The organism is Mucilaginibacter sp. PAMB04274 (genome assembly GCF_039634385.2).
Classification (GTDB): Bacteria; Bacteroidota; Bacteroidia; order Sphingobacteriales; family Sphingobacteriaceae; genus Mucilaginibacter.
This window is the reverse complement of record NZ_CP155081.2, coordinates 5,305,498-5,363,168: the sequence shown is the minus strand read 5'-3', so window position 1 is coordinate 5,363,168 and position 57,671 is coordinate 5,305,498. Positions and strand designations below refer to the sequence as shown.

Here is a 57,671-nt window from a genome sequence, read left to right as displayed (position 1 = left end):
AGAATGAAGCGCTGCTGCGCGAACTTGGTGCTGATGAATTTATAGACTACACCCAAACGCCTCTCGAAGATGTGGCCCAGGACCTGGATTTGGTATTGGACGCTTTGGGTGGCCCCACTACCGGCCGCTTTTTGCGCACGCTTAAGCGTGGTGGTGCTCTGTTCCCCGTGTTCCCTTTGGGTTTTGAAGGTACCGATGAAGCTAAAAAGCTCGGCATTACGGTTTCAGCCACACAGGTTCGCTCAAACGGGGCGCAGCTTGCGGAGCTGGCTCACTTGCTTGACAGTGGAACGATCCGCGTGGTAGTGGATAGCACGTATGCGCTTGCCAATGCGCGCCAGGCGCATGAACGGGCCGAGAAAGGTCACATTCAAGGCAAAATAGTGCTTACTGTTGCCTGAATGATTCAGTATAAACAAGTTTAACATACAGGCTTTCCCGATCATGGGATGGCCTGTATGTTATTAAATGGTGGATAAGAAAGATTAGAAGATAGAATTGCACCTAGGATAAAAGCGGATTCAATACTGTAAAAACTAACAACATAGGTTTCAAAACTTAATAATCACTTAATGCAAAATTGAAATAATTGCTACAGCACCCGCATACTTTTGTAGCGATATGTCACACTCAATTGAAGTATACACCGCCCAATGGTTAAACGGAGATGAGCGCGCCTATAAAGGTGTGTTTGACCATTATTACCCTAAATTGTATGCCGCGGGTTACCGCATGCGTAAAAACAGCGAGGAGTGCGAGGAATTGGCTATGAATGTACTGTTAAAAATATGGCAGCATAAAACAGGTATTCAAAATATCATAAATCTGGAAGGTTACCTCTACGGCATGCTAAGGCAGGAAATTAGCCGTATGGTGAGAAAGAAGATTTTTAAAACGCAAGAGTTGAGTGTGGTAGAAGAACACCAATGTTTAACCACAGTTGACAGTCAGTTTAATCTTAAAGAATTACAACTTAGGTATGAAGTTGCACTATCAAAAATACCAGCTAAAAGGCTGGAGATTTTTTTGCTTAGTCGTGATCAGGGCTATACCTATCAGGAAATTAGTCAGCTGCAAAACATCTCCAGCAATACCGTGCGCAATCACATTGCTTCGGCCCTTAAACTCTTAAAAACCGAGCTGCACGAATACTCAGATATTTTCCCGCTATTTATTCTAATTGCTGTTTTAAAGCGCTAAGGCCTGTTTTTCTTTGCCGGCGTTAAGCGGGTGTTAAGTCCATATCAAGTTTTTTATTGTCATAGTACATCCCTGATACTTTGGGCTTCTTACCTGTAGAATGCCCAACAGAATAAAGAAACCCTCAAAGCAAGCACTCATAAATTATTTTAATGGGAATAGCTTGGCCGATGAACATAAGGCTATAGAAGTCTACCTGGCGATGGAAGCAGATACAGCTTATGTAGAGCAGTGTTTGAAAGAAGCCATGGCTGATACAGATGCTGATATTTTGCCGTTAAGCCGCGAGCAACAAGAGCAGACATGGCAAAAGTTTGATACCCTGCTATCTCATCAGACGGCCAAATTACAACCTAAGCATAGCCGTAACTGGATGGCTTATGCAGCGGCTATAACGGTGTTCATGTTATCGGCTACGTTTGCTGTTTACTTTAAGCAGCCGCCAAGCCTGCTGCAATCAGCAGTGGTTTACCAACGTATTGAGGCAGGGTATGGCAAAATAGATCGTATCACGCTTCCGGACAGTAGCCGTTTGTCATTGTTTCCAGGAACGGTAATAGATATACCAAGTGATTTTAATGCAACAAACCGGAAAGTATTTTTAACTGGCCGCGCCTACTTTGAGGTTGCCCATAATAAACAAAAACCTTTTTATGTACTCACCTCAAAAGTAACCACCCGAGTACTGGGTACCTCGTTTGAAGTTAACGCAGCCAAAAGAGCAAGCACGGCATCTGTATTATTACGCACCGGCCGGGTATGCGTACGTAGTAAAAAATTTAAACAATTAGCTATTCTGCACCCGGGCCAAAAGGTCACTTTTCAGGAGGTTACAGGTAATTATACGATGGAGCGGGTACAACCCGATCAGCTACTGAACTGGGTAGATGGTGAGTTGGCGTTTGACCAAACCAGTTTTGCCCAAATCTGTAAAGAACTCGAAAAATGGTATAACATTACCATTAGCGTTCAAAGCAAGCCATTACTAAGCAAGAAAATTACTGCTGATTTTAAAGGTCAATCATTACCACAAGTGCTTGATATTCTTTCGGCAACTGCCGGCTTTAAGTACAAAACAGGAAAAAACAGCATTCATATCTATTAACGAAGGAGGGCATGAACCAATAGTTTACTCATTAAAAACCGCCCTGCGTTAACAGGGCGGCAATCCAATCAGCTGATGAGCATCAGCTAAAAAGTCGATTTTAATTACAGGGCGGCAACCCTATAACCTATCAAAAGTAACAATGAAACCATCATTATGGCTTATTATATGTAATAAATTTCAGCGGTGTTTTACAATGGTGCTACTATTAACAGCACACACCCTAACGGCTGCAGCAGCGCAGGTACTTGAGCAAAACTTACAAATGCAAGCAGCGCAATACAGCGGCCAGCAAATTGTTGAGATTATAAAAAAACAGGCAAATGCGCAGGTTTCCTTTGATGAAACTGTAAACCGACAACTTAGCCGTACTATAGCGGTAAGAAAAAAGTACGCTACCGTTAAAGAGGTATTGGCATGGTTAAAAACCGATGCCGGTATTACTTACAATAACCAGGGCAGCTATATAGTACTAACTACTTTACAAAGGGTTAGTGCTCAGGATAGCAAAATTACAGGTAAGATTACCGACGAAACAGGTCAGCCTTTACCTGGCGTTACCATACGCATTGTAGAATTAAACAGAGTTGCGATAAGTAATGCTGATGGAAATTTTTCTATCAATGCCGCACCGGGTAACTACACGGTTGATGTTAGCTATGTTTCTTTTGAAACACAGCATTTGTCTAGCATTAAGGTTAAAGCAGGCGAGAGCACCATACTGAACATTGGTATGAAACCTTCCACAAAATCCCTGAACGAGGTTTTGGTAACAGCATTAGGTATAAGGCGTGAAGAAAAATCATTAGGCTACTCAGCTCAAAATGTAACCTCTAAAAGTCTGGAAGACGCTAAAACCAATAACTGGGTATCATCCCTGGCTGGCAAGGTGGCAGGGCTTAATATCGTAAGCACGGGCTCAGGGCCTGTTAGCTCGTCGCGTATTACGCTCAGAGGTGAGTCATCATTAAATTTGGACAATAACCAGGCATTAATTGTAATTGACGGTATACCTGTAAGTAACCGAATTACCGGCACAGGCTACAAAGCGCATTTAGCCGCCGACAGCCCTGTTGATTTCGGATCGGATGTATCGGACATTAACCCAGATGATATTGAAAAGGTAACTGTATTGAAAGGACCGGCTGCTACCGCACTTTATGGTAGCCGTGCAGCTGGCGGAGCGTTGATTATTACTACAAAATCGGGTCAGCGAAATGATAAGGGCTTAGGCATCACTTATAACGGCAACCTGAGTTTTGATGGTGTAATGAAATGGCCCGATTATCAGTTTGAATATGGTGAAGGCCGTACCGATAAGTATTACTCTTACGGCGACAGCCCCGATGGTGTTAATACGGCAGCAGCCGCAGCACAGGGCAGGGCTTGGGGCCCTAAGTTTGATGGGCAGATGTATTTTCAGTATAACCCCAATTCGCCTGATGGTAAGCCGACAGAGCGTACTCCTTGGGTTGCGCGTAAAGACTACATCTCCAAATTTTTCAACACCGGTGTTACTCGTACTAATAATGTTTCTATTGAGGGTGGTAATGAAAATGGTTCGGGCAGGTTATCGGTTACTCATTTAAAAAATGACTGGCTGGTTCCTAATACAGGTTTCGAAAGATTATCAGTTGCCCTATCGGCCAATCAAAAAATATCTGATAAGCTGAAAATATCTGGTAAAGCTAATTACACTAATAAACGCAGCGATAATCTTCCATTATCGGGTTACAATAACCAAACCATCATGTACTTTATGATATTGGGTACCACTCCCAATGTGGATATTGACTGGTTTAAACCGTACTGGCAACCTGGCCAGGTAAACATTCAGCAAAGGCTGCCCTTCAATCCCGGTCCCGACAACGTATACCTGCAGGTATACGAAATGCTGAATAAAATTAACAAGAACGGTGTAATTGGTAATGTTATGGCCAACTATACTTTTAACCCTAAACTGGAATTAATGCTCCGCTCGGGTGTCGACCTTTCAAATGAGTTCCGTTCGCAGCAACGTCCGTACAGCATGACTAAGTACCCTAAAGGAAGTTACCGAGAGCAAACCGTTTTCAATTTCGAGAGTAATACCGACCTATTGTTGTCCTACAAAGATAAGATCACAAATGATATAAAGTTTTCGGTATCGGGTGGTGGTAACTTAATGAAGCAGACGTATAATTTTGCAGGTATTTATGCAGACCAGTTAGCGCAACCCGGCATTTATCAAATATCCAACAGCTTGGATCAGGCCGTTGCCGATCCTAACAAAAGCGAGAAAGCGATCCATAGTTTATATGCTTTTGGCCAGCTATCTTATCATGATTACGCTTATTTGGATGTTACTGGCCGTAACGATTGGTCCAGCACGTTACCATACGGAAACAATTCTTTCTTTTACCCATCAGTAAGCACCAGCTTTATATTAAGCGATATGTTTACACTGCCTAAAGCAGTGTCTTTTGCTAAGTTCCGCTTTTCGTGGGCACAGGTTGGTAATGATACCCGGCCGTACCAAACAGCCAAGTATTACGATAGAATATATAGCAACAGCTTTACCAATCCAACCACACTGTTCAATGCTAATTTGAAGCCCGAGATTACCTCCAGTTTTGAAACCGGTTTGGATATGCGCTTTTTCCAAAGTCGTTTAGGGATAGATTTGGCCTTATACACCAATAACAGCCGTAACCAAATTTTGGCTATTCCGCTCGATCCTATCTCAGGTTATTCAAGCGCTCTGTTAAACGCGGGCTTAATTAACAGCCGGGGTATTGAGTTGCAACTAACCGGAAAACCTTTTAATAATCCGCAGTTTAAATGGAATACCACTGTTAATTTTTCCAGCAACCGCAGTTATGTAAGAGAGTTGGCCCAGGGCATTACCAACCAGGTAATTTATAATCACGATACCAACGTATCTATTGAGGCACGCGTAGGCGGCCGTATGGGCGATATGTACGGACGTGGCTTTCAACGCTCACCTGATGGAAAGATTATTTATGCAAGCACCGGCGTACCGGCCGAGTTAGACCCAACGCTTAAAGTTTTTGGCAATGCTTTCCCCGACTGGAAAGCCGGATTACAAAACGAGTTCACTATCAAAAATTTCAGAGTAAGCTTTTTAATCGATGGGCAAAAAGGAGGCAGCGTATTTTCACAAACCAGCCATAAATTAAATACGCTGGGTAAAACCAAAGTTACCCTGCCGGGGCGCGATGGCGGTATAGTGGGCGATGGCGTGGTGTTACAACCTGACGGCAGTTACAAGCCTAATACTGTAAACGTGCCGGCCAGTAAATATTATGACGAATATTACAAGATCACCAACGCAGAGGTGAACATTTATGATGCCTCTTTCATCAAACTGCGCGAAGCCAGGATAGATTTTAGCTTACCTGCCAAAATGATAACCAAGCTGCATCTAAAACAGGTTATGCTAGGTGTTTATGGACGTAACCTTTTAATTATAACTAATTTTCCGGCCTTCGATCCTGAAGCGGCCAATTTAAATAACGGTACCATAACGCCTGGTGTGGAACTAACACAGTTTCCAACCGAAAGAACCTTCGGCTTAAACCTTACACTCAAACTTTAACATAACAGTTATGAAGTTTAATATTATATCTAAAGTTGCTGCCCTGCTACTGGCAACCTCTTTACTGGTTTCTTGTACAAAAAACTTTGAAGAATTAAACACCGATCCTAACCGGCCTAAAGAAGTTACGCCCGGTGTAATGCTCGGGCAAATGGAGTATAAATTTGTGACCAGGAGCATTGATGGTTCGCGCCGCTTTACGCATGAACTGATGCAGGTTACCGCGCCCCGGAGCAGCGTAAACGGTGGCATACACCGTTATGTAATTACACCCAGCAGCAACGATTTCCTTTGGACCGGCTTTTATAGCTCGTTAACTGACGTACAAGACATGTATTCTATAGCCTCAAAGCTCAAAGAGAACAATTACATGGCTATATCCCTCATTTATAAATCATGGGCTTATTCTATACTCACTGATGCTTTTGGCGATATACCTTATTCAGAATCTACCAGAGCTACGGAGGGTATATTGAAGCCGGCATTTGATCAGCAAAAGGATATATATCCGCAAATATTGAAAGACCTCGCTACAGCTAATACGTTGCTCGACAATACCAAGGCACTAACCTACGGCGGCGATTTTTTGTACAATGCCAATGCCTTAACCGGTAGCACTAACGACGGTGTTAACCGATGGAAGAAATTTTGCAACTCGTTGCGTTTGCGCTTGCTGCTCAGGATTTCAAAACGAAGCGGGGAAGTTAACGTCAATAGTGAGATTAACGCCATACTGGCCGATCCGGTTAAAAATCCGGTATTTACAACCACCAGCGATGATGCCATTTTTAGGTTTCCGGGTACATTTCCTTACTTTAACCCTTACTACAACGCCCGCTTAAGCGATTGGCGCCAGGGCGATTATTACACCAGGTTCTTCATCAACAAAATGAATACTGATGAAGACCCGCGCAGAGCAGTTTGGGCAACGCAGGTAGCTGTAAACGGCGCTAACGTATATCAAGGGATTGATAGCGGCTATCCGTCGAGTACCGAGTACGTGGTTGATAAAAACTCGAGCTACAGCGATGGGTTAAAAACCCTACCCCAATTAGGTATAATGATGACCTATGCCGAAGTGGAATTTATTAAAGCCGAATTAGCTCTTAAAGGGTTTGCTACAGGCAACTCACCACAAAAGCATTATGAAAACGGCATTACTGCATCTATGGCACAATGGGGTGTGCCTTTGCCTGCCGGTTATTTGCAAAAAGCTGGTGTAGCTTACAACCCGGGCGCCAGTACTGATGCACAATTGCAACAAATAATGCTGCAAAAGTATTACGCTTACTTCTTTGTCGACTATCAATCATGGTTCGAAAAAAGGCGTACAGGGTACCCTGTATTACCAAGAGGTACCGGCATACCCGATGGCAACGTGTTTCCTTCAAGATGCCCTTACCCGGTTTACCTCCAGTCATTAAACCCCGATAATTTGGCTAAGGCTGTAACCGCCATGGGTGGCGATAACAGCAACATTAAAGTTTGGTGGGACAAATAAATCATTTAACATGAAGAATAGTATAAAACGCAAATTAGCTGCCGGTGTCGCATTTTTGGCAATAGCGTCAACCGTATTTGCACAAAAATCTCAAATAGTAATGCCTCAGCGGGGTCTTTGTGCACACCGGGGTGGGTTTGAAAGCACGCCCGAAAACACAGTTCCGGGCTTTAAGGAGGCTATTAAATACGGCGCGCAAATGATCGAGTTTGATATACAGTTCACTAAAGATAGTGCGCTGGTTATAATGCACGACGGCACCGTTGACCGCACCACCAACGGCAGTGGGGCGGTGGCCAACATGACCTTGAGCGAGATACGTAAGCTGGATGCGGGCAGCAAAAAAAGCAGCAAGTTTGCAGGTGCCAAAGTGCCTACGCTTGATGAAACCCTTGCCATGATGCCAAAAAATGTATGGCTTAACTGCCACTTAAAAGGAGGTAAAAAATTAGGCGCTGCCGTTGCGTTAGTGATTCAAAAAACCAATAGAATGCACCAGGCCTTTTTAACCTGCGAGGAAGATGCCGCGCAAGGTGCCAGAGCGGCTTGCCCTGCTATATTAATTTGCAATGCCGATAACCGCTACCGCGCTAACGTACCGCAGTATGTGGCTGCAACCATAAAAAACAAGGCAGAATTTATTCAATTGCTGGTTTTAAAACCTGGCGAAGACCGTAAGGAGCAAATTGATCTGCTGAAAAAGAACCATATCCGCATCAATTATTTTTATGCCGAAAAGCCCGAAATGATGGCTGGCTTATTTAATAGCGGTGTTGATTTTATATTGACCAATAACCTGCCCCTTTTTACTGGCGAAGCAAAAAAGCTGGGCATAGTGCCTGTTAAGCCGGTTTATTAAATAATTAATACAACAAACAGTATGAAATTTAAGATAACTATAATGCTTGTAGCTATGGCTTTGCCCGTATGTTATGCGCAAAAAGCACAACCTAAAAAAGATGATGATGCAGGCAAAACGCATAAAACCCTTATCGTTTTTTTTGATGGCTTGCGCCCCGACTATATTAATGCTCAAAATATGCCTAACCTGTTTGCTTTTAAGCAGCAGGGAGCATACGGCAATCAACACCACAGTGTGTTCCCTACCGTTACCCGGGTTAACTCCTCGGCTTATTCAACCGGTAGTTACCCGGCCAAAACCGGCTTAATGGGTAACACGGTTTATTTTCCACAGGTAGATTCATTAAAGGGTATGGACACTGGAGATGCCATTAATCTGCAGAAAATTAACAAAGCTACAGATGGTCATCTCCTTACTACTGTTTCTTTGGGAGAGGTATTACAGGCGGCTGGTAAAAAGATGATGGTGTTCAGTTCTGGCTCTACCGGGCAGGCCCTGCTGCAAAACCACACCGTTAGCGGCGGCGGTATTGTTAATCCGGACATGATATTGCCCGAAAATATTAAAGAGCGCATCATTGCCGAAGTGGGTCCGATACCGGCAAGCAACAAGCTCGATAATGCCGCTAAGCATCAGTGGGTAACCGATGCGCTTATTCGCTATGGCCTGGCTGCCGATGGCCCCGATGTAAGCGCTATTTGGTTATCCGACCCCGATGGTGCGGCGCATAGCACGGGCATTGGCTCGGCAGTTACCATGGCATCCATTAAAACGGTTGATGCACAGTTTGGGCGTATGATTAAAGCCATTCAGGAGAAAGGCCTTATTGATCAAATCAACATTCTTATCTCCACCGATCATGGGTTTATTACACACACCGGTAATCAGGACGTAGCCTCGTTACTCATTAGTAGCGGTTTAAAAGCGGCCAGCCCAGCTACCGATGTAGTTGTATCTGAAAATGCCATCTACGTAAAAAACCACGATCTTAATAAGATTAAACAAATTGTAACCTTATTGCAGGCCCAGCCATGGGTGGGCGCCATATTTACCAAAGGCGAAAAAGCCGGGGATTTAAAAGGTGCTGTTGCCGGTACCCTGTCTTTTGAAGCCATACACTGGGATCATCCACAAAGGGCGGCTGATATTGTGGTATCGCCTAATTGGAATGATGATAAGAATACCTTTGGTTATGCTGGCATGGACAATAGTAAAGGTGTGGCCGGTCATGGCGGTACGAGTCCGTATGAGATACACATCCCTTTCATTGTATCCGGACCTGATTTTAAGAAAAAGTACGTAAGTGAAATTCCTACATCAAATACCGATATTACGCCAACCGTACTATACCTGCAACATTTAAGTGTACCCCAGCAGATGGATGGTAGGGTGGCAACCGAAATGCTGGTTAAAAGCTCGTTAAAGCTACCTGCGGTTAAAATTCAGCATATTGAAGCATCAGCAGGCACAGGTAAAACTTCATATAAACTTTATATGCAACGATCAATTGTAGGAAAGCAACAATATTTTGATTTTACCAAAGTTACCCGGCAATAAGACTTAAAACACAAGAGTATGATTGAATCTATTGAAGTTTTAGTCCAATAAATACGGTAGATATGGTAAGAGGCTTAGCCGTCTAAATAATTTACGTTTATCCGCCAAATCACTACTTACAGGCTTATGGATTCATTTCGTTTTTTGTAACAGCCGCAGTCTGATAACAATGTCTTTTATTCCTATAAAGTTTCGGCTTTAGTCCGTTTTCTTCTACTTAAAACCCTTTAACCACAATGTTTTACAATGAGTTAAAGGGTTTTTGTTTCTTGCTGGTTACTTGTGGTGTAAAACAAGAAAAGTGTTAGGTCTACCCATTTTTCACTTGGGATATCAAATACGATTTAGTTACAACTAACTATTTGGAGAGAAAAAGTTTCGTAATATTTTAGAAATGTGTTTCAGTTCAAAAACGGCTGTTAAAAATTTTATTATATATGAAAAAACATTTCCTTTCCTTTATAGCAGGGCTATTTGTCCTTGTCATAGCATCATGTGGTAAAAGCGATACGGCAGAGCCATCAACCGCTGGTACTGGTACTGTTGAACCAACGCCTACTAATCCTACTAATAGCGGCATAACCGACCCTGTATTTTCTAAAGAAGTTACTGGAAGTGCGTTTGCTGCTTGTGTTGACGATAACAAAAACATATTTGTTCTGGGGTATTTTGGTCCACAGTACCAAACAAAGTTTAAGATATACAAGCTAACACCTAATGGTGCAATTGATAAATCATTTGATATTGATAAAGACAAAACCTGGTCAGACAATTTGCCCTCAAGGATAAGTATGATCGCTCTTCCTCAGGGAAAAATTTTGATATCAGGTTCTTTTAAGGTTGATGGGGTTAGCAAATTTCTTATCCGTCTTAATGCAGATGGATCAATAGATAAATCTTACACTCCAACCACCCGTATAACATCAGTTAATACCCTTGTTAAGCTGACTGGTGGAAGGATCGCTGTTCTCGGTAGAAACACATTTGCCAATGGTTTTGGAGAAGCACATTTTTTCAGTCTTAACGAATTAGGGGAATATGACAGAAACAATGGGTTTCGTATCCAGGATGATAACACAGTGCTACTCGATTTAATTGAATCAAAATCAGGAAAGATTTACCTTTCAGGCTTTTTCAGATTATCTGCGGGGAAATCAACAACTTACTCTATCGCAAGGTTTAACCCAGCTGATTTAACGATTGATGAAAGCTTTGCACAAGTACAGGATTACAGAAGCCTTGGGCAAAATGCTATTGAATTAAATGGGTCCATTATAAAAATGGTTGAACAGTCTGATGGAAAAATTATAATAGGTGGATCTTTTGACAAGTTCTATATACCAAACACAAGGGATAATATAACTAATTATCACCAGGTGGCTAGATTGAATACAGACGGATCAATTGACGCCACTTTCAAGAATAACAACAATTACACTTCTGACTTAAGTGCTTTGGTAGGCACTTCAAGCGATCAATTACTTTTAGGCCGTCATCTGAGTTTAACAGCTTCGCAAGGGGAAAGATATCTGGAGCTCCTCGATAAAAATGGTAATATTTCACCTACGTTCAAACTTGGTATGGAAGGAACGAGTATTGCAGGAATTGTTCGGCAGGACAACAATAATTTTATTGTGTTTGGAGCCTTTGGATATGACAATAATCCTGCTTTGTATCGTGTAAAATTATAAATAAATCATATTTGGCAGTACCACATGCTTTAAGGAAGACCACTAAGGTATTTCTATTACAAATTATTTAGCGCGAAGGTACCAGGCTCATCTATTTGAGCACCGGTTGTTGAAAATGGTTCCGATTGCAGCACGTCAAAGCGATGGGTTTGATTTCTGGAATCTGCCGCTTAATGCTACCTTTAAACATGGGTTATTTGTAGCCGTGAGCGATGATATAACTTTTCATTATAACCCCTGGTAAGATATAGCCAGTAAACAGTCTAAATTCTAAGTCTGATGAAATCTCTCGCGTGGAAAGCATTCCAAACCCATTTATTAATACGCCCCTAAAATTCTTGCAGACTCAGTAACGATTTGCAAACTGACTAACTTTATAATAGCAGACTATCCTTTCAATCGATAGCAATATTCAATATATTGCCTTTATGAAATTACTATTGCACACGCTGTTAATTGCAAACTTGTTTTTTGGCTCGAACCGGCCGTTTTGTAGTGCGCAAACAAAGTCAGTTACGCCTGCCATCGCTTTTCCGGGTGCCGAGGGGTTTGGCAAGTATGCTACAGGTGGCCGGGGAGGACAAGTAGCTGAGGTTACCAACCTGAACGACTCAGGAGCAGGCAGTTTCAGAGATGCTTTGAAGATGTACCCTGGAGAACCTTTAACCATCGTTTTTCGCGTGGCCGGGATCATCGATTTAAAAGCGGCAATTAAAGTTAGCCGCTCAAACCTAACTATAGCCGGTCAGACGGCTCCTGGCGAGGGCATTTGCCTCAAGGGTAACTCGTTCATATTAAACGGAGGAGGCAGAAATGGCAATATCATTATAAGATATTTACGATCCAGACCGGGGAGTAATTTAGCGCATGGCATTTACGGTTTTGATATGGAAAACATGTCGAAAGTTATTATCGACCATTGTTCTTTCAGCTGGGCTAATGAAGAATGTGCAGCCATGTACGATATAAAAAACGTAACAGTACAATGGAGTATTGTAAGCGAGGGCTTATACAATGCCGGACACCACAAAGGTCTGAGAAGTTATGGCGGTGTATGGGGCGGACAAAATGTTACATATCATCACAACCTGATTAGTAACCAAAACAGCAGAACGGTGCGGTTTAATGGTTCCCGTGCTCATGATACTCTTGCGGTGATTGATTACCGAAACAATGTTGTTTACAACTGGGGGCGCAATAACGCCTGCTATGGTGGAGAGGTAAAGATTCCGAATGGGCGGTCTGAAATAAATATGGTAAACAACTATTATAAACCAGGTCCTGCTACATCAACGGCGAAACAAATTTTTTGTGAAGCAGGATTTTTTCCCGGAAAGGCATCGTCCAGCACCGGCCAATGGTATCTGGCCGGAAACCTAATGGAGGGTAATGCTGAGCTCAACAAAAACAACGCTGTTGGTCTAGAGCTTTCTAAAATTCCGGACACGCTCCGAAGCCGTGCACTGGTAAATCATCCCTTTAAGGTGGAGGCCATAAATGATCAAACAGCGCGGGACGCCTACCAGGCAGTGCTTAATAAAGTTGGCGCTATTTTGCCCGTACGCGATATTGTAGATAGCCGGTTAATTAATGAAGTGCGCACAAATCGGCCCACCGGAATTGGGTCATTCGGAAAGCCGGGGATAATTGATGACCCTAAGGCAGTTGGTGGATGGCCTGCTTATTCAACGGCAGTTGCACCGCCTGATTCAGACCATGACGGTATGCCCGATGCCTGGGAAACTGCAAATGGATTAAATAAAAATGATGCTAACGATAGAAATAAAGTGGGGAGCAACGGTTACACGATGCTGGAAATTTACCTTAACCAGGTAAAGTAAAAAATTACAGTGGAGCATCGAGGTATTAACCGGGTTTTGTAAGCGTTTTGTTCATTTAAAAAAGTAACAGGCAGCGACCACAACTGCCTGTTACCAATTATTGAACACCTACTAACCAGGTCATCTGAAATGAAGAAGGATGACCTTAGCCGGTATGATCTTGACACACATCAGGTAGTCCCTTGATGTTAGATTTTATTTGGTATTGCTACCACACTTTGCACAGATGTTGAGGCCCTTGTTTTGCAGCCGGTCGTAAATCTTGTTCATATTGTGTGTGGTGCCTTCACGTGTTAATTTGTTTGACGAATTAAGGGTGAAAAAAGTTATCCCATAAACCTCTATTTAATAGGTTTGTGCTTTTTTGTCAAACGATAGATTGCGTAAATACCCGGAACCATGGGTAAGATAGCCGTATACATGCCTGCGAAATAGTAACGTCCTGTAACCTTATAATAATAGTTGTGCATGTTATCTATCTGAGTTCCTTTAATCTGTTGGCTAATACTGTTGATGTTGGTGGGCTCAATTGCAGGTTGGAGTACCGGGAAAATGAAATGAGTGAACTCAGCTACGCCTGGCCCAATAAAAATAAACCAGGCTATAAATCCGGCCAGAGGCACTCTTTTGTATAAGCCCAGTATTGTTAAGGTGTAAATGGTAGGTCCTACCAACGCAAAAATCATCAGAAAGCTTCTTTCGCTCCAGGGAATGTTGAATAACCGGCTCATTGCCGGGCCAAAGCCGCTTAAGTACTCTTCAATTATGTGAATTTGCAAACCTGCCACAGTTAATATAAATAGTGGTAAAATGACGTTGGGTTCTGTAGGATTTTTAAGATAGGTAAAATACCAAAAGAACAGGGCCAGCACAGCAGAGCCGCCAACAATAATTACAGGTGGTAAGCCAATCTTCAAATAACCGATTATTGGACAAACAACGCAGAATAGCGTTGCAATAGTGAGGCTTGAGGTTTGTATCCGCTTTGATGTTTGCATAAGAACTTAATTGATATGCAAACCTGTACAGAATTAGGGAGCGATTTTTTAACAAATGATAAAAAGCTATATTTTAGCTCTTATTCTGCTTAAAGAAACCTGTGTTATACCCATGTAACTGGCCAAATCACCTAAACTTATGCGTTTTAACAGCTCACCTTGTTCTGTCAGAAAGCGATTGTACCGCCGTATGCCATCTTCTTCAAGCATCTCGCTGATCCGGTTCATCATGTTCATGGAGGCTGATGATACTAGCGTCCTCAAGAACTTTTCGATACAGTGGTGCCTTTGACAAAGTTGGTCCAAGTCTCTTTTCGCTATTAAGGTAACGGTTGTTTTTTCGAGTGCCAAAACATCGTATGTTGATGGCGACTGCATAAAATAACTATCCAAAACGGTGAACATGGTGTTCTCAGGAAAAAAGCGCATAATAAATTCCTTACTTCCATTTTCAAAGGAAGTTTTTGCGAGTCCGTTATCTATAAAAAAGACATACCTGCATACCTGTCCGCTCTTTAAAAGGTAGTCGCCTTTATCAAACGTTTTACATTTAAGCTTTTCCTGCAACTCGTTATTGGCAATGGGGGTAAGCGGCGAAAGCAGGTTTGCAAATTGGTTGAATCCGGTCATCGCTTATTTTTTTAGGCTGATAGTACAAACTTAGCAGAATATATTATTGAAGTGAGAATGATACAGTTAAAATGTGTCGAAGCTTTGCAGGGGCAGCTAGCTGTCTTTATTGTTGGGCTGCAAAATAGTATGCACATTAAGCAGCTTTTTAAGCTCTTTCATATAAGCTCCAATTTTAAAGCAGCAAATTGATAGGAGCATTTACCTCTCATTTAAAGGGATTGCATGCACAAAGGGTTTATAAGTTTTGCCGAGCAAGCCTGTGACTAGCATTTAGGCACTCAATTGAATGAGGCCCTGAACTCTACAGGTGTTTTACTGGTTTTGGCTTTAAATAACTTGCTGAACGACGGCAAATGCTCAAACCCTAAGCTGTAAGCAATTTCGCCTATTGATAATTCTGTGGTCGATAATTTTTCCTTGGCTTTTTCAATCAGCTTTTCATGTATGTGTTGCTGGGCACTTTGGCCAGTGAGGATTTTGAGCAGGCTGCTCAAATATTTGGGCGAAAGGTTTAATGATTCTGCAACGTAGGCAACGGTAGGCAATCCCTTTAACAGCAGGTCATCGTTATTAAAGTAGTCAGCAAGTAAGGTTTCTACCCGTTCAAGTATCTGATGATTCGACTTTTCGCGGGTAATAAACTGGCGATGATAATACCGGTCTGCATAGTTCAGCAATGCTTCAATATGCGAAATAATGATGCTTTTGCTAAACCGGTCTATATTAGCTTGGTACTCTTCAAAAACGCTTTGAATGATGTTGTTAATGGTTGTCTCTTCCTTTTCAGACAAAAACAATGCTTCATTTAATGAATAATCCCAAAAATCATATTGCCGGATAGTTTTGGCTAGCGCCGTATTCCACAAAAAATCAGGATGGATGTAGATCACCCACCCTGATTTTTCCGCCTTCTTGCCTTTGTCATCAACACCAATGTTTAGTACCTGGTTAGGCTGTATAAAAGACATGATGCCATCATTAAAATCGAATGGGCGCTGTCCATATTGCACTTTAAAGTTGATCATTCTTTTTACAGAAATGGAATAAAAGTCCATTGCCATGCTTTGTGGATCGGGATTATCCGAATGGGGTACTGTAGCTACGTTTACAACGCTGATGAGCGGATGGAGCGGCGCCGGTAAGCCCACAAAATGATGAAATTCCGCTATCGATTTGAAATGCCTCATGCCGTAATGCTTATTTTTTTGATGTTCAAAACCAGTCTGCCTTTTACATGCCAGGTTTCGCTTGCGCGATGAGCATCGGCCACCTGTTCCAAAGGAAACACTTTGTTGATCAAAACCTGTACTTTTCCAGCATCAATTAATTCAGCTATTTCTTTTAGCCATTCCTGCTGGGGCTGATTAGCAGCTAAAGCAACTTTCACTTTTTTGGCCTTACCCGCTTCCATCAATTCGTCATTGAATGGAAAGTCGGTATTAACGCTTACAAACGTACCGCCTTCTTTCAAAACGGCAACAGCTTTTACCCGCTCGCGGTTATTACGGGTTGGCGAAGCTTCGAGTACTACATCAATATCGCGCAGTACACTTTCAAATTGCTGCGTTTTGTAATCAATTACTTCGTCAGCGCCCAATTGCTTTACGTAATTCACATTATCTGCAGATGCCATGCCGATTACGTAGGCGCCTTTTGATTTGGCAAACTGCACTGCAAAACTACCTACGCCGCCCGAAGCGCCCTGGATCAAAATGCGCTGACCCGGCTGGAGATCGCCGTGTGCAAATATACCGGTCCATGCAGTTAAGGCTGCTAATGGTACACCGGCGGCCTGCGTAAAATCAAGACTGCGCGGTTTGATGGCAAACTGGGTCGCCTTACCAACACAATACTCTGCGTAACTTCCATCGCCCGGAAAGTTGGGAACGCCATAAACCTGGTCACCCGGTTTTAAGTAAGTCACTTCGCTGCCGGCTTCAACAACCACTCCGGCCGCATCCCAACCCAATGTCATGGGCAACGTCAAGAACGAACGCAGGCTTTCGTTCGCCCCGCTTCTGATCACCCAGTCCACCGGATTGACACCGCTTGCATACACCTCAACCAAAACCTCGTCGGATGCTGGAGCAGGCTGAGCTATATCTTCGATTTTCATGACCTCTGGTCCACCATATTCATTGACTCTTACTGCTTTCATGGTTGTTAAATTTTATAAAACAAAGGTCATTACTGATATTGATCGGCATTTAGCCGAAATACGCTTTGTGTTAGCCGAAATTCTGCAAATTAATGATTGCAAGCCGTTTTAAGCTGCAGTAGAAAATTGCTTTGAATAATTTGATATATAAACCTTTGATTTGCTCCTGCTAATAAACACCCCAATGAACGAACTTGAAACTTATATCCATCACCATTTCGGCATTAGTCCGGATGACTGTCAGCGCGTGAGCGGATTGTTTAAGACCGAGACGCTGGAAAAAGGTGCCTACTGGCTGCGGACAGGTAAGTTTTGCAATAAGCTTAGCTTTATAGAAAGCGGTATTTTAAGGGTATACATCAATTTGCCTGAAAAAGAGGTTACCCAGTGGATAGGCACAGCCGGGTATTTTGTCACGGATGTTCAGGGCTTTATGTTTCGTAATACTTCCCGTTTCAATATGCAGGCTGTAACCGACATGCGTTTGTTCACAATCGATTATGAAGGATACCTGACGATGGGAAAGCTGGTGCCCAAGTGGCATGAGTTTGAGAAACTGTTTATGGGTAAATGTTTTGTAATGTTGGAGAACCGCATTTTCGACTTCATCTCCATGACGGCCGAAGAGCGTTACCAAAAACTGTTCGATCAGAACCGTGAACTCTTTAACCAGGTACCGCTGCAATACCTGGCCTCTATGCTGGGTATGACACCCGAGACCTTTAGCCGGATTAGAAGAAAAATGCTTTCTTGATTTTTGTCAAGCGCAAACCCCCGGTTTCGCGCCTACGTTTGACCTAACCAAAAATTAGTGTCATGAATCAGGAAAAAGCGATGGATTTCACCATTAGATTTGAAGAAGCAGCCATAACAGCAGTTGCTATTTATCTTTTATCAAAATACAACCTTGGTTTGCCGGTTTGGCTGTGGGTGTTACTATTTTTTAGCCCTGATTTCTCGATGCTGGGGTATGTTGCGAACGCTCGGATAGGAGCCTTTACCTACAATTTGTTTCACCACCGGGGGGTAGCACTGGCCCTGCTGGCTACCGGCTTTCTTATGCACCTGGATATATTCATTACCGGCGGTTTACTATTGGTAGCGCATTCATCGTTTGATCGTATGCTGGGTTACGGCCTTAAGTTTCCTGATGATTTTAAGCATACCAGTTCGGGCTGGATTGGGAAAGATAAATAACCCTTGGCGGTAACCGGCGCCAAATCCTCCTTAAGCTGTAAAAAGCGCTTGGGGCTGTTACAAAGCGACGCCATGATGCGCCCCGCACCGTCCGCCTATCAGATCGAGTGCATCCTATACATCCCTGTGGAAAATATGTTTCTCCCTGTCTTTCATAGTTGGTATCCTTAAAGATGCCAAATGTATTTAAACGATTAGAACTCACGGGCGTTATTTGTGCAGGCATCTACATTAGAAGTTTAATGGATTAGCTGTGCGTGGGCCTCTTACTATTTTTAAAAAAACTAAAGATAACCTATGGATATTCCCTTTAAAATGGAACAGGTTTATAATACGCCGATAGAAAAGGTATGGCAAGCGCTAACTGATCAAGATGCTATGAAAATATGGTACTTTCCTCAGTTGAAGCGGTTTGAGCCTTCGGTAGGATTTAATATGGAGTTTGATGATGACGGATCATCTTTCAAAAAGCAGTGGCAGGTTACACAAGTACTAAGTGGAAAAAAGTTGGCGCATAGCTGGACTTATCACGGGTACCCCGGTGCTTCAGAGGTAATATTTGAATTAATCAGGGAGGGTAGCCAAACCCGGCTTAAGCTAACACATACGGGGCTGTTAAGCTTTCCAAGTGATCCGCATTTTGCGAGGCACCGATTTGAAGATGGCTGGAAGTGGATCATTGGTAACAAACTAAAACATTATTTGGGAGAGAATTAGAATTGATCCTTTCCGTATGTATGGCTCAATTATAGATACGATCCTTTGCCTCATTGCGGTTTTGAAGGTGCAACGCGTGGTAGTAACGCTAAGTGCATCAACTACTGCGTTCTTCTAATGGTTGTTCCGGCAGCATGATTACCCCATCGCCAATCCACACGTTGTCATCAATTTTCAGGCAAGGTATAAGTTCGAAAGTAAGGCAAGCCCGGATCTTAAGGCATTAATACGTAGAAGAAGGCGCCGAACCGCAAAATGGGCTAAAAAAGGGGCTAATTTAAAACAGTTTGTTACGAGATGGGCAGTGTAACACCCATCTGATTTGACAATCATCATAATTATTGATTATATTCGCTATAGAAGAGGTGGAAGATTATCAATATTATACTGATCAGGAACTAATATCTTTAATGAAGGGTAACAGCCATTCTGCGTTTACCCAAATTTATGATCGCTACCAGGGTTTGTTGTATATATATGCCTGTAAAATTACCAAAGACGAAAACGAAGCAGAGGATATTGTGCAGGAAGTGCTGTTTTACCTTTGGGATAAACGTAACACCATCACGTTTGAGCATAGTTTAGCATCTTACTTATATAGCGCAGTTAGGTATAAATTTTTTAATTTGCTCGACCGTAAAAAAGTTAGAACAGATTATGCAGTTTCTTTTCAAAAATTTATAGACCGGGAAACCGTTCAGGCTGATTATGTAGTGCGGGAGAAAGAACTTAGTCGTTTAATTGAGAAAGAAATAGCTATGTTACCCGATAAAATGCGAGAAATATTCGAATTGAGTCGAAAAGGGCATCTTTCGCATAGGGAAATTGCACTTAAACTCAACATCTCCGAAAAAACAGTGAAAAATCAAGTTAGTAATGCTTTAAAAAGTTTAAGAATTAAGCTTGGTTTAGTATCCTTTCTGCTGTTTTTAATAAAATATTAACATTTTGTTAAAAAAGTATAAATATATCTGGGCCCTAATCCGTGTTTAGCTTACATATGTTATATCCCCATAGGGATAGCTATGTATGCAAGAGAAAAATACGCCTGAAAAATTAATTCAAAAATATGCAGAAGGTACCTGCAATGAGCAGGAAAGGGCAATTGTTGAGAGCTGGCACCTTTACGACTTGTCGGAGAGTACTGTTGAGCCCTCAGCCCAAAGTATAAACGAGGCCCATTCAAGGGGGCGCCAGGCGGTAATTGCGCATCTGCAGGCTAATCGTTCCGTTCGTAAATTGCTGCCACAAATTCTTGCAGCAGCATCTGTTTTAATCTTTTTAGGCATAGGCGCTTTTTTTCTGTTTGCTAATTACAATGCAGCAACTATCGAAAAAAAGTTGTCTGCCATTAAGCCGGGCAGCAATCAAGCTATTTTAACTTTAGCTAATGGTCAGCAAATAAACTTAACCAATGCTGAAAATCGCAAGCTTGCGGTGCAAGGCAGTAAAAGGATTAAACAAGCCGCAGACGGATTTTTAACTTATCAGCTAAATTCAACTGACGTTAATGACAACACTGTAGAGTATAACTCCATTAATACGCCTGTAGGAGGTCAATATCACCTTACATTGGCCGACGGCACTAACGTCTGGCTGAATGCGTCATCATCTATTAAATTCCCAACCATTTTTAAGGGCACAGAACGCAAAGTTGAAGTTGCCGGCGAGGTTTACTTTGAGGTAGCTCATAATGCCGCCAAGCCTTTCAAGGTAGTTACAGACAAACAGGTAATTGAAGTTTTGGGAACGCATTTCAACGTCAATGCCTACCCGGATGAAGCCAACATCAAGACTACCTTATTAGAAGGTTCTGTAAAAGTGTCTGCGAATGACGCAAGTACAATTATCAAACCCGGGCAGCAGTCGGTTTTACACGAAGGCCGTTTAAACGTAAACAAAGCGGTTGATCTGGATGAAGCCATAGCCTGGAAAAACGGTTATTTTCAATTTAACGATGAGCGAATTGAAAGTGTAATGCGTAAGCTATCACGCTGGTATAATATTGACATGCAATACCAGGGAGAACCTTTAAATGAAGGCTTTAGCGGTACAATATCCCGATCAAAAAATATAAGCCAGGTTTTAAAAATGCTGGAGAGAACAAAAGCCGTTCATTATAAAATTGAAGGAAGGAGGGTGACAATCATCCAGTAAAATTTACCCCACTGCCCTCCCATAAAAAAAGCCATTCCGATTGAGCCCGGAATGACCTTAACAATGGATTCGAAATTATAAACTATTGATAAACTGCGTTATGCCTCTTCTATTACCACAATGCAAAGGCAATTCGCTTAAACCCATGTTACCCAAATGTACAAATTTTACCCTAAAATTTTTGTGCAGCCGCCAGGCTGTATCCATCATTGGATTTTGACTATGAAGTTAACCACCCTACTTTTAATTATAGCTATTTTTCAGGTAAGCGCATCAACCTATGCGCAACAGGTTAGCCTATCGGAAAAAAATACACCGTTAGAGCAGGTATTTAATAAAATACGGGTACAAACTGGTTATGATATTCTTTATACCACATCCCTGTTAAAAGGTTCAAGGCCTGTTACTATTAAAGTAACCAATGGCAATTTGGATGATGTGCTTAAGCGGGTGTTTGTTGGGCAACCACTGGAGTATTCTATTGAAGACAAATCGGTTGTTGTTTCAAAAAAACAAAAAACGCTTTTAGAAAAAGCAATCAATTTATTTGCTATACCTACAGATGTAAGCGGACGTGTAGTGAGCGATTCGACGAGAACGCCGCTTATTGGTGCAAACGTTCGGTCAAAGGCAAATAACACAGTTGCAACAACCGATGTAAATGGTGCATTTACGCTGAAGAACATTGAAATAGGTACCGTATTAGAGATATCTTACATTGGTTTTGTAACCCAGCAGGTAAGCGTTACCCGTGAAAACGCCGCAAATCTTAACATCATACTTAAAAGCGATGTTAGCCGTTTACAGGAGGTTTCGATCATATCAAACGGTTACCAAACTATTGCTAAAGAAAGAAGCGCAGGCTCATTTGCCAAGCCCGATCTGAATGCAGTTGTAAACCGCTCAACTAGTATGAACGTTTTGCAAAGGCTGGATGGTTTAATACCAGGTTTAACCGTAAATAATGCACCCGGGCAAACGGCTTCCCCTTATATCCTCAGAGGTTTAACTTCGGTATCTATCAGCTCATCACCTTTATATGTAGTGGATGGCATTCCGTTGCCTGATGTAAGTGGAAGCTCATTTACTAATATAAGTTCTGTAACTGGTATAAATAGTATCAATCCACAAGATATAGCAGATATTACGGTTCTTAAAGACGCTACCGCTGCTTCAATCTGGGGCTCAAGGGCTGCTAATGGTGTAATTGTTATTGTTACCAAAAGAGGCCTTAGAGGTGAGAGAGTAAGGGTTACTTATGATGCTTTTGTGAACTTTCAGGGTAAGCCCGATTTGAATTACTTTCCGGTGCTAAACAGCCAGCAGTTTATACAGGCCGCCCGGGAAACCTTTGACCCGGTTGCTTATCCTTACAACAGCGTTACCTTACCAACTGCCGGTGCCGGGTTAGCGCCGCATGAAGTGATTTTGTACAACCAAAATTTAGGCAAAATAACTGCTGCACAGGCTAACAGTAGCTTAGATAGCTTAGCCGCTATTAACAATAATCAGCAAATTAAAGACCTGTTTTACCGTAACGCCATGCTGATGAATCATACCTTATCGGTTTCGGGCGGGCAAAAAAATTATGCGTTTTATAGCTCTTTAGCTTATACAGATAACCGCAGCAATAGTCCAGGTCAAAGCAACAACACGTATAAAGTTAATTTACGCCAGGATTTTAACATAGGTACACGCATTCGCCTGGGTCTAATAACCGACTTAACCAACACTGTTAGCAACAGTCCGCGTAATATAAACGCTACTAACCAATTTTATCCTTACCAATTATTTCAGGATAACGCAGGTAATAATATTTCACTGCCATACATGACCAGTTTGCCCGATGCGGTTAGACTTGATTATGAAACCCGCAGCCGCATCAATTTAAATTACAGCCCGCTTGATGAAGTAAATTATGGTTACAAAAAAGACGATTTTTTATTGAGCCGCAATATTTTCAACGTTGGCGTGAAGCTAATAAGCGGTTTAAATTATACTGGGACATTCAGCTTTATAAAAAGTACCAATCGCACGCGCGAGTATGACGACCGCAACAGTTATAGGGTAAGAGCGCAAACCGCACAATTTACCGTTGCACCTACCGCCACCTCAACACCCGTTTACAACCTGCCCAATACTGGTGGCAACTATCAGGTAAGTAATATAAACCAACGTAACTGGACTGTGCGCAACCAGTTAGATTATAACAAGAGCTGGAGTAACGGGCTGCACCAGCTTACATTACTGGCAGGCCAGGAGGTACAGGAACAATTTAATATTCTCAATTTAAGCAGTATAAAAGGTTGGGATCCTTTATTGCAAACTGGAGTACTGGTTGATTATAAAACTTTGAATGCCGGCTTGGCTAACCCGGTTTGGCCAGGTATATTAGGTGCCAATGTAAGCCAGTTAAATGATCAGATCTTTGGTCAGGTCGAAGTGTTAAGCCGCTTCGTCTCTTACTATGGAAATGCAAGTTACACGTTTAATCGCAAGTACACGGTTAACGGCAGTTACCGTATTGATAAAAGCAACAACTTTGGTATTAATACGGCCGCGCAAAATAAACCAGTATGGAGTGTAGGCGGTAAATGGGCAATTGGTGAAGAAAGCTTTGTGAAAAATGTAACCTGGTTAGATAACCTGGCACTGCGCGCAACTTACGGTATATCAGGTAATGCACCTACGCCAGGTACAGCAGCATCTTATGATATTATTTCGGGTACTTCCAATAGCTTTTTACCTAACGGGCGCGGGCTACAGATTGCAACACCTGCCAACAGGTCATTAACCTGGGAAGGTACTACTACTACTAACTTAGGTTTAGATATTGCCGTTTTAAATAGCCGTTTGAGTGCCGCTATTGATATTTACCAAAAGAAAACAAAGGATTTGTTGGGCTATGTACCCACTAATAGCTTTACAGGTTACCCAAGCATATATGGCAACTTAGGCGATTTGGAAAATAAAGGTGTAGAGTTGAGTTTAACTTCTGTTAACGTACGCAAGCCAAATTTTACCTGGAGCACTACACTTAACGGGGCCTACAACAAAAACGTGATCACCAGCTTAAATATAATTACCACGCCCGTTACTACAGGCAGTGGCACCAATGGCATGGTAAACCAGCGATTTATAACTGGTTACCCTGGCTATGCCTTATTTGCGTTCGAGTACGCAGGTTTAGATAACCTAGGCGACCCGCAAATACGTTTGGCTAATGGTACAGTAACCAAAGCATTAAATGCAAGCAAGCCAAATGATATTAAGTTTATGGGCAGTACACAACCTAAATGGAGCGGTGGTTTATCTAACAACTTCACTTACAAATCTTTTGGGCTTAACCTGAATGCCATTTTCAACTTAGGGCATGTAATGCGTAGAGATGTTGATAATTTTTATTCAACCCGTTTAACCCACAGCTCAACCTCTAACGGATTTACAACCGGCAACGTTCATGCCGACTTTGTTAATCGCTGGAGACAGCCGGGCGATGAACTAACTACCAACATTCCGTCTTTTGTAGCGAATCCAACCATAGCTGCACGTCGGGATATTAGTTATTATACACTTGCCGATATTAATGTGATCAGCGCATCATTTGTTAAAATGCGTGATATAACGCTAACCTATAGTTTACCGCAACAAATAATTAAAAAGATCCATGCCGAAGGTGTTACCCTGCGCGCGCAAGTATCAAACTTAATGTTGTGGAAAGCCAATAAAGATGGTATTGATCCCGAATTTCAAAGTGGTATCGACGGTTACAGAACTCTGCGAACCAACCAGGGTACAGTAACTTTCGGATTAAATGTAAGATTATAACAATCTCAAAAGAAATGAAACATAACTATCATAAAATAACGGTTTTAGCCCTGTTACTGGTGGTTGCCTCAACCGCTTGTAAAAAAAGCTTTTTAGAAGTAATTCCTAAAGGAAAACTTGTTGCACAAACCTCTTCAGACTATAGCCTGCTTTTAAGTAACCTCGATCTTTTGAATATGGGCGCCGCTAATGTGCAGGTTGCTATGGGTGATGAAGTTGCTGCAATTGAACCGCACTTTAGTACGGGCTTGTCGGCCTCATTAAAAACGCAGAGGAGTTTTCGCTGGGAGCCTGTTATTTACGAAGCCAACGAAGATGCCGGTGAAACACTAGTGCCGCTTAGGAATATTTACCTGTACAATAAGGTAATTAACGAAGTGCCCAATGCAACTGATGGTACTGCTCAATTTAAACTTCAAATTGAATCGGAAGCCAGAGCAGGCCGGGCATGGGCTTATTTCATGCTCATCAATTACTACGGAAAACCCTATAATGCTGCTACCGCTGCAACTGATCCTGGATTTCCTATTGTAGAGGTGGCCGATGTGACTACAACAAAGTTTGACAGGGCCAGTGTGAAGGACGTGTATGATTTTATCATCAAAGACCTGGTAACAGCCATACCTAACCTTACACCGCAGGTAGTTAACAGAACTCGCATGTCAAAAGCAGCAGCCGAAGCTATATTAGGGAAAGTATATCTGTTTATGGGGCGTTATAATGATGCACTAACCATGCTGAATGCAGCTTTTACCGACATGGCCAACCAGGGTACACCGGTTAAGTTGTATGACTACAATGTTGAATTTGCAACCGGCGGTGTTTTTTTACCAATAAACGCCACCTCGGGCCCGGCTTCAATTTTGTTGCCCAACAACGCGGAAAGCCTTTACTCTAAACAGTTTGCAAACGGCTTTACCAGTTCATATAACGATATTGTAATCACACCGCAAACGGCAGCCCTGTTTGGTGCTTCAGACCAGCGTTTAAAATTTTATGCCAATTCTACTTACAGTACCAAACTTCCTTTTCCGGTGGCAGGCGTATTACGAAAACAAAAAAATTCGCAAACCTTGTTTGGCATGCAAGTGCCCGACCTTTATTTGCTGAGAGCCGAATGCCGGTGCCGCACAAATGACCTCACTGGTGCCAAGGCAGATGTTGAGGCATTACGCGTAAAACGTATGCCGGCTGCTGATGCTACTGTTCCGGCAGCTATTGCCAACCAGCAAGTGGCGCTGCTCAGGTTTATTTTGGATGAACGTATCCGCGAGTTTGCTGTTGAAGGTTACAGGTGGTTTGATATGAGGCGGCTTTCTGTAGATCCGCTGTTCTCCTCAACCACTTATACGCATACGCTGTATTCGGCAACAGGTACCACCACTACTTTTCAATTAAAGCCCGAACGTTTGACACTGCGCTTACCGCAAAAAATAATTGATCAGAATCCTAACATCGAAAACAATCCATAATTGATGATTGATATGAATTTCAAAAAAACAATATTGCTAGTGGCCGGCTTATGGCCGCTAGCTTTAATGGCACAAAGCGGGTATACCATAACCGGTAAAATGCCGGCTTTAAAAGTGCCGGCCAAAGCTTACCTGGTTACCATTCAAAAAGGAGCCTGGAAAGAAACCGACTCGGTAGAAGTAAAGGGCGGTAAATTTCAGTTCAAAGGCAGTGTTAACGAACCGCAGCAGGCCATCTTAGCTGTTAAGCGAACCGGTGTGCCTGAGGTTCGTACTCAGGGCGATCAGTTAGGCTTTTTCCTCGAAAATTCTAATATTGTATTTACTGCTACCGACTCTATCATAAAATCAAAGGTAACCGGCTCGGTTGCCGATAGAGAAAGTCATGAGCTGGAGGCCCAGGTTAGACCTTTAACCAATAACATTATAAGGCTTAATAATAAGTTCTCCAAATACAACAAAGCTTCCGCAAGCTTAACTGCCGAAGAGCGAAAGATAGCATCAGACAGTGTAGCCAATTGGGTTACCGAGATCAGAGACATTAAGTTGAAGTTTGTAGAAACGCACCTTAATTCGTTTATGGGGTTGTATACTTACAGTTATTCAATTTTAGGCAGTAAGTTTAACCCGGCTGCTGTGGAGCCGCTGTACCATAAGCTGTCTCCCCAACTGCAAGCATCAGAGCTGGGCAAGCGTACAGCTGAAAAAATTGAGATTGCCAAAAGAGGTCAGGCAGGTATAAAGGTTACCGATTTTACCCAAAACGATGTTAATGGTAAAGCCTTCACATTGTCTTCATTAAGAGGAAAGTATGTATTGGTTGATTTTTGGGCCAGCTGGTGCGCGCCCTGCCGTGCCGAAAACCCCAATGTGCGTAAAGCCTACCAAGCCTTAAAAGACAAAAACTTTGAGATTGTAAGTGTATCGTTAGATATGGGAAAGCCGCAATGGGTGGATGCTATTAATAAAGATGGTATGCCCTGGATTCATGTAAGTGATTTAAAGGGCTGGAAAAACGAGGTAGCAATTTTGTACGGCGTTAATTCGGTACCGCAAAACTTGTTAATTGACCCTCGGGGTGTTATTGTGGCCAGAGATCTTCGTGGGGATGATCTAACAGCCAAGCTCTCAGCATACATTAAATAAAATATCTGCTATACGTACGATGATGAAGAAAGTAATGATAACCCTGCTGTGCGCATTGCCATTGATGGTGCATGCACAAGATAAGTTTGAGATCAATGGAAAGCTTACCAATCCGAGTAGCGAAAAGCTTGCCATACTTAGCTACAAAAACAGCCAGGGCAAAGATAAGAGTGATACAGTAGCCGTTAAAGCAGGTAAATTTGTGTTTACCGGCGAAACAGCATTTGGCAACAGGGCCTATCTTATATTAGTGCCAAGCAAGAAAGATAGTGTTAAGGCCCGCCGCCAAACCGATTACAAAGATTTTTATCTGGAAAAAGGAAAGTACACGGTGGTAGCTGCTGATAGTATCAAAAACGCAAAAATCACCGGTGCCCAGGCCCAAACCGATTACCTTGCTTATGATAGTCAAATGGGACCGCTATCGGCCCAGTATCAGCTATTAGCCAACAGGTATCTGAAAGCCAGGTCGGCAAAAGATACAGCCGAAATTAAGCGGATACAAACCGAAGGTAAACCTTTAGGTGTTAAAATGAATGCGGCTTTAGATGCTTTTATCTTTAGTCATCCCGACTCCTACGTGACGCTCGATTTGGTAGCTAACGAAAAGGCTGCAGTTATAGACCCTAAAGTTTTTGACCCTTACTATAAATCGCTTAGCAAAAGGGTGTTAGCTAGCTTTACCGGGCAAAGATTGGTAGCTAAGTATCAGAAAGCAATGCAGTTATCAATAGGTAAAACGCTTGATTTTACCCAGATCGATGACAAAGGTAATGAGTTTAAGCTGTCGGCATTAAGAGGCAAATACGTATTAGTTGATTTTTGGGCAAGCTGGTGTGCACCCTGCCGTGCCGAAAACCCTAATTTGTTAAAAGCCTACCGTACACTGAAAGATAAGAAGTTGGAAATAGTAGGAATTTCCTTAGATGAAACCAAGGCTGCCTGGTTAAAAGCCGTAGCGCAGGATGCTATGCCGTGGATACAAGTAAGCGATTTAAAAGGCTTTAAAAATGATGTTGCCGTTAAATTTGGCATCACCGCAATTCCTCAAAACGTATTAATCAACCCCGAAGGTGTAATTATTGCCAAAAACCTTCGTGGCGAAGACCTTACCCAAACATTGTCGACCTATATTAAATAAAAGGCATTAGTAAATACAATTATGAAAAAAATATTTTTTGCAACGCTGTGCCTGCTACCATTTTTAGGAAAGGCACAAAGCGGCTACACCATTACCGGCAAAGTAGGTAACTTGAATGCGCCTGCCAAAGCATACCTGGCCTATATGGTGGATGGTAAGCGGGTTGTCGATTCGGTAGAGATGAAAAATGGTACGTTTGCATTTAAAGGATCGGTGGCATCACCGGTACCGGCGGGCATAACCATCAGGCATGATGCTGCCCCATTAACCAGGAATATGGATATTTTGGGTTTGTATCTCGAAAACGCCCGTATTATGGTAAACGCCCCCGACTCAGTTAAACGCGCTTCTATTAAAGGCTCTGTTATTAATGATGACAATAAAGCGCTGAACGAATATATTAAGCCTTTAAGAATTAAAATGAATGCCTTAAAGGCAGCATGGACTGGTGTTAAACCACAACCCGAAAATCCGCTTTATGTTAAAGCGGCTGATAGCTTACGGAATATGATTGCCGAAGAAAAGGCTTTGTACAAGAAATTTATTGAATCGCACCCTAACTCCTATGTCGCTTTAGTGAGCTTTAACAATATAGGATTAGGTTATAATTTCGATCCAAAAGTTGCAGATGGGCAATTCAATAAGTTTTCAGCAGCGCTACGCGAATCGGCACTGGGTAAACAAACGGCCGAAAAGATTGCCATTGCCAAAAAGAAAGATCTAGGCGTATTAGCAATGGACTTTACACAAAATGATGTAAACGACAAACCGGTAAAACTATCTGACTTTAAAGGCAAATATGTATTGGTTGATTTTTGGGCAAGCTGGTGCGCGCCCTGCCGTGCCGAAAACCCTAATGTTGTAAAAACTTACAATCAGCTAAAAGGTAAAAACTTCGAAATTATTGGTGTATCGTTAGATGATAAAAAGGCGGCTTGGTTAAAAGCTATTGAAACGGACGGACTGCCCTGGGTACAGGTAAGTGATTTGAAAGGCTGGAAAAACGATGTTGCCCTTAAGTATGGCGTATCTGCCATTCCCGAAAACATTTTGATAGACCCCACCGGAAAAGTAATTGCCAAAAACCTGCGCGGCGAGGAACTGATGACTAAGCTATCCGCCCTGGTAAAATAATACCGGTTAGCCAATATTAGCCTCTACAGGCTAATAACATTAATGTATATCCAGCATGACCCATTGGGTTATACCGGATATACATTATCAGATAGGATAAGCCGTATCGCTTTTGGTTTCCGACAATACAAAAAAGCTTTGTATAGAATGAATATTAGGAAGTGTGGCTAATTTATGCCGGTAAAAATCGTGGTAAGCGTTCATGTCGCTGGTGGCAATGCGCAATAGAAAGTCGAAGGTGCCGGTCATCTGGAAGCATTCCATTACTTCGGGAAATTGAACCACCTCATTTTCAAACTGACGGAGCGTATCTGCCGCATGCCCGTTTAAAAGTACCTGGCTAAAAGCAATTAACGATTTATCAATTTTTTTGCTGTTTAAAATGGCTACCACCCTATCAATATATCCTTGTTCTTTTAAGCGTCTAATCCGTTCATGAACCGTAGCAATTGACTTATGCAGGGTGAACGAGATCTCTTTATTGGTCAATTCAGCGTTCTTCTGTAGTAGATTAAGTATGTCTATATCTGTATTGTCCAAACCCTTTATGGTCATAATCATAAATCGAAATCCGTAAAAAATTTAGTAAGCGATCCAAACTGTAACTTACACTGTAAATAATATAAAAATATAAGCAATATTCCGTAAAATTTATGGGTTTTAGCGTAATCATTGATGCATAATTTATATATGTTGATTTTTACTGTAAATATTTATAAGCGTGAACGATAGTCTGACAGCTGGTTTGAGTACCGAACTTGAAAGTAAATTTAACAACCTTTGGCACCTAGTAGGTAATACACCTATGCTGGAATTGCAGTACCAGTATAAAGGTAAGTCGGGGTGCATTTATGTAAAATGCGAACATTACAATTTAACCGGCAGCATTAAAGACAGGATGGCTTTATACATTATGTACAAGGCCTACCTTAATGGTAATGTAAAGCCTGGTGATACCATAGTAGAGGCTACCAGTGGCAATACAGGTATTGCATTTGCAGCAATTGGCCGTGCATTAGGCCATTCGGTTAAAATAATTTTGCCTAACTGGTTAAGCAAAGAGCGCATTGATATAATTAAAAGCATGGGCGCCGAGGTTATACTGATTAGTAAAGAGCAAGGAGGTTTTTTGGGCAGTATAGCACTGGCCGAATACATGGCTAATGAATTTTCAAATATATTTTTACCACAGCAGTTTGAAAACCTTTACAATGCCGAAGCCCACGAAACAACCACCGGCCCCGAGATATGGCAACAGCTTGCAGGCATAGGTAAACAGCCAGACGCCATTGTTGCGGGCGTTGGTACCGGTGGTACCATTATGGGTATAGGTAAATACCTTAAAACCCAGCAGCCGGGAATAAAGATCCATCCTTTAGAGCCGGCCGAATCGCCAACGCTAACCACCGGTCATAAAGTGGGCAGCCATCGTATTCAGGGTATATCTGATGAGTTTATACCGGCCATTGTGAAATTGGATGAAATGGATCAAGTTATACAAGCCCATGATGGTGATGCCATTTTGATGGCGCAGAAGCTAGCCCGGCAATTGGGCTTGGCGGTAGGCATATCATCAGGTGCAAACCTAATTGGCGCTATCAAACTGCAAGAACAAATGGGTTACAACGCGACCATTGTTACCATGCTTTGTGATGATAATAAAAAGTACCTGAGCACAGACCTCATGAAGGACGAGCCCGTTAAAGAAGGCTACCTGTCTACCAACGTTAATTTCACCGGCTATCATCCTATTAGCCGACTTAAAGACACATACATAAAATAATTTGTTATAAATGAAAAAGATGTTATTTATAGCAGCAACCATACTGGTAAGCCTGCAGTTACACGCACAAATATTAACTCCGGTAAAATGGAGCTACGGCAGTAAAAAAACCGGAAAAGCAGAAGCCGTGATATTTGTTAAAGCAACAATTGATGCGGGATGGCACCTGTACTCACAAACCGTTAAAGAAGGCGGCCCGGTAAAAACCACTTTTACATTCGCAGCATCGCCGGCATACACACTGGTTGGTAAAACCCACGAGCCGGCTCCTATTACCCGTTATGAAAAGGTGTTTAGCATGAATGTAAGCTTCTTTGAAAAGCAGGTTATATTTCAGCAAAAAATTAAATTGAAAGCCGGTCAGGCTACTGTAAAAGGCACGTTAGAATATATGACCTGCAATGACAAGCAATGCCTGCCGCCCGAAACTATCGAGTTTAGCATCCCTGTTAAATAAGCAATGACCCTTCAATTTAAACACTTATACCGGTTGCTATTAGTAACCTTAATGTTATCGACGGGTTTGGCTGTAAATGCTTACAGCCAGGATACGGTATCAACAGCCAATTTGGAGTTTTCGCCCGTTACGGCTGATACGGGCAACGCTATTATTATTAAAAACAGCGACACCGTTAAGGAAAAGGCTGTAGCGCAAAAAAACAATCATACAACGGCATCCAAAACAGACGTAAAAAAATCATTATGGGCCATATTCATCGCCGGTTTAATAAGTGGTTTTGCCGCCGTGCTGATGCCTTGTATTTTCCCAATGCTGCCCATGACGGTAAGTTACTTTATAAAAAGTGGAGAAAGCAAGGGAAGCGGGGTTGGCAGGGCGCTCATTTACGGCATTTCTATTATTGTTATTTACGTAGTGCTGGGGTTAATTGTAACGGTCATATTCGGGCCGGCAGCGCTTAATAGCCTTTCTACCAATGGGGTATTTAACTTTCTGTTCTTTTTAATGCTGGTGTTATTTGCCGCTTCTTTTTTAGGCGCTTTCGAAATAACGTTACCCAGTTCATGGGGCAATAAAATGGACCAGCAGTCGGACAAAGGCGGCATGGCGGGTATCTTTTTTATGGCGGCTACCTTGGCGCTTGTGTCTTTTAGTTGTACGGGCCCTATTGTGGGCTCGTTATTGGTGCAGGCTGCAACTACTGGTGCGTTATTAGGGCCTGCGGTAGGTATGTTTGGCTTTTCGCTGGCGCTGGCTATACCGTTTGTGCTGTTTGCTATGTTCCCGGGTATGATGCAGTCGTTACCCAAATCAGGCGGCTGGCTAAATAGTGTAAAAGTTGTATTAGGCTTTTTGGAACTTGCCTTAGCTTTCAAGTTTCTTTCTAACGTTGATTTGGCCTACCACTGGAAACTGTTTGACCGTGAAGTGTTCCTGGTACTTTGGATTGTCATTTTTGCCCTAATGGGCTTTTATTTGCTGGGCAAGTTAACCTTTAGCCATGATAGTAAGTTGCCGTATATTTCGGTGCCCAGACTGTTTTTAGCCATTGTCGTTTTGTCGTTCACCATATACATGGTTCCGGGCTTATGGGGGGCGCCGCTTAAATCCTTATCAGGGCTTTTGCCGCCGCAGTCAACGCAGGATTTTGACTTGTATACGGCTACCCTGAATGGTGGCGGACGACTCAGCACGTCATCTTCCCATGAGCAGGCACCACATAAATATGCTGAGCTTTTTGATAAGCCGGCAGGCTTAAACCCTTATTTTGATTATGATGAGGGTATGGCGTATGCAGCCAAAGTGCATAAACCCGTGATGATTGATTTTACCGGACACGCCTGCGTTAACTGCCGAAAAATGGAAGCCAGTGTTTGGACCGATAAAGAGGTTTACCAGCGCATTAGCCAGCAATATGTGCTGATACAGCTATACGTTGATGACAAGACCGATCTGGCACAAACCGAACAAATTACTACACCGCAGGGAAAACAAATAAAAACTATAGGCAACAAATGGAGCAATCTGGAAGCATCAAAGTTTCAGGCTAATTCGCAGCCTTTTTATGTACTGTTGGATAATAGCGGCAATTTGCTGGTACCGGCAGGCGGAGCAGATTATGATCCGGTTAGTTACCTGAAATTTTTAGATAGCGGTTTGCAGGCTTACCAAAAGTTGGGCAGGTAATACGCTTTTAATGACCACAATAATAGACTATTAAATAAACACATTGTACTGGCTGTTAGTGGGCCAGTCAAACGTAATTGATACCATGCAATTAAAAAACATTTACCTGGCCATTGCCGGAACTTTTTTATTAACCGGCCATGTGCTGGCACAAGAGAAACCATTGCCGCTGGATCCGGCGGTGCGTACCGGTAAGCTGGCCAATGGCTTTACCTATTATATCCGTCATAACGAAGAACCAAAGAATCGGGTTGTATTCTATCTGGCGAACAAAGTAGGGTCGATTTTGGAAACAGACGAGCAGCAAGGGCTTGCGCACTTTATGGAGCATATGAGCTTTAACGGTACCAGGCATTTCCCCAAAAATGCATTGGTTGATTATCTGCAAAAATCGGGGGTACGCTTTGGTGCTGATCTGAACGCCTACACCAGTTTTGACGAAACAGTTTACCAGTTGCCCCTACCAACCGATAAACCCGAGATATTGCAAAACGGCATCCAAATAATGCGAGACTGGGCGCAAGATGCCACGCTGGATCCGGTAGAAATTGACAAAGAACGTGGTGTTATACTGGAGGAAAAACGGCTGGGTAAAGGTGCACAAGAGCGCATGCGCAATCAGTATTTTCCAATGCTGCTTAACCAGTCGCGCTATGCCAGCAGGCTGCCCATAGGTACCGATGATGTACTGAAAAACTTTAAAACCGAAACGCTTAAAGCATACTACCATACCTGGTACCGCCCCGACCTGCAGGCATTGATTGTGGTGGGCGATATTGATGTAAACCAGATGGAGCAAACCATCAAAGATAAATTCGGCGATCTGAAAAACCCGGCCTCTGAGCAACCACGGATTGAATATAAGATACCGCTAACCGGCCAGAATAACTTTCAGGCCGTTACGGATCCTGAAATGACTTCCATTGTGGCGCAGGTAATCATCAAACTTCCTGGTAACCATTTAACAACCGTTTCAGATTATAAAGCAGAAATTGTTAACAGGCTTTTTAATAACATGCTTGGCGCTCGTTGCGCCGAATTGTTGAGGCAAGCAGAACCCCCTTACATTCAGGGCGGCGCATACATTGGCGATTTTTTAGGTGATCTTAAAAATTTTAGTGCAAGTGTATCGGTTAAACCACAAGGGCTGGAAAAGGGACTGAAGGCTGTATGGCGCGAAATTGAAAGGGTTAAACGCTTTGGCTTTACCGCTACGGAGTTAGCCCGTGCAAAACAAAGCTTCCTGAACCAGATGGAGTCATCTTTAAAAGAAAAGAACAAAACGAGTTCAGACAATTATGTAAATGAATACCTGGCTTACTTCTTAAAAAACGAAGCTGCGCCCGGTATCGATGCCGAATATGAACTGGCTAAATCAGCCTTGCCGCAAATTGATTTAGCCGAACTAAGCAGGGTAGTTAAGTCTTACATTCGGGAAGATAACCGCACCATCCTGCTAATGGCGCCCGAAAAGGATAAAGCCGGATTACCATCTGAAGCAACAGTAACTGCGTGGTTAAAGGATGTTGAAACCGAAAGCCTTAAGCCATACAATGATCAGGTAAGTACACTGTCTCTACTTACTAAAGCACCGATATCTGGAAAAATCATTAAAGAAGTAAAGGACGAGCATTTAGGAACAACCACGTTAACGCTTAGCAATGGTGTTAAAGTGGTGCTAAAACCAACACCATTTAAAAATAATGAAGTTCTGTTTAATTCATTTTCTGCCGGGGGGACATCGTTATACAATGATGCCGACTATCAAAGTGCTGCTAATTCATTAATTATTCCATCGTTTGGTGCAGGCAATTATAATTTGACAGAATTAAGCAAATTTTTATCTGGCAGGCAGTTAGCGGTTCAACCGTATATTGGTGAGCGCAGTCAGGGAATTACCGGAGGTGCAACTCCAAAAGACCTGGAGACGGCCTTGCAACTCGCGTATGCTTTTTTAACTGAGCCCCGTAAAGATGTAAACCAATTTCAAAGCATCATTCAGCGTTCTAAAGCAGCCTTGGCAAACCGGGGCAGCGATCCGGGTACGGTTTTCAAAGATTCAGTGAGCGCATTTTTGGGTAACTATAACATACGCCGCACACCGCCAACACTGGCTAAGTTAGATCAGGTAAACTTGGACAGGGCCTACCAAATTTATCAGGAGCGTTTTGCTAACGCCGCAGGCACGGTATATACCTTTGTTGGTGCTATTGATATGGAAGCTATTAAACCCTTGCTTGAAAAGTATGTAGCATCATTACCGGCAAAAAGCAGTGGAACGCAGGCTAAAGACCTGCATATCTACCCTCCAAAGGGACGATTTGAAAAAAATATTTACAAAGGCACCGAACAAAAAGCGACTGTGCAGTTATTTTTTACCGGCGATTTTAATTATACCGATAAAGAAAAATTACAGTTAGATGCATTGAAAGAGACATTACAGTTTCGGCTGTTGGAACGCCTGCGCGAAGAAGAGGGCGGCGTTTATACACCTGGCGCTTACGCTGGGGCAAGCAAAGTTCCTAGTCCGCGTTATAGCTTCGTAATTACTTTTGGTTGTGCGCCGCAAAATGTCGACAAGCTGATAGCATCATCATTAGATGAGGTAAATAAATTAAAAACGCAGGGTCCGCCCCAGGTAAATGTTGATAAGTATAAAGCCGAAGCGCAACGCAGCCACGAAACCGAAGTTAAAACCAACAAGTTTTGGTTAGCTTACTTAAGCGGAGCCTTACAAAACAATGAGTCACTCACAGGATTAGATAACTATGCAGCTAACCTGCAATTTATCACTACCGAAAGCTTAAAAAGTACAGCCCAGAAATACCTAAACGGAAAAAATTATATCAGGTTTGTGCTTATGCCCGAAACCGAACGGCGTTAAACGGCACCTAACTAGTAAACATTGCAAGTAATCACATTAGGCAAATATCTATAAGGCTCTCGCAAATAGTTTTTCTAAGGAACAGGCAAGGTAACTTGTTGATAGTTTAATTTGATTGCAACGTTCTTAAGGTAATGGAAGAGTGTCAACTTTTGCCAATTCTATTTTCTAACAAAAAGAGCCTCTTAAACATATTTGAGAGGCTCTTTTTTTGGATTATTTTTTCTGTGTATGTAGGGCGGATAACGTAAAGCTTTTTACACACACTTACTGTTCGTTTTATTCTGCTATAATCTAAGTGAGCCTAAGAGATAACCATAGTATCACAATTCTTTTTTCAATAGAGAAGTATGAAAAAGCAGAAAGTCAACAGTTTATCAACTTGATCTTAACACATAATTAATGTGCTGTTTATTAACTGGGATGAAAAGCGCATTAAAATGCGTTTTCTTGCACGGTTGTAAAAATAAGCAGCAAAAAGTTGTATTCTTTAATTGCTTATTCTATATATTTGAAAAGAAAGATCTTTAGACGTTGCATGTTTTTGCGTCATTATTGCCTTAATTCTAACTAAATAGCCAAATCTAATAGTATGCGTTTAATTGTGGTGCTAACATTTTTAACGTTAAATATTGCTTTTGCATCTGCTCAAACCGATTCCGTTATTTTTAAACGGATTGAGTGGGATACTAAAAGGCTTGGTCCTGGCATTCATTTAAAGCAGGCTTGGTTTAGAGGCAAATCTTTGTTTAAATCGAACCAATTTATATCTGTTCTCGAAGTTAAAGCCCGACGCAAAACGAAGTTCGACCTGGCTTACGAGCCAAAGCAAAAGAGAACAACCAGTGATTTTGGAAGCGACAAGCATGCCATAGCAGCCATCAACGGAACTTTCTTTGACGTTAAGAATGGCGGTTCGGTTGATTTTATTAAATCAGATGGCCAGATTATCAATCAGAACCGGCTAGAAAAAGGAGACAAACGGGCAAGGCATCAGCAAGCGGCTTTAGTAATAAAGGACGGCAAGCTAAGTATTGCGGAATGGGACGGTAGTGCTGATTGGGAAAAAAAATTAGATGGTGAAGATGTGATGTTAACCGGGCCGTTGCTCTTACATGATAACAAACAGGTGGCATTGGATTCTGCCAGTTTTAATGTTCTTCGGCACCCGCGGTCGGCGGTCGCCCTAACCGATAACAACCGCGTATTGCTTATAACGGTTGATGGAAGGAGCGCAAATTCTGCGGGAGTTAGCTTATTTGAATTAAGAAAAATATTACGCTGGCTCCATTGCAGTGATAGCGTAAACCTTGACGGTGGTGGCTCAACAACACTATGGGAAAGCAAAGACGGGGTGGTTAACTACCCATCTGACGGTGGAAAATGGGACCATAAAACACAGCGTAAGGTAGCTAACGTTGTGCTGGTGAAACGCAAGTGATTTAATAAACGAGAATTATGAAAATAACAATACTCTCTGTTTTAATAATTGTGTCGGCAAGCTGGCATAATTATAGCAAACCAACACAAGCTTTACTCCATAATTCCAAGCCAAGTACTTTTGCCAAATCGCTTATAACCGGCGCAGATCAAACCGAGAAATATTTACCTTATTTAAAGGGAAAGCGCATCGGTATGGTGGTTAACCCGTCGTCGCGTATTGGTGATAAGGCCAGTGTTGATAGTTTAAAAGCGCTTGGCGTAAACATTGTTAAAATATTTGGTCCCGAGCATGGCTTCAGAGGCGATGCCAGCAATGGTGCACATGTAGATGACAGTACCGACCCTAAAACAGGTATACAAGTAGTTTCCTTATACGGCAAATCAGGTAAGCCGGCCGCACAAGATTTGGCAGCGGTTGATTTAATGATATATGACCTGCAGGATGTTGGCGCGCGGTATTATACTTACTTAGCTACATTACATCGGGTAATGGAAGCTTGTGCCGAAAATAACAAAGAATTGATGATACTGGACAGGCCCAACCCTAACGGATATATGGTTGACGGGCCTGTGCTGGATATGAAGCTGAAATCGGGCATCGGGTTTCATCCGGTACCTATTGCACACGGTATGACTGTGGCCGAATATGCGCAAATGATAAACGGCCAGGGCTGGATGGCTAATGGAATAAAATGCAAGCTGAAAATTATTCCACTGGCTAATTATAAGCACAGTATGCCTTATACTTTACCGGTACATCCGTCACCAAACCTCAATACGCAGCAATCTATTTTATTATATCCTTCATTGTGCCTTTTCGAGGGGACTATTATTAGCCAGGGCAGGGGTACTTACTTTCCGTTTACCGTGTTGGGAAACCCTGATCTGAAAGGGCAATATAAATTTGCCTTTACGCCAAAAAGTATATCCGGAATGAGCGAAACACCGCTTTTTCAGGACATGGAATGCTTTGGCCTCGACCTGCGAAAATACGACACCAAAAAGCTCATTAAAAGCAAGCGGGTCAACTTAAGCTGGCTTATTGAGATGTACAAGGCCTATCCGTTTAAAGATAAGTTTTTTGATTACAAGCAAAGTAAGCAAATGGGCAACTTTGATAAGCTGGCCGGCACAACAACTTTAAAAGAACAGATTATTGCCGGTAAAACGGAGGAAGAAATCAGGGCAAGTTGGGAACCGGGTTTATCTCAGTTTAAAAAAATGCGCCAGCTTTATCTTTTATATCCTTAAGCTATCAACAGCCTACACACTATAACACAAATAGATTAACTAACGCTAAACAAAAATTATGAAACAAAAGCTACTTAGGATGTTCTTTGCGCTATTGTTTTTGTCGGTGCAGGCTATTGCACAGCAAAAAGCAATTAGCGGTAAAGTAACTAACGCCGATGACGGAAATCCGCAGCCCGGCGTATCAGTTAAGGTAAAGGGAGGAACTAATGGCACCGTGACCGATGTTAACGGTATGTATTCCATACAGGCAGCTAACGGCCAGGTGCTGGTATTTAGTTTTATCGGAAGCTCAAATCAGGAAATTACAGTAGGTAGCAGCAATGTGATCAATGTAAAACTTGGTGCCGATACCAAATCACTCAACGAGGTGGTTGTGGTAGGTTATGGCACACAAAAGCGGGCCGATTTAACAGGTGCCGTAACCACTGTTGACACAAAAGCACTACAATCGAGGCCAATTACTGATGTGGGCCGCGGCTTACAAGGTGTTGTGCCGGGCTTAACCATAACTACCGCAACCGGCGATATTGGTACAGACCCCAAGATCAGGTTACGTGGTTTAAGAGGATCAGTTAACACAGGTGCCGGTGGTGCAGCACCGCTTATTTTGGTGGATAACGCCGAGATACCAAGTTTGCAGCTTATTAACCCCGACGATATTGAGTCTATCTCGGTATTGAAAGATGCAGCTTCGGCATCTATATATGGTACTCGTGCGGCATTTGGTGTAATACTAATTACAACCAAAAGCGGTAAAAGAAATGGTACAAACACTGTTACCTATTCAAACAACCTGGCTTGGGCAGCACCGTTAAATACGCCTAAAATGTCGCTTGCTTCTGAAAACTCGCAGGCTACCTTGTTGGCTTTGCAGCGGTTTAGCCCTAACACGGCCAACTTTAAAGTAATAGGATATACGGTTGACGCTGGTGCCATAGCTAAAATGCGCGATTGGGAACAAAAATATTTAGGTCAGGACTTAGGTAGTGAAATGGTACAGGGTCGCGATTTTGATATTACAGGTGGCAACTTATATTTTTATCGTACATGGGATCCTGCTAAATTGTATCTGCGCGACTGGACACCACAGCAAACACACAACCTAAGCGTAACCGGCGGCAGCGAAAAAATTAATTATAACCTCGGCGTTGGCTATTTAGGGCAGTCGGGCGTGTTAAAGGTCAACCCCGACGAGTTTGATCGTTATAACTTTACCTTAGGCGTTAACGCAAGCCCTAAACAATGGGTTGACTTACGCGGAAAAATTATCTTTTCTAATACAAAAGCCACTAGTCCGTTCTCGTTCTCCGGTTCGCAATATGGCCCTTATTATTACCTGTACCGCTGGCCATCCAACTACCCTTATGGTACTTTTAATGGTTTGCCTTTCAGAGGTACTATTACCGAGGTAGAACAGGCCAAAATGGACGAAACCAAGAGTAGTACAGCCCGCATCCAATTGGGTAGTACGTTTAAACTGGCTAAAGGCTTAACCGTAAACGCCGATTATTATTATACCGGTACCGATTCTCATTTACATCAAACGGGCGGTAACACCTCCGCTTATGACTTTTGGTCATTTAACGGCACCAACTTAAACTATACAGCATATCAAAATGCTTCTTTCAATAAAGTGGTTTACAATTCTGCCTGGACACGTATTAATACAGGAAAACTATTTGCAACCTATGATAAAACTATTAGTGATCATTCATTTAAAGCAATTTTAGGCGGCGATATAGAGTATAACGAGTTTACCAGTAATTCATCTGAAAGAAAAAATCTACTTGATCGAAATTATGGTGAGATTGATTTAACAACTGGCGATCCGCTTGTAGGAGGTAGTCACGATCACTTCTCTACTTTAGGTTATTTCGGACGTATCAATTACGCTTACAAAAATAAATACTTACTGGAGTTAAACGGTCGTTATGATGGTTCTTCACGCTTCCCGGTTAATGATCTATATGCATTTTTTCCGTCTGCTTCAGCAGGGTATGTACTCACGGAAGAGTCGTTTATGCAGAAGACAAAATCATGGTTATCTTTTCTGAAGATTAGAGGTTCTTACGGCTCAGTAGGTAACCAAGTGGTAGGTGACAACCAATTTTTACCTGTAATGACACCATCCAATTCTGGTTGGATACTGGGTACAAATACAGTAACCATCAGCTCTCCAAGGCCAGTATCGCCAACTTTAACGTGGGAAACTGTTAGAACCGCAGACTTAGGCATAGACGTAAGGTTTTTAAATAACGAGCTTGGATTAACCTTTGACGTTTTTAAGAGAACAACAAATAACATGTTATCAAATGGGGTAACCCTGCCAAGCTCTTTTGGGGCAACAGCTCCAAAGCGTAACTACGGTGAATTACAAGGAAAGGGATGGGAGCTGGCTATCGATTACAACCACTCATTTTCAAATGGTTTGCATATAAACCTTACCGGTACTCTATCAGATGCTACTGAAACAATAACAAAGTTTGCTAATACAACCCGTACACTGCCTACGCCAATAGCAGAATTGAACCCTATTGATAGATATTATGAAGGTATGAAACTTGGCGAGATTTGGGGTTACGAAACGGATCGCCTATTTACTGAAAGTGACTTCGCAGGCAAAAATACTTCTGGGCGATATGTATATGCGCCTGGTGTGCCGTCGCAAGCTATATTAGAAAGCGGTTCATTTTACTTTGGTCCTGGCGATGTAAAATATAAAGACATAAATGGTGACGGAGTTATCGACTTTGGTAGTAATACAGTTGATAAGCCAGGCGATCAAAAAGTCATAGGTAATTCAACGCCACGCTATCTGTATGGCTTAAGGGTCGGTGCAGATTGGAAAGGCTTCGATGTGAACGTTTTTTTTCAAGGGGTAGCTAAACGTGATCTTTGGGCAAGTGGGCCAACCGTATTTCCAGGCTTCAGAGCAGCCGAGGGTTGGTATGCCAACCAAATGGATTACTGGACTCCAGAAAACCCGGGTGCTTTTTACCCAAGACCTACAGATTACGGCGCTACTGTTGACAGGTGGAACTTCCAGCCGCAAACCCGGTACTTGTTAAACATGGCGTACCTTCGTTTGAAAAACTTAAACGTAGGTTACTCACTACCCGCAAGCTTAACACAGCGCATTAAGGTTCAAAGGTTGAGAGTGTTCTTCAGTGGCGAAAACATTTTAACATTCGATCATTTAGGAGACATTCCGGTTGATCCGGAGATTGATTTTTCACAAACGCAGTTAAACAATGACCGTGCCGGCTTTGGTCGTGTATACCCTTACAGAAAAACGTATTCATTAGGATTGCAGGTTACGTTTTAAAAATTTCAAAAAGACATAATTATGAAAAATCTGAAATATTTACTTGTTGGTATAATTTTAATTGTCTTCGGATGTAAAAAGACCGACGATTTTTTAACCCAATACCCATTGGATGAGCTTACTGATGACACTTATTGGACTAGCGAAGGCAACGTCAAAACATTCGCTTATGCATTTTATCCAACGTTTTTTCCGGGTTATGCTTCCGGATTTGACTTAACTTGGGGCGGTTATTTTTCCGGAGAATCTCTTAACGACGACTTTGCTCCTACTACGCCAACAGTATTGACCAGAAACGCGCCTACTAGTGCCACTGGTACTGCTTGGACATTTACTAATATAAGAAGAGCTAATATCCTCATAGATCGTATTAAAAGGGTGCCTATGTCTGCAGAAGCTAAAGCCAACTGGACAGGTGTAGGGCGTTTTTTTAGAGGGCTTGAATATGCTAACAAAGTAAAAGCTTATGGAGATTTTCCATGGATTAATACTGTGTTGGCTGAAGATGATAATGCTGGCTTATACAAGCCTCGTGACTCTCGTACGCTGGTTATGGACAGTGTGCTAGCCGACTTTAAATACGCTGCTGCTAATGTTCGTGTTGTAGATGCCGCTGTAGGTCCGCAGAAGCTTATTGTAAACCGCGATGTAGTCTTAGCCTTTATGTCAAGAGTGTTCTTATTTGAAGGTACCTGGCAAAAATACCAAAACAACAATGCAGCAAAAGCTAACGAATACCTCGAAGCAGCTAAATTTGCTGCCAATGAAGTGATGACCAAAGGAGGGTATACACTTGCTGCAGATTACCGTAAACTGTTTAATTCACTTGAACTTTCTAATAATACTGAGATTATTCTTTACAGGAGATATCAAACCGGCTTGCTTACGCACAGCTTAAACAGTTATGTTAATAAGGAGCCGCAAACCGGTGTTTCTAAAAACGCTGTTGAGGCTTATTTAGCCAGTGATGGTTTACCTATTAGTATTTCACCCTTGTACCAAGGAGATAAGACTATCAACAATGTGATGGCTAACAGAGATCCACGTTTGCGGGCAACCATTACAAACGATATAAGGCTGCCGGGTAAAGTGGGTAATTATTCTACTTCAGGCTATTCTACCTTAAAGTTCTTAAACGAGGACATCAAGGATCTGACCAATGGTAATAGCAGCTTGAATGATACACAAGCACCTGTAATCCGTTTGGGCGAGGTACTCATTAATTATGCCGAGGCTTGCGCCGAACTGGGTACGTTAACACAAACCGACCTTGACAATTCTGTAAATAAATTACGCAAAAGGGCTAACATTAATATGCCCAATTTACAGGTAGTTGGTGGTTTGCCGGCGGTAAACAATGTAGTTTACAATGATCCCAAAAGAGACCCTTCTGTACCGGCCATGATATGGGAAATACGTCGTGAACGCAGGGTTGAATTGATGATGGAGGGTTTCAGGAACAGTGACTTACGCAGGTGGAAAAAATATGAATACCTGGATACCCAGGCTAATCCTGATATTAATTTAGGTGCATGGATTAACAAGGCTGATTACCCGGGCACTACTGTAACCATCCAGAACAACGCAACCCAGGGATATATTATTCCTGCGCCAAGGGCCGAAACGCAGCGGATATTTAATGATCCGCGGGTATATTTAAGTCCGTTGCCAATAGATCAGATCAAACTTTATAAAGATCAAGGTGTGGATTTAAAGCAAAATCCAGGCTGGTAAATACAGTTATTTTAAAACCCTTCATGGCCAATACCATGAAGGGTTTTCTTTATAAAAACATTATACTATGAGACTATTGCCATGCCTCACCTTAGCTCTATTATTGGGGCTTTTCATTATACCAAACATAACCAACGCGCAAACTCCTCCAAAACGCGAATTTAGGGGGGTATGGATAGCCACGGTTCAGAATATTGATTGGCCAAGCAAGCGCGGATTGGCATCGGGCGCACAGCAGCAAGAACTTGTGCAGATTTTAAATGAGCATGAAAAAAGCGGCATTAATGCTATTATGCTGCAAATACGACCTTCTGCTGATGCTTTATACGCAAACAGCAAAGAGCCCTGGAGCTTGTTCCTTGCTGGCAAACCGGGCCTTGCACCACAACCGTTTTATGATCCGTTAAAGTTTGCAATAGATGAAGCTCACAAAAGGGCTATGGAATTGCATGCCTGGTTTAATCCGTACCGTGCTACCAATGATCTGGCCGATTCAAATGTTAGCGCCAATCATATTACCCGTACACATCCGGAATGGTTTTTTACTTACGGGAGTAAAAAGTACTTTAACCCCGGTTTACCAGAAGTTCGGAAGTACATCATCAGCATAATAATGGATGTGGTACATCGCTATGATATAGATGGGGTACATTTCGATGATTATTTTTACCCGTACCCGGGTAAGGATAAATTGCCTGATACAACTACCTATGCACAATACGGAACGAGTTTTAATGACATTAATGATTGGCGACGCCATAATGTCGATACCCTTATCCATGTTTTATCGGACAGTATTCATGCCGCTAAAAAGCATGTTAAATTTGGCATAAGTCCATTTGGTATATGGCGTAATTTAAAGGACGATCCTAATGGGTCGGTATCTAACGGCCTTTCGGGTTATAGCGCATTATATGCTGATGCCCGCAGATGGACGCAGGCCGGATGGGTTGATTACGTGAACCCGCAAATTTATTTTCCGTTTTACTACCCGGCTGCACCATACGAAAAGCTGTTGGAATGGTGGAGCAACAACGCCTTTAATAAGCATGTATATATTGGGCAGGCCGTATACCGTGCTATGGAAAATCGCGAGGGCTGGCGTGACAAGCAGCAATTACCTAACCAGGTAAGGGCATTACGTAAAAATGCCCGGGTTCAGGGAAGCGTATACTTCAGTTCAAAATCAGTTACCGATAACCTTGCCGGATTTCAAGACTCTTTACGCGCCAATTTTTACAAGTACCCTGCTTTGCTTCCTCAAATGATTTGGTTGGGCGAATCGGTACCAATGGCACCTAGCGGCTTGAAGGCAGTCTATAGTAATAGTAAAGCACAGTTAACCTGGCAATACAGCAAAAGACCGGCAAATGTATATGGCTATGTAATTTACCGTTTTAAAGCAGGGGAAAAGGTAGATATTTATAAACCGCAAAACGTTATCAAGATCAGTTTTGATAAAACCTTGCGATCTTATACTGACACAACCGCTTCCAATGGTTGCAAGTATGTTATTACTGCTCTCGATCGCCTTAAAAATGAAGGTTATTCAAGCAAACCAGCTGTACTCAAAATAAGATAAACACGCTCTCATCTAAGATATTGATATGAATAAAAAGCTAATTCTGTTTTTATACTTCTTACTGTTAGTAAGTATTGCAAATGCACAGTCATTTAAATTTGCCTTTGTTTCTGATACGCATATTGGTAACCAAACAGCGGCCGAAGATCTGCGCAGGACCGTTAAGGATATTAACGCCAATGATGAGCTTAAATTTGTGGTGATAACGGGTGATATTACAGAATTTGGAGCCGACGCTGAACTAGCCTTAGCTAAACAAATTTTGGATAGCTTGAATAAAAAATGGTACATCATTCCGGGCAATCATGATGCAAATTGGTCAGAGAGTGGCAGTAACACTTTTCGCCGGGTGTTTGGTGCCGAAACTTTTGCTTTTAATCATGGAGGATACTTGTTTACGGGCGCAAGTTCGGGTCCGAATATGCGGATGGGGCCGGGCCAGGTACCGCGTGAAAACATTGTATGGCTCGATTCGGTTTTAAAAAGCACACCAGCGCAAACACCTGTAGTGTACCTGAACCATTACCCCCAAGACTCTGCCCAAAATAACTGGTACAACGTAATAGACAGGTTAAAAAAGAAAAACGTACAACTTATTTTATGCGGGCACGGTCATCAAAACCACCAATATACCTTTGATGGTATTCCTGGTGTTATGGGTCGGTCTAACCTGCGGGCTAAAGACAGCATTGGAGGATATAACATTGTTACTTTTGATAATAACACAGCTTATTTCGAAGAACGTAAGCCAATAATAAAGGCTAATAAGCCTTGGGCAAAAGTGGCCTTAATGCAAAGGGCGTTCGATAAGGACACTGCCCGCTATTATAGGCCTTCCTACGCCGTAAATCAAAAACTAACAAGGGTAAAGCCGGTATGGACCTATCAAGATCAAAGTGATATAGGCTCGGGCATGGCTATACATAAAAACGCAATTATTCTAACCGATACCAAAGGGCTAATTTATGCTTTGAACAAGGATAACGGAAAGCGCTTATGGTCTTATGCAACTCAAGGAAAAATTTACTCTACACCGGCGGTTTCCGGAAATTATGTTGTTGCCGGATCCTCTGATCAGAACGTTTACTGCCTGTCGGCCATTACCGGTAAATTAGTTTGGAAAGCACCGGCCGAAAAGGCTATTGTAGCTTCGCCTGTAATTAAGGATAATGTTGTTTTTATAGGTGCTTCAGATGGTCATTTTAGAGCCATCTACTTAAATAACGGAAAGCTGAAGTGGGATTATAACGAAGTAAAAGGCTTTGTGGTAACCAAGCCTTTAATTTATAAGAATATCATTTACTTCGGATGCTGGGCTAACGACTTTTACGCTTTAGACGTAAACTCCGGCAAGTTGATCTGGAAATGGAACAATGGCTCTGGCAACCGTATGTTTTCGCCCGCAGCATGTTACCCGGTTGCTGCTAACGGCAGGGTTTTCATTGTAGCGCCCGATCGCTACATGACAGCGTTCGATGCTTCAACAGGCAGAGTAATATGGCGCAAACAAGATCCGAAATTAAGAGTGAGGGAGTCGATGGGCATTTCTGCTGATAGTTCCCTCATTTACGTAAAAACAATGGATGGTAACCTACTAGGCATTTCACCTGTTGCCGATTCAATGCAGGTAGCTTGGAAATCAACTTTGCAATTACCATATGAGCTTTGCCCTTCGGCTATAGTAGAAGACCAAGGCGTTGTTTTTGTGCCAACACATTCGGGTATAGTATATGGTGTTGATCGTAATAGCGGCCAAACCCTTTGGAAATACAAAGTTTCTAATTGTTTGGTGAATACAGTTTTACCGCTAAACAGTAAAGTATACGTAAGTACTACAGATGGTGCTGTTGCTTGCCTGGGTAAGCAGTAGTATCCTTCTCGCTATGGTATTATATATAATGCCATAGCGAGATAATTAAAACACTGCACATAGCCTAGCTTTTGGGGATTGTTGAAAAAATTAAGTTGGTCTAACCACAATCATTCAAAATGCTGAAAGGCACGGTCAATTTAATACTTCACATAATGTAGTTTTCATGCTAAGTATCGTGTTAACAAAAAGAGCGAGCAGGTGTTATGGTATTGTATACTAATTGCTTATGCTGCTTAAATTGCTCCTGTTTTTATTTTTAGCATCCGTTGAGTTTTCGTGTTTTGCACAAGCGAAACTTGATTTGGAAAAACTCACCTTTAAAGAAGACCCAAGGATTCTTGTTAAGAACCATAAAAAGTCTGCCGACCCTATAGAGCCTTTAACGTCTTTACCCGCCTATACTACGTATGACATTGCCGGCTATCATTTCGGTCCGGCCAATCTTACCGAGCATTGTTTCGTTTCATTTTTGCTAAACTCTATTAAGGAAAAGAAACTGGTTGGTGTTATTATTGGCTTCGAAACAGACGCCGCGTCAAAGGCTATAAATAAATATGTATTTGCGAAATATGGAAAGCCCGTAGTGCTCGAAGCTGAAACACAAAGGAAAGACAAAAACAAAAAACCTTATCTAAGTGGTTCTGCCTACATGTGGAAAAATGTTAAACCACAAATAACATTATTCTTATCTAAAACCTATATGGTTGAAGATGGAAAGCCGGTTGAAAATACAGACTTGGTGCTGATTAATAACAGCGTAAAACCAAGCTATGAAACCAATTTCAGAACGGTGTTAGATAGGGTGATTAAAACCTATACACCGTAAGATAATACTGTAATTGAATGCAACTGTACTCAACAATCATGAAATGGACAGCACCGTCAGGCAGTCTTTTTCTGTGATTTGTATTTAGCAGGAGAAATTCCCATCAGTTTCCTGAACAGGCGCGAATAATAATACTGATCTACAAACCCAATTTCATTACAAATCTCTTTAATCTTGCGGTCACTAAAATACAGGTACTGGCAGGATAACTGGATTTTCAACTGATTAAAGTACTGAATAGGGCTATAGCCGGTTTTGGTTTTAAACAACCTGGTATAATGTGAAACCGAAAGATTTTGCTGTTTAGCCAAGTTGTCTACTGTAAATAGCTGCCTGATATTATCTTTCATAAAACGGATACTATGCGTTATGGCATCATCTTCAAGAACGGCCGGATTAATTTGTTCATCATAAACGAATGATGCAATAAATTCCAGTAGCTTAATATTTATAATCTCCATTACCAGCGGATGGTAGCTTTGCTCCAGTAGTTGGTAAATCTCATTGAATGTTTGTATTCGGTTTAAAGTATAAGGAATTGCCAGGCCATCGGTAAGGGTACGGTTAAGGTAGCGTGTGTAGATTAAATCAGCCTTTTTGCCTTTAAAATGTATCCAGTATATCGTCCAGGGGTCTTGAACCGAGCTTTGGTAATGATGAGGAACGTTTTTAGGGATAACAAAAAATGTGTTAGGGCGCATCAAGATTTTTTGGTCTTCCAATTCAATCAGGCCCTTCCCCTCGGTACAGTACAGCAGAATATATTGGTTAGTGCCCAGTTTTCGCTCTCTATCATGGAAACTGGCATGAGGATAATGTCCGATTGCGGTGAGGTTCAAATCATTGATAAGCTCGTTCTTTCCAACTAACCGTTTAACATCAGGAGGAACCACAATCATCCTTTGCCCTATAAATCCTTCTTTTACCTTTTTAATACTAGTGCCTGCCATCAGCATAAATTTTTTGCAGCCAAACTCATAAATACTAAGTTATATAATCCATCTAGGTTATAACTATAGTTTATTTAAAAAATAAATATTACGTGTTGCCCCTTTAGGTTGTAAAGTTGAGATATTTCGTATTAGATACACACATGTACCAATAGTTGTAATTTTTAAACAAAAGTATCAATACATAATAATTACTAAATCTTATTAAAAGGGGCAGTTTTACTCGGGTAAGTGACTGTAGCTGCACAAATACAGTAAGCATATATGGTAAAATAATCCATCATTAAGGAGCTCTTATCCATTTTTTATTGCGCTAATACCGAATACATTTAGCCTGCCAATTTAACCTACGATGTTTAAAGATACTTAAGACTGTTGCAGCTAAGCAATCGGTGATTTGCTTTATGCAACACACCAGTTTTAAACCAATTAAAAATTTGAACCCATTATTATGAGAAAATTTACTTTTCAGATCAAAATTGGGAGTATCATATTAGCGTGTTTGCTGGTATGGCTAACTCCGTTAAAGCTTTTTTCCCAGGAAGGATCGGTAAGTGGAAGAGTCACGTCCAAAGACGATCCGGATGGGATTCCGGGAATTTCGGTTACTGTTAAGGGCACAACGCGCGGAACTTTAACAGATGCGCAGGGGAAATTCAGAGTAAATGCATCCAATGGCACTGTGCTGGTTTTTAGCGGTATCGGCTACAGCTCATTGGAAATTTCAGTTACCGGCCCAACGTTGAACGTAAATCTCGAAACAAGCCAGAGGAGCTTGCAGGATGTTGTAGTTGTAGGATACGGAACACAAAAAAAGGGTAATGTAACTGGGGCTATAGCCAAAATAACTGATAAACAGATAGACGAAAGACCAATTACGCGTGTTGAGCAAGCTTTACAGGGGCAATTGGCGGGTGTGCAGGTTAGGAATGTTTCCGGTTCGCCAGGTTCAGACATTACGGTGAATGTACGTGGAGCTGCATCTATATCAGGTAGTGCTGCACCGTTATATGTGGTGGATGGGGTTCCTTTAGATAATTTATCAGGTATAAATCCTGCCGATATTGCGTCTATTGATGTGCTGAAAGATGCTTCATCAGCTGCAATTTACGGATCGCGCGGATCAAATGGCGTAGTATTGGTAACCACCAAAAGAGGCAAGACAGGAAAACCAGCCCTCTCGGTTTCGGCTTATACAGCTCTTGCCTCAGCCGAAAGAAAAGTACAGGTGTTGAATTCTGACGAGTGGATTGAATTTAACAAAAAGTGGCTGGACCGGCAATGGGTTTTAAAAACTGGACAAAGTGCGGGCGTAAGCCAGGCAGACCGTATTGCTTATGCAAGCCGTACAGACGGGAAGACCTATACAACAAGGAACGATCTTTTAGGCATTCGCGCTACTTATGGCATTTACGATCCTTATTGGAGCAATGGTGCATTAGAAAAAATTGACTGGCAGGATGAGGTTTTGCGTACCGCTCCTGTTCATGATTTGCAAATTAGTGCATCTGGCGCTAATGATATTGTAAACTATGCCATATCTGGCGGTGCTTACCGGCAGGATGGCATCGTGGTGGGTTCTTCTTACAGTCGTTACTCTTTCCGCTCAAACGTTGAAGCAAAATTAAGTGACCGGGTAAAAGTAGGGCTTACCTTAGCACCCTCTATTGGTACAATAAAAGGACCCAATGTAGATGGTAAAGACAATGCAGTTGCCCGTGCACTCAGTTATCCGGGCTGGGTACTTACAGGTTCCGGAAGAATGGCCGGCGCATCGCCTTATAAATACTACGATGGCTGGGGCCCGGGCCCAAATGTAGTTAGCCCTTATGTGCAAGCCGTTTATAATGACCGCGTAAACAGCGATGTTCGTTTAAACAGTGCATTTAATACCACGGTCAATATCATTAAAGGTTTGGATATTAATGGCCTCATAGGTTGGAACTACCGCGGTAATTCGCAAAGAACCTATAGTCCCACCTGGATACAGCCCACCTGGGATTCGGCAACCCCGGGTCAGTTGTCCACATCTACTAAAAACACATTAAATTCAAACAGTCTTTTATATCAGGCTACAGCTACTTATATAAAAGATATTGGCCAGCATTCCTTAAACTTCTTGCTGGGTGCATCGCAGGAAACCTATAAGGAAGAGACCACTAATCAATCTGTAACCGGCTTTCCGAATGATAAGACGTACATTTTTGATATCACCCGTGGTACAACAGTAAATGCCAATACTATATATGGTGCTAGCAATGCTTTAATTTCCTACTTCGGAAGGGTACAATACAGTTTTAAAAACCGGTACTTATTTGCCGGATCATTACGTACAGATGGCTCATCTAAATTTGGGCCTAATAACAGATGGGGCGTGTTTCCTTCCCTTTCTGCAGGATGGGTTATCAGCGAAGAATCGTTCCTGAAGAATGTAAATTGGATGGGAACAACAAAACTGCGGTTTAGCTGGGGACAGGCCGGGAACGACCGTATAGGCAACTCGGCATTCCTATCGAGCATGGCTGCGCTAAATTATCCTTTAGGCGATGCGCAGGCAGTTTCCAGCGGCTTTGTAGTGGGTAATATTTCTAACTCCAAATTGCGCTGGGAAAAAACAGATAGTTATAACCTGGGCTTGGACGTAGGCTTATTGAAAGACAGAATAAGCCTGTCGTTGGATGCTTATTACAAAAAGACGGTCGATTTGCTGCTCAATGCACCTGTGTCCCTATCAACAGGGTTTTCGAGTATGTATGATAACATAGGCAGCGTTGAAAACCGGGGCTTTGAAGTAGAGCTGAATACGGTTAACGTGATTCATAAAGGGTTCCGTTGGAATACCTCGTTAAACGTATCTATCAACCGCAATAAAATTACCGCCTTAACTAACGATAATGCAGATATAAAATTAGGCCAGGGAAATACCGTTATACAAAGGGTAGGTTATCCTATCAACTCCTTCTATCTGTTGCAAGCAACAGGGGTATTGCGCGAAGCTGATTTTAACAAAGATGCAAGCGGTAACTTTATTGCAAAGATACCTATCTATTCTGGTCAAAAGCCCGGCGATACCAAGTATATGGACGCCAACAACGATGGTAAGATAGATGCTAATGATTATGTAGTTGCAGGCAATTATCAACCCAAGTTTGATTTTGGTATTACCAACACCTGGACCTATAAAAACTGGGACCTGACCGTATTGGTTCAGGGACGTGTTGGCGGCGATCTTTTATCAATCGGATCTAGAGCCTGGAACAGGGCAACTAACGATACCCGTTATGAATATATGAATAGTTGGTTGAAGGATGCTTACTGGTCTGAAGCTGAGCCCGGAAACGGAAAAGTGCCTGCTTTCTTTTCGGCAGTTACAAGCCAGTATGATACTAATTGGATGTACAGTGCAGCATACCTGAGAATCAAGAATATTGCATTAGGCTATAACCTTCCGGTATTAAAGAAGGCATTTAAGCGGTTAAGAATATATGCTTCTTGTGACAATGTTTACCTGTGGGACTCTTACTACCCGGGTTATTCTCCTGAAGGCGCCACGCAAGATAACGGATCGGCTGATTGGGGCTCATACCCATTGGCAAGGACACTATCTTTTGGGCTGAACGCAACTTTTTAACAGCAATTTTAAAAGCATGAAAACATTTAAACAGTATCTAATTGTTTTGGCAAGCTCAGCTATGCTGATTCAATCGTGCAAAGAGAACATCGATATAGCACCCATTGAAAATAATACTTCTGGTAACTTTTACTCAAATGAACTTGAGATAAAGCAGGCAGCAATAGGCATTTATGCAAGGTTGGGCAGAAATGGTACCAATACAGATTTTGCAACAGACTATTTTTGGCTGGCGTCTGAGAACCGCTCCGACTTGCTGTACATTGCCGGTGAAACTTCGGCTCAGAACGATCAGCTGGAATTGAGAAAATACCTTACTACACCAACATCCGGCACAGTATCAGCCATATTTTCGAGGCTGTATCAAATTATCAAAGAAGCTAATAATCTTTTGTATTACACTAAGGAAGGCGAATATATGCGCTACCGTGCAGAGGCTAGATTTTTAAGGGCATATGCCTATGCCGAACTGGTGCGCTCCTTTGGTCCGGTTGCATTAATTACAACACCAGTTGAAAACTCAGAGGCTGTTTCACAGCCGCGTGCTGCTGCAACCGAAATTTATGCACAAATTATTGCCGATTTACAATATGCGGCCGCAAATCTTCAGAAGGTTTATACCGGTGCAGATGCAGGCCGGGTAGGTAGCCTGGCAGCTAATGCCCTGTTGGGCCAGGTTTATATGACCATGGCCGGTTATCCAATGAACGATGCCTCAGCTTATGCAAAGGCTGAGGCGGTTTATGCAAGTATCATTGGTGATGTATCGGCCCGCTTTTCGCCGGTATATGCGCAAATATTTACGCTTGCTAACGAAAATAAATACGATCTGTTCTCCATTCAGTTTGCCTCGGGCGGATTGAATACAGGTTCCAGCCTGGGCGCTTATACCACTAGTGGTGCAAGTTCAGGTTCACCGTTTCCAGAGTGGCTGTATTCAACTTATACTGTACAGGGGCAGGATGTGCGTGTAGATAGTGCCGTGGTTAAACAAATGAAAGCCAATAAAGATCTTCGCTTTCCGGCCAGTATTGACACCGGTTACTACAACGCAGTAAGCACAGTTACCAACCGGGTGTTCGTTCCGCGAAACATTGTTACCAAGTTTTTAGAAAAAGACCCAACTAATACCAAAATTAAAGCATGGAACGATCAGCCCAGAAACTTTCCGATTATTCGGGATGCTGACGTTTATCTGATGTATGCTGAAGCGCTGATTCGCGATGGTAAAGCCGGAAATGCCAGGCAGTATGTTAATGCCATACGTACAAGGGCAGGCTTAGCTGTATTAACTGCAGACCCAACGCTGGATGATATTAAACGGGAGCGGAAGTTTGAGTTTATAGGCGAAGGCCGGAGATACTTTGACTTAGTACGCTGGGGCGAAACAGAAGCTATCAGCACCTTAGCTGCATTTGCCGCCTACTATCATTCCAAACTTAACGGACAACTTCCTACTAAAAAGGATTTGTTACTGCCCATTCCGCAAAACGAGCTGAAAACCCGTTCTAACTGGACGCAAAATTTCGGTTACTAATTTTAAATACAGCCTTCCGTTTCAGGAAGGCTGTATTTAATAGATGCTCTTACTTGTCAGATAAGTTTGTGTGTGCGCTTAGCCAAATATGTTCATTCGCCATACAGGCGTCGTTTGTTACTTTATATTCGTTAAACTGCTTTAATAATGTCTTATTCCGAAAGTCGCTTCAATAGTACCTATGTTGTGGGCATCTCATTTATCTCGGCTTTAGGAGGATATCTCTTCGGATTTGACTTTGCTGTCATTTCAGGAGCGCTTCCTTTTTTACGTAAAGCATTTGCACTTGATGTATGGTGGGAAGGTTTTTTGACCGGCTCATTGGCGCTGGGGTGTATTGTTGGTTGTTTATTAGCAGGTAAACTTGCCGACCGTTACGGACGCCGGCCCGGGCTAATGCTTGCTGCGGCCGTATTTGCAGTTTCTTCTGTAGGCATGGCCCTGTCATGGAGCCTTTCGGTGTTTGTGGTTATGCGTTTTGCCGCAGGCATAGGTGTTGGCATGGCTTCTATGCTCAGCCCGCTTTATATTGCCGAGGTATCGCCCGCTTCTGTTAGGGGGCGTAACGTTGCCATTAATCAGTTAACTATTGTAATTGGCATTCTGGTCACTAACCTGGTCAATTACATAATTGCCGGTAACGGGCCCGAAGTATGGCGTTGGATGTTTGGCATGGGCGTTATTCCATCAGGACTTTTCTTGCTGGGTATAGTATGGTTGCCTGAAAGTCCGCGTTGGCTTGCAAAGGCTGGCAAAGAAGAAAAAGCGGTAGCTGTCCTTAAAAAAATAGGTTCAGAATCTTATGTAAGCGCTACTATGAGCGATATTAGCCGCTCCTTAAACGGCAACACCGTTCAGCCTTCTTACCGTGCGGTATTTTCTAAAGCTGTGCGTCCGGCAGTTATTGTTGGCGTTACGTTGGCCGTATTTCAGCAACTGTGTGGCATTAACGTAGTGTTCAATTATACGTCAACCATATTTGAATCGGTGGGCGCCAGTTTGGATCGCCAGTTGTTTGAAACGGTATCTATTGGGTTGGTTAATTTGCTGTTCACCTTATTGGCTATGTGGCAGGTAGATAAACTGGGCCGGCGCCCGCTCATGTTAATTGGTTCATTAGGTTTGTCAATCATTTACTTGTTATTGGCTTACTTTCTGCAAAACCATGCCAGCCCCGGTTTGGTATCGGTACTGGTTTTATTGGCTATTGGTATGTATGCAACCTCTTTAGCACCAGTTACCTGGGTGCTCATCTCAGAAATTTTCCCTAATCATATACGTGGCGTAGCCTCTTCGGTTGCCATCGTTTCCTTGTGGGGAGCTTACTTTATTTTGGTTTTTACGTTCCCTATCCTCGCGCAAAAGTTGGGTACTTATGGCCCGTTTTACTTATACGCTGTGATCTGCTTCCTGGGCTTCCTCTTCATTCGCCTACGGGTGAAAGAAACAAAAGGGCAGACCCTGGAAGAATTGGAGAACAATTTCGTAAGCCATTAAACGAATTTATTATATGAATAATAGTACTGTGCAGGCTTGGGTTGAAACAGTGATAATACCCACTTATGAAGTTGGAGCGCCCGATAAAAATCCCATGTTTTTTGAAAAGCGCGTTTATCAGGGAAGCAGTGGTGTGGTTTACCCCAACCCGGTTATAGAAAAAATTTTTGACGAAAAGGTAGATAAACCTTACCAAGCCATTTTTCTGGAAAACCAGTATCTGAAAATAATGATCCTACCCGAACTGGGTGGCCGCGTTCAGATGGCTTGGGATAAAGTTAAAGAGCGGCATTTTATTTATTATAATCAGGTGATTAAGCCTGCACTGGTAGGACTGTGCGGCCCATGGATATCTGGTGGCATTGAGTTTAACTGGCCGCAGCATCACCGCCCAAGCACCTATGAGCCGGTTGATTTTTCAATTGAGGAAAATGCCGACGGTAGCACGACTGTTTGGGTGAATGAAATCGAAAAAATGTTTCGTACCAAAGGTATGGCTGGTTTTACGCTGCACCCCGATAAAGCTTATCTCGAAATTAAAGCCAAGCTTTATAACCGAACCAATATGCCCCAAACCTTTTTGTGGTGGGCAAACCCGGCTGTTGCAGTAAATGACGACTATCAGTCTGTATTTCCACCGGATGTTAACGCGGTATTTGACCACGGCAAACGCGACGTATCTGCTTTTCCTATTGCTACGGGGACTTATTATAAAGTTGATTATTCGCCAGGTACCGACATTTCCAGATATAAGAATATAAAGGTACCAACCTCTTATATGGCGGTAAATTCGGATTATAATTTTGTTGGCGGCTATGAGCACGATACCAGGGCCGGCGTACTGCACGTGGCCAACCATCATGTTTCGCCCGGTAAAAAGCAATGGACCTGGGGCTGCGGAGACTTTGGCGTTGCCTGGGACCGAAACCTAACAGACGAGGACGGTCCATACATAGAGTTGATGACGGGGGTGTTTACAGATAATCAGCCCGATTTTTCATGGTTGATGCCCTATGAAGAAAAATCTTTCACACAGTATTTTATGCCTTACCGGGAGCTGGGAATGGTTAAGAACGCCAGTAAGGATATCATGTTGAGTGCCGATATTAAAGATAGCCGGTTAACCGTTAAACTTTTTGCAACCTGTAAGCTAAGTAACATAAGTGTAATTATCGCTGTTCGTGGTTGTGAAATTGCACGGGAAGTAATTTCAATTTCGCCTGAAATAGTTTTCGATCAAAGTTATGAAGTAGATGCTGAGTGTCGGGAA

41 protein-coding genes (2 of these 41 only partly in view) are annotated in these 57,671 nt (G+C 42.3%); 35 read left to right on the top strand and 6 right to left on the bottom strand.

Translation table 11 applies throughout. The annotated features are described in order from the left end of the window. The 10 genes from ABDD95_RS22930 to ABDD95_RS22885 all read left to right on the top strand — a co-directional run. Positions 1 to 401, top strand: partial view of an NADP-dependent oxidoreductase gene (locus ABDD95_RS22930; protein WP_345949698.1) — the final stretch only. 646 nt of this gene lie to the left of the window's left edge; 401 of the gene's 1,047 nt are visible here — the last part of the coding sequence; the start codon falls outside the window, past its left edge; it ends in the stop codon at positions 399 to 401. 220 nt (positions 402 to 621) lie between these two features. Next, on the top strand, positions 622 to 1,200 hold the full coding sequence (locus ABDD95_RS22925) for a sigma-70 family RNA polymerase sigma factor (protein WP_345949697.1): 579 nt from the start codon (positions 622 to 624) through the stop codon (positions 1,198 to 1,200). A gap of 100 nt (positions 1,201 to 1,300) precedes the next feature. Further along, positions 1,301 to 2,305: a FecR domain-containing protein gene (locus tag ABDD95_RS22920; protein WP_345949696.1), complete on the top strand. Its 1,005-nt coding sequence runs from the start codon at positions 1,301 to 1,303 to the stop codon at positions 2,303 to 2,305. A 196-nt stretch (positions 2,306 to 2,501) separates the two neighbouring features. Continuing rightward, complete coding sequence (locus ABDD95_RS22915) at positions 2,502 to 5,903, top strand: SusC/RagA family TonB-linked outer membrane protein (RefSeq protein ID WP_345949695.1); 3,402 nt, start codon at positions 2,502 to 2,504, stop codon at positions 5,901 to 5,903. A gap of 10 nt (positions 5,904 to 5,913) precedes the next feature. Beyond that, positions 5,914 to 7,404: a SusD/RagB family nutrient-binding outer membrane lipoprotein gene (locus ABDD95_RS22910; protein WP_345949694.1), complete on the top strand. Its 1,491-nt coding sequence runs from the start codon at positions 5,914 to 5,916 to the stop codon at positions 7,402 to 7,404. 10 nt (positions 7,405 to 7,414) lie between these two features. Beyond that, positions 7,415 to 8,263: a glycerophosphodiester phosphodiesterase family protein gene (locus ABDD95_RS22905; protein ID WP_345949693.1), complete on the top strand. Its 849-nt coding sequence runs from the start codon at positions 7,415 to 7,417 to the stop codon at positions 8,261 to 8,263. 21 nt (positions 8,264 to 8,284) lie between these two features. After that, the gene (locus ABDD95_RS22900) at positions 8,285 to 9,823 is read left to right on the top strand and encodes an alkaline phosphatase family protein (protein WP_345949692.1); all 1,539 of its coding nucleotides are present in this window, start codon (positions 8,285 to 8,287) and stop codon (positions 9,821 to 9,823) included. Between the two features lie 437 nt (positions 9,824 to 10,260). Continuing rightward, a complete protein-coding gene (locus ABDD95_RS22895) occupies positions 10,261 to 11,514 on the top strand; it encodes a delta-60 repeat domain-containing protein (RefSeq protein ID WP_345949691.1) in 1,254 nt (417 codons plus the stop codon). A 115-nt stretch (positions 11,515 to 11,629) separates the two neighbouring features. Next, complete coding sequence (locus tag ABDD95_RS22890) at positions 11,630 to 11,758, top strand: hypothetical protein (protein ID WP_345949690.1); 129 nt, start codon at positions 11,630 to 11,632, stop codon at positions 11,756 to 11,758. Positions 11,759 to 11,942: 184 nt separating this feature from the next. Further along, positions 11,943 to 13,355 carry a pectate lyase gene (locus ABDD95_RS22885; protein WP_345949689.1) on the top strand — a complete coding sequence of 471 codons (1,413 nt, stop codon included), beginning with the start codon at positions 11,943 to 11,945 and terminating at the stop codon, positions 13,353 to 13,355. A gap of 341 nt (positions 13,356 to 13,696) precedes the next feature. On the opposite strand, the gene ABDD95_RS22880 is transcribed toward ABDD95_RS22885, so the two are convergent. From ABDD95_RS22880 to ABDD95_RS22865, 4 genes are all read right to left on the bottom strand, one after another. Continuing rightward, complete coding sequence (locus ABDD95_RS22880) at positions 13,697 to 14,353, bottom strand: hypothetical protein (protein WP_345949688.1); 657 nt, start codon at positions 14,351 to 14,353, stop codon at positions 13,697 to 13,699. Between the two features lie 66 nt (positions 14,354 to 14,419). Next, on the bottom strand, positions 14,420 to 14,983 hold the full coding sequence (locus ABDD95_RS22875; RefSeq protein WP_345949687.1) for a Crp/Fnr family transcriptional regulator: 564 nt from the start codon (positions 14,981 to 14,983) through the stop codon (positions 14,420 to 14,422). A gap of 281 nt (positions 14,984 to 15,264) precedes the next feature. Next, positions 15,265 to 16,173: a helix-turn-helix transcriptional regulator gene (locus tag ABDD95_RS22870; RefSeq protein ID WP_345949686.1), complete on the bottom strand. Its 909-nt coding sequence runs from the start codon at positions 16,171 to 16,173 to the stop codon at positions 15,265 to 15,267. Beyond that, on the bottom strand, positions 16,170 to 17,144 hold the full coding sequence (locus ABDD95_RS22865; protein WP_345949685.1) for an NADP-dependent oxidoreductase: 975 nt from the start codon (positions 17,142 to 17,144) through the stop codon (positions 16,170 to 16,172). The genes ABDD95_RS22870 and ABDD95_RS22865 overlap by 4 nt, the downstream gene beginning before the upstream one ends. Positions 17,145 to 17,328: 184 nt before the next feature. On the opposite strand from ABDD95_RS22865, the gene ABDD95_RS22860 reads away from it, so the two are divergent. The 10 genes from ABDD95_RS22860 (at position 17,329) to ABDD95_RS22815 (ending at position 29,936) form a co-directional block, all read left to right on the top strand. Then, positions 17,329 to 17,898: a cyclic nucleotide-binding protein gene (locus ABDD95_RS22860; RefSeq protein WP_345949684.1), complete on the top strand. Its 570-nt coding sequence runs from the start codon at positions 17,329 to 17,331 to the stop codon at positions 17,896 to 17,898. Between the two features lie 62 nt (positions 17,899 to 17,960). After that, a complete protein-coding gene (locus tag ABDD95_RS22855; protein WP_345949683.1) occupies positions 17,961 to 18,341 on the top strand; it encodes a DUF4260 domain-containing protein in 381 nt (126 codons plus the stop codon). 297 nt (positions 18,342 to 18,638) lie between these two features. Then, a complete protein-coding gene (locus tag ABDD95_RS22850; protein WP_345949682.1) occupies positions 18,639 to 19,058 on the top strand; it encodes an SRPBCC domain-containing protein in 420 nt (139 codons plus the stop codon). Positions 19,059 to 19,399: 341 nt separating this feature from the next. Continuing rightward, on the top strand, positions 19,400 to 20,002 hold the full coding sequence (locus ABDD95_RS22845; RefSeq protein ID WP_345949681.1) for an RNA polymerase sigma-70 factor: 603 nt from the start codon (positions 19,400 to 19,402) through the stop codon (positions 20,000 to 20,002). Positions 20,003 to 20,087: 85 nt separating this feature from the next. Next, positions 20,088 to 21,215 carry a FecR domain-containing protein gene (locus ABDD95_RS22840; protein WP_345949680.1) on the top strand — a complete coding sequence of 376 codons (1,128 nt, stop codon included), beginning with the start codon at positions 20,088 to 20,090 and terminating at the stop codon, positions 21,213 to 21,215. A 222-nt stretch (positions 21,216 to 21,437) separates the two neighbouring features. Next, positions 21,438 to 25,043 carry a SusC/RagA family TonB-linked outer membrane protein gene (locus ABDD95_RS22835; protein ID WP_345949679.1) on the top strand — a complete coding sequence of 1,202 codons (3,606 nt, stop codon included), beginning with the start codon at positions 21,438 to 21,440 and terminating at the stop codon, positions 25,041 to 25,043. Between the two features lie 14 nt (positions 25,044 to 25,057). Continuing rightward, entirely contained in the window at positions 25,058 to 26,515 is a 1,458-nt protein-coding gene (locus ABDD95_RS22830; protein ID WP_345949678.1) for a RagB/SusD family nutrient uptake outer membrane protein, read from the top strand. Positions 26,516 to 26,527: 12 nt separating this feature from the next. Beyond that, on the top strand, positions 26,528 to 27,661 hold the full coding sequence (locus ABDD95_RS22825; RefSeq protein WP_345949677.1) for a TlpA disulfide reductase family protein: 1,134 nt from the start codon (positions 26,528 to 26,530) through the stop codon (positions 27,659 to 27,661). 19 nt (positions 27,662 to 27,680) lie between these two features. Then, positions 27,681 to 28,802, top strand: a complete 1,122-nt coding sequence (locus ABDD95_RS22820; RefSeq protein WP_345949676.1) for a TlpA disulfide reductase family protein — start codon at positions 27,681 to 27,683, stop codon at positions 28,800 to 28,802. Between the two features lie 21 nt (positions 28,803 to 28,823). Beyond that, positions 28,824 to 29,936 (top strand): TlpA disulfide reductase family protein, encoded by a 1,113-nt coding sequence (locus tag ABDD95_RS22815; RefSeq protein WP_345949675.1) that lies wholly within the window; start codon positions 28,824 to 28,826, stop codon positions 29,934 to 29,936. A gap of 87 nt (positions 29,937 to 30,023) precedes the next feature. On the opposite strand, the gene ABDD95_RS22810 is transcribed toward ABDD95_RS22815, so the two are convergent. Beyond that, a complete protein-coding gene (locus ABDD95_RS22810; RefSeq protein ID WP_345949674.1) occupies positions 30,024 to 30,497 on the bottom strand; it encodes an Lrp/AsnC family transcriptional regulator in 474 nt (157 codons plus the stop codon). Positions 30,498 to 30,657: 160 nt separating this feature from the next. Here ABDD95_RS22810 and ABDD95_RS22805 point away from each other — a divergent pair, with 160 nt between their 5' ends. The 11 genes from ABDD95_RS22805 to ABDD95_RS22755 all read left to right on the top strand — a co-directional run bounded on the left by ABDD95_RS22805 (position 30,658) and on the right by ABDD95_RS22755 (position 48,786). Next, complete coding sequence (locus ABDD95_RS22805; protein WP_345949673.1) at positions 30,658 to 31,719, top strand: PLP-dependent cysteine synthase family protein; 1,062 nt, start codon at positions 30,658 to 30,660, stop codon at positions 31,717 to 31,719. Positions 31,720 to 31,729: 10 nt separating this feature from the next. Beyond that, positions 31,730 to 32,176 carry a protein-disulfide reductase DsbD domain-containing protein gene (locus ABDD95_RS22800; protein WP_345949672.1) on the top strand — a complete coding sequence of 149 codons (447 nt, stop codon included), beginning with the start codon at positions 31,730 to 31,732 and terminating at the stop codon, positions 32,174 to 32,176. 3 nt (positions 32,177 to 32,179) lie between these two features. Beyond that, positions 32,180 to 33,865: a cytochrome c biogenesis protein CcdA gene (locus ABDD95_RS22795; protein WP_345949671.1), complete on the top strand. Its 1,686-nt coding sequence runs from the start codon at positions 32,180 to 32,182 to the stop codon at positions 33,863 to 33,865. An 85-nt stretch (positions 33,866 to 33,950) separates the two neighbouring features. Then, a complete protein-coding gene (locus ABDD95_RS22790; protein WP_345949670.1) occupies positions 33,951 to 36,749 on the top strand; it encodes an insulinase family protein in 2,799 nt (932 codons plus the stop codon). Between the two features lie 592 nt (positions 36,750 to 37,341). After that, the gene (locus tag ABDD95_RS22785) at positions 37,342 to 38,190 is read left to right on the top strand and encodes a phosphodiester glycosidase family protein (protein ID WP_345949669.1); all 849 of its coding nucleotides are present in this window, start codon (positions 37,342 to 37,344) and stop codon (positions 38,188 to 38,190) included. A gap of 17 nt (positions 38,191 to 38,207) precedes the next feature. Next, positions 38,208 to 39,443 carry a DUF1343 domain-containing protein gene (locus ABDD95_RS22780; protein WP_345949668.1) on the top strand — a complete coding sequence of 412 codons (1,236 nt, stop codon included), beginning with the start codon at positions 38,208 to 38,210 and terminating at the stop codon, positions 39,441 to 39,443. 58 nt (positions 39,444 to 39,501) lie between these two features. Continuing rightward, positions 39,502 to 42,771, top strand: coding sequence for a TonB-dependent receptor (locus ABDD95_RS22775; RefSeq protein ID WP_345949667.1), 3,270 nt, complete (start codon positions 39,502 to 39,504; stop codon positions 42,769 to 42,771). 21 nt (positions 42,772 to 42,792) lie between these two features. Beyond that, positions 42,793 to 44,505 (top strand): RagB/SusD family nutrient uptake outer membrane protein, encoded by a 1,713-nt coding sequence (locus ABDD95_RS22770; protein ID WP_345949666.1) that lies wholly within the window; start codon positions 42,793 to 42,795, stop codon positions 44,503 to 44,505. Positions 44,506 to 44,572: 67 nt separating this feature from the next. Beyond that, a complete protein-coding gene (locus tag ABDD95_RS22765) occupies positions 44,573 to 46,087 on the top strand; it encodes a family 10 glycosylhydrolase (protein WP_345949665.1) in 1,515 nt (504 codons plus the stop codon). Positions 46,088 to 46,112: 25 nt separating this feature from the next. Next, positions 46,113 to 47,957 (top strand): PQQ-binding-like beta-propeller repeat protein, encoded by a 1,845-nt coding sequence (locus ABDD95_RS22760; protein WP_345949664.1) that lies wholly within the window; start codon positions 46,113 to 46,115, stop codon positions 47,955 to 47,957. Between the two features lie 229 nt (positions 47,958 to 48,186). Continuing rightward, positions 48,187 to 48,786, top strand: a complete 600-nt coding sequence (locus tag ABDD95_RS22755) for a hypothetical protein (protein ID WP_345949663.1) — start codon at positions 48,187 to 48,189, stop codon at positions 48,784 to 48,786. Positions 48,787 to 48,842: 56 nt separating this feature from the next. Here the strand turns inward: ABDD95_RS22755 and ABDD95_RS22750 are convergent, their stop codons facing one another. After that, entirely contained in the window at positions 48,843 to 49,736 is an 894-nt protein-coding gene (locus tag ABDD95_RS22750) for an AraC family transcriptional regulator (protein WP_345949662.1), read from the bottom strand. 451 nt (positions 49,737 to 50,187) lie between these two features. Here ABDD95_RS22750 and ABDD95_RS22745 point away from each other — a divergent pair, with 451 nt between their 5' ends. The 4 genes from ABDD95_RS22745 to ABDD95_RS22730 form a co-directional block, all read left to right on the top strand. Further along, positions 50,188 to 53,367: a TonB-dependent receptor gene (locus ABDD95_RS22745; RefSeq protein ID WP_345949661.1), complete on the top strand. Its 3,180-nt coding sequence runs from the start codon at positions 50,188 to 50,190 to the stop codon at positions 53,365 to 53,367. A 16-nt stretch (positions 53,368 to 53,383) separates the two neighbouring features. Continuing rightward, complete coding sequence (locus ABDD95_RS22740; protein ID WP_345949660.1) at positions 53,384 to 54,904, top strand: RagB/SusD family nutrient uptake outer membrane protein; 1,521 nt, start codon at positions 53,384 to 53,386, stop codon at positions 54,902 to 54,904. Positions 54,905 to 55,051: 147 nt separating this feature from the next. After that, entirely contained in the window at positions 55,052 to 56,401 is a 1,350-nt protein-coding gene (locus ABDD95_RS22735; RefSeq protein ID WP_345949659.1) for a sugar porter family MFS transporter, read from the top strand. Between the two features lie 13 nt (positions 56,402 to 56,414). Beyond that, positions 56,415 to 57,671: the 5' portion of a DUF5107 domain-containing protein gene (locus ABDD95_RS22730; RefSeq protein WP_345949658.1), read on the top strand. 2,088 nt of this gene lie beyond the right edge of the window; 1,257 of the gene's 3,345 nt are visible here — the first part of the coding sequence; it begins with the start codon at positions 56,415 to 56,417; the stop codon falls past the right edge of the window.

What these genes read in the sequence shown, in the direction of transcription:
- ABDD95_RS22915 (WP_345949695.1), top strand. Translation starts at nt 2,502, where the DNA reads ATGGTGCTACTATTAACAGCACACACCCTAACGGCTGCAGCAGCGCAG.
- ABDD95_RS22910 (WP_345949694.1), top strand. Translation starts at nt 5,914, where the DNA reads ATGAAGTTTAATATTATATCTAAAGTTGCTGCCCTGCTACTGGCAACC.
- ABDD95_RS22750 (WP_345949662.1), bottom strand. Translation starts at nt 49,736, where the DNA reads ATGGCAGGCACTAGTATTAAAAAGGTAAAAGAAGGATTTATAGGGCAA.
- ABDD95_RS22835 (WP_345949679.1), top strand. Translation starts at nt 21,438, where the DNA reads ATGAAGTTAACCACCCTACTTTTAATTATAGCTATTTTTCAGGTAAGC.
- ABDD95_RS22820 (WP_345949676.1), top strand. Translation starts at nt 27,681, where the DNA reads ATGATGAAGAAAGTAATGATAACCCTGCTGTGCGCATTGCCATTGATG.
- ABDD95_RS22825 (WP_345949677.1), top strand. Translation starts at nt 26,528, where the DNA reads ATGAATTTCAAAAAAACAATATTGCTAGTGGCCGGCTTATGGCCGCTA.
- ABDD95_RS22830 (WP_345949678.1), top strand. Translation starts at nt 25,058, where the DNA reads ATGAAACATAACTATCATAAAATAACGGTTTTAGCCCTGTTACTGGTG.
- ABDD95_RS22885 (WP_345949689.1), top strand. Translation starts at nt 11,943, where the DNA reads ATGAAATTACTATTGCACACGCTGTTAATTGCAAACTTGTTTTTTGGC.
- ABDD95_RS22800 (WP_345949672.1), top strand. Translation starts at nt 31,730, where the DNA reads ATGAAAAAGATGTTATTTATAGCAGCAACCATACTGGTAAGCCTGCAG.
- ABDD95_RS22740 (WP_345949660.1), top strand. Translation starts at nt 53,384, where the DNA reads ATGAAAACATTTAAACAGTATCTAATTGTTTTGGCAAGCTCAGCTATG.
- ABDD95_RS22755 (WP_345949663.1), top strand. Translation starts at nt 48,187, where the DNA reads ATGCTGCTTAAATTGCTCCTGTTTTTATTTTTAGCATCCGTTGAGTTT.
- ABDD95_RS22795 (WP_345949671.1), top strand. Translation starts at nt 32,180, where the DNA reads ATGACCCTTCAATTTAAACACTTATACCGGTTGCTATTAGTAACCTTA.
- ABDD95_RS22745 (WP_345949661.1), top strand. Translation starts at nt 50,188, where the DNA reads ATGAGAAAATTTACTTTTCAGATCAAAATTGGGAGTATCATATTAGCG.
- ABDD95_RS22840 (WP_345949680.1), top strand. Translation starts at nt 20,088, where the DNA reads ATGCAAGAGAAAAATACGCCTGAAAAATTAATTCAAAAATATGCAGAA.
- ABDD95_RS22770 (WP_345949666.1), top strand. Translation starts at nt 42,793, where the DNA reads ATGAAAAATCTGAAATATTTACTTGTTGGTATAATTTTAATTGTCTTC.
- ABDD95_RS22810 (WP_345949674.1), bottom strand. Translation starts at nt 30,497, where the DNA reads ATGATTATGACCATAAAGGGTTTGGACAATACAGATATAGACATACTT.
- ABDD95_RS22920 (WP_345949696.1), top strand. Translation starts at nt 1,301, where the DNA reads ATGCCCAACAGAATAAAGAAACCCTCAAAGCAAGCACTCATAAATTAT.
- ABDD95_RS22880 (WP_345949688.1), bottom strand. Translation starts at nt 14,353, where the DNA reads ATGCAAACATCAAAGCGGATACAAACCTCAAGCCTCACTATTGCAACG.
- ABDD95_RS22905 (WP_345949693.1), top strand. Translation starts at nt 7,415, where the DNA reads ATGAAGAATAGTATAAAACGCAAATTAGCTGCCGGTGTCGCATTTTTG.
- ABDD95_RS22875 (WP_345949687.1), bottom strand. Translation starts at nt 14,983, where the DNA reads ATGACCGGATTCAACCAATTTGCAAACCTGCTTTCGCCGCTTACCCCC.
- ABDD95_RS22780 (WP_345949668.1), top strand. Translation starts at nt 38,208, where the DNA reads ATGAAAATAACAATACTCTCTGTTTTAATAATTGTGTCGGCAAGCTGG.
- ABDD95_RS22870 (WP_345949686.1), bottom strand. Translation starts at nt 16,173, where the DNA reads ATGAGGCATTTCAAATCGATAGCGGAATTTCATCATTTTGTGGGCTTA.
- ABDD95_RS22865 (WP_345949685.1), bottom strand. Translation starts at nt 17,144, where the DNA reads ATGAAAGCAGTAAGAGTCAATGAATATGGTGGACCAGAGGTCATGAAA.
- ABDD95_RS22925 (WP_345949697.1), top strand. Translation starts at nt 622, where the DNA reads ATGTCACACTCAATTGAAGTATACACCGCCCAATGGTTAAACGGAGAT.
- ABDD95_RS22765 (WP_345949665.1), top strand. Translation starts at nt 44,573, where the DNA reads ATGAGACTATTGCCATGCCTCACCTTAGCTCTATTATTGGGGCTTTTC.
- ABDD95_RS22760 (WP_345949664.1), top strand. Translation starts at nt 46,113, where the DNA reads ATGAATAAAAAGCTAATTCTGTTTTTATACTTCTTACTGTTAGTAAGT.
- ABDD95_RS22855 (WP_345949683.1), top strand. Translation starts at nt 17,961, where the DNA reads ATGAATCAGGAAAAAGCGATGGATTTCACCATTAGATTTGAAGAAGCA.
- ABDD95_RS22815 (WP_345949675.1), top strand. Translation starts at nt 28,824, where the DNA reads ATGAAAAAAATATTTTTTGCAACGCTGTGCCTGCTACCATTTTTAGGA.
- ABDD95_RS22785 (WP_345949669.1), top strand. Translation starts at nt 37,342, where the DNA reads ATGCGTTTAATTGTGGTGCTAACATTTTTAACGTTAAATATTGCTTTT.
- ABDD95_RS22900 (WP_345949692.1), top strand. Translation starts at nt 8,285, where the DNA reads ATGAAATTTAAGATAACTATAATGCTTGTAGCTATGGCTTTGCCCGTA.
- ABDD95_RS22890 (WP_345949690.1), top strand. Translation starts at nt 11,630, where the DNA reads ATGGTTCCGATTGCAGCACGTCAAAGCGATGGGTTTGATTTCTGGAAT.
- ABDD95_RS22860 (WP_345949684.1), top strand. Translation starts at nt 17,329, where the DNA reads ATGAACGAACTTGAAACTTATATCCATCACCATTTCGGCATTAGTCCG.
- ABDD95_RS22790 (WP_345949670.1), top strand. Translation starts at nt 33,951, where the DNA reads ATGCAATTAAAAAACATTTACCTGGCCATTGCCGGAACTTTTTTATTA.
- ABDD95_RS22895 (WP_345949691.1), top strand. Translation starts at nt 10,261, where the DNA reads ATGAAAAAACATTTCCTTTCCTTTATAGCAGGGCTATTTGTCCTTGTC.
- ABDD95_RS22850 (WP_345949682.1), top strand. Translation starts at nt 18,639, where the DNA reads ATGGATATTCCCTTTAAAATGGAACAGGTTTATAATACGCCGATAGAA.
- ABDD95_RS22735 (WP_345949659.1), top strand. Translation starts at nt 55,052, where the DNA reads ATGTCTTATTCCGAAAGTCGCTTCAATAGTACCTATGTTGTGGGCATC.
- ABDD95_RS22775 (WP_345949667.1), top strand. Translation starts at nt 39,502, where the DNA reads ATGAAACAAAAGCTACTTAGGATGTTCTTTGCGCTATTGTTTTTGTCG.